At 55.8% G+C, this 41,375-nt stretch carries 30 protein-coding genes and 1 pseudogene; 17 read left to right on the forward strand and 14 right to left on the reverse strand.

The features are described 5' to 3' along the window. Positions 1-812: pseudogene (locus RBR60_RS12025) on the forward strand (cell envelope integrity protein TolA); the annotation flags it as partial. Positions 813-910: 98 nt separating this feature from the next. Here the strand turns inward: RBR60_RS12025 and RBR60_RS12030 are convergent. From RBR60_RS12030 to RBR60_RS12055, 6 genes are all read right to left on the reverse strand, one after another. After that, positions 911-1,912, reverse strand: coding sequence for a cyclic nucleotide-binding domain-containing protein (locus RBR60_RS12030; RefSeq protein WP_320357088.1), 1,002 nt, complete (start codon positions 1,910-1,912; stop codon positions 911-913). Between the two features lie 149 nt (positions 1,913-2,061). Further along, a complete protein-coding gene (locus tag RBR60_RS12035; protein ID WP_320357090.1) occupies positions 2,062-2,445 on the reverse strand; it encodes an acyl-CoA thioesterase in 384 nt (127 codons plus the stop codon). Then, positions 2,442-3,371 (reverse strand): thioredoxin family protein, encoded by a 930-nt coding sequence (locus RBR60_RS12040; protein WP_320357092.1) that lies wholly within the window; start codon positions 3,369-3,371, stop codon positions 2,442-2,444. Before RBR60_RS12040 ends, RBR60_RS12035 begins: the two co-directional genes overlap by 4 nt. A 106-nt stretch (positions 3,372-3,477) precedes the next feature. After that, positions 3,478-4,608: an AI-2E family transporter gene (locus RBR60_RS12045; protein ID WP_320357094.1), complete on the reverse strand. Its 1,131-nt coding sequence runs from the start codon at positions 4,606-4,608 to the stop codon at positions 3,478-3,480. An 88-nt stretch (positions 4,609-4,696) separates the two neighbouring features. Next, complete coding sequence (locus tag RBR60_RS12050) at positions 4,697-6,985, reverse strand: response regulator (RefSeq protein ID WP_320357096.1); 2,289 nt, start codon at positions 6,983-6,985, stop codon at positions 4,697-4,699. Positions 6,986-7,018: 33 nt separating this feature from the next. Continuing rightward, positions 7,019-7,384, reverse strand: coding sequence for a hypothetical protein (locus RBR60_RS12055; protein ID WP_320357098.1), 366 nt, complete (start codon positions 7,382-7,384; stop codon positions 7,019-7,021). Between the two features lie 314 nt (positions 7,385-7,698). On the opposite strand from RBR60_RS12055, the gene RBR60_RS12060 reads away from it, so the two are divergent. Both RBR60_RS12060 and RBR60_RS12065 read left to right on the forward strand, forming a co-directional pair. Continuing rightward, on the forward strand, positions 7,699-8,067 hold the full coding sequence (locus RBR60_RS12060) for a MerR family transcriptional regulator (RefSeq protein WP_320357100.1): 369 nt from the start codon (positions 7,699-7,701) through the stop codon (positions 8,065-8,067). Between the two features lie 104 nt (positions 8,068-8,171). Continuing rightward, a complete protein-coding gene (locus RBR60_RS12065) occupies positions 8,172-9,050 on the forward strand; it encodes a TIGR00730 family Rossman fold protein (protein ID WP_320357102.1) in 879 nt (292 codons plus the stop codon). A 141-nt stretch (positions 9,051-9,191) separates the two neighbouring features. Here the strand turns inward: RBR60_RS12065 and RBR60_RS12070 are convergent, their stop codons facing one another. After that, entirely contained in the window at positions 9,192-10,523 is a 1,332-nt protein-coding gene (locus tag RBR60_RS12070) for a (Fe-S)-binding protein (RefSeq protein WP_320357104.1), read from the reverse strand. A gap of 479 nt (positions 10,524-11,002) precedes the next feature. Here RBR60_RS12070 and RBR60_RS12075 point away from each other — a divergent pair, with 479 nt between their 5' ends. The 4 genes from RBR60_RS12075 to RBR60_RS12090 all read left to right on the forward strand — a co-directional run bounded on the left by RBR60_RS12075 (position 11,003) and on the right by RBR60_RS12090 (position 15,740). Further along, a complete protein-coding gene (locus RBR60_RS12075) occupies positions 11,003-12,226 on the forward strand; it encodes an LL-diaminopimelate aminotransferase (RefSeq protein ID WP_320357105.1) in 1,224 nt (407 codons plus the stop codon). A 169-nt stretch (positions 12,227-12,395) separates the two neighbouring features. Continuing rightward, positions 12,396-13,553 (forward strand): hypothetical protein, encoded by a 1,158-nt coding sequence (locus RBR60_RS12080; protein WP_320357106.1) that lies wholly within the window; start codon positions 12,396-12,398, stop codon positions 13,551-13,553. After that, the gene (locus RBR60_RS12085) at positions 13,550-14,968 is read left to right on the forward strand and encodes a DUF2201 family putative metallopeptidase (protein WP_320357107.1); all 1,419 of its coding nucleotides are present in this window, start codon (positions 13,550-13,552) and stop codon (positions 14,966-14,968) included. The genes RBR60_RS12080 and RBR60_RS12085 overlap by 4 nt, the downstream gene beginning before the upstream one ends. Beyond that, positions 14,961-15,740 carry a hypothetical protein gene (locus RBR60_RS12090; RefSeq protein ID WP_320357108.1) on the forward strand — a complete coding sequence of 260 codons (780 nt, stop codon included), beginning with the start codon at positions 14,961-14,963 and terminating at the stop codon, positions 15,738-15,740. Before RBR60_RS12085 ends, RBR60_RS12090 begins: the two co-directional genes overlap by 8 nt. Before the next feature lie 338 nt (positions 15,741-16,078). Here the strand turns inward: RBR60_RS12090 and RBR60_RS12095 are convergent, their stop codons facing one another. Then, positions 16,079-16,609 carry a hypothetical protein gene (locus tag RBR60_RS12095; protein ID WP_320357109.1) on the reverse strand — a complete coding sequence of 177 codons (531 nt, stop codon included), beginning with the start codon at positions 16,607-16,609 and terminating at the stop codon, positions 16,079-16,081. A 266-nt stretch (positions 16,610-16,875) separates the two neighbouring features. Here RBR60_RS12095 and glp point away from each other — a divergent pair, with 266 nt between their 5' ends. The 5 genes from glp to RBR60_RS12120 all read left to right on the forward strand — a co-directional run bounded on the left by glp (position 16,876) and on the right by RBR60_RS12120 (position 24,392). Next, positions 16,876-18,108: a gephyrin-like molybdotransferase Glp gene (glp, locus tag RBR60_RS12100; RefSeq protein ID WP_320357110.1), complete on the forward strand. Its 1,233-nt coding sequence runs from the start codon at positions 16,876-16,878 to the stop codon at positions 18,106-18,108. A gap of 17 nt (positions 18,109-18,125) precedes the next feature. Beyond that, complete coding sequence (locus tag RBR60_RS12105; RefSeq protein ID WP_320357111.1) at positions 18,126-20,042, forward strand: molybdopterin biosynthesis protein; 1,917 nt, start codon at positions 18,126-18,128, stop codon at positions 20,040-20,042. A gap of 156 nt (positions 20,043-20,198) precedes the next feature. Next, positions 20,199-21,557 (forward strand): phosphomannomutase/phosphoglucomutase, encoded by a 1,359-nt coding sequence (locus tag RBR60_RS12110; protein ID WP_320357112.1) that lies wholly within the window; start codon positions 20,199-20,201, stop codon positions 21,555-21,557. Positions 21,558-22,022: 465 nt separating this feature from the next. Continuing rightward, positions 22,023-22,229: a cold shock domain-containing protein gene (locus RBR60_RS12115; protein ID WP_320357113.1), complete on the forward strand. Its 207-nt coding sequence runs from the start codon at positions 22,023-22,025 to the stop codon at positions 22,227-22,229. 309 nt (positions 22,230-22,538) lie between these two features. After that, positions 22,539-24,392, forward strand: a complete 1,854-nt coding sequence (locus RBR60_RS12120; RefSeq protein WP_320357115.1) for an ATP-dependent helicase — start codon at positions 22,539-22,541, stop codon at positions 24,390-24,392. A 124-nt stretch (positions 24,393-24,516) separates the two neighbouring features. Here the strand turns inward: RBR60_RS12120 and trpB are convergent, their stop codons facing one another. The 6 genes from trpB to RBR60_RS12150 form a co-directional block, all read right to left on the reverse strand. Then, the gene (gene trpB / locus RBR60_RS12125; protein ID WP_320357117.1) at positions 24,517-25,734 is read right to left on the reverse strand and encodes a tryptophan synthase subunit beta; all 1,218 of its coding nucleotides are present in this window, start codon (positions 25,732-25,734) and stop codon (positions 24,517-24,519) included. A gap of 15 nt (positions 25,735-25,749) precedes the next feature. Beyond that, on the reverse strand, positions 25,750-26,037 hold the full coding sequence (locus RBR60_RS12130; RefSeq protein ID WP_320357119.1) for a Trp family transcriptional regulator: 288 nt from the start codon (positions 26,035-26,037) through the stop codon (positions 25,750-25,752). A 104-nt stretch (positions 26,038-26,141) separates the two neighbouring features. Further along, on the reverse strand, positions 26,142-28,784 hold the full coding sequence (gene pepN / locus RBR60_RS12135) for an aminopeptidase N (protein WP_320357120.1): 2,643 nt from the start codon (positions 28,782-28,784) through the stop codon (positions 26,142-26,144). A 217-nt stretch (positions 28,785-29,001) separates the two neighbouring features. Beyond that, positions 29,002-29,304, reverse strand: a complete 303-nt coding sequence (locus tag RBR60_RS12140) for a Dabb family protein (protein WP_320357122.1) — start codon at positions 29,302-29,304, stop codon at positions 29,002-29,004. Between the two features lie 402 nt (positions 29,305-29,706). Then, positions 29,707-31,164: a sigma-54 dependent transcriptional regulator gene (locus tag RBR60_RS12145; protein ID WP_320357124.1), complete on the reverse strand. Its 1,458-nt coding sequence runs from the start codon at positions 31,162-31,164 to the stop codon at positions 29,707-29,709. Between the two features lie 13 nt (positions 31,165-31,177). After that, positions 31,178-34,540 carry a PAS domain S-box protein gene (locus RBR60_RS12150; RefSeq protein ID WP_320357126.1) on the reverse strand — a complete coding sequence of 1,121 codons (3,363 nt, stop codon included), beginning with the start codon at positions 34,538-34,540 and terminating at the stop codon, positions 31,178-31,180. Positions 34,541-35,160: 620 nt separating this feature from the next. On the opposite strand from RBR60_RS12150, the gene RBR60_RS12155 reads away from it, so the two are divergent. From RBR60_RS12155 to RBR60_RS12175, 5 genes are all read left to right on the forward strand, one after another. Further along, complete coding sequence (locus RBR60_RS12155) at positions 35,161-36,771, forward strand: L-lactate permease (protein WP_320357128.1); 1,611 nt, start codon at positions 35,161-35,163, stop codon at positions 36,769-36,771. A 219-nt stretch (positions 36,772-36,990) separates the two neighbouring features. Further along, a complete protein-coding gene (locus RBR60_RS12160) occupies positions 36,991-38,373 on the forward strand; it encodes an FAD-binding oxidoreductase (protein WP_320357132.1) in 1,383 nt (460 codons plus the stop codon). Between the two features lie 4 nt (positions 38,374-38,377). Further along, positions 38,378-39,664 carry a (Fe-S)-binding protein gene (locus RBR60_RS12165; protein ID WP_320357134.1) on the forward strand — a complete coding sequence of 429 codons (1,287 nt, stop codon included), beginning with the start codon at positions 38,378-38,380 and terminating at the stop codon, positions 39,662-39,664. Between the two features lie 114 nt (positions 39,665-39,778). Further along, positions 39,779-40,354: a lactate utilization protein gene (locus tag RBR60_RS12170; RefSeq protein ID WP_320357136.1), complete on the forward strand. Its 576-nt coding sequence runs from the start codon at positions 39,779-39,781 to the stop codon at positions 40,352-40,354. Then, a partial coding sequence (locus RBR60_RS12175) for an LUD domain-containing protein (RefSeq protein ID WP_320357139.1) occupies positions 40,347-41,375 on the forward strand: 1,029 nt, incomplete at its 3' end. The genes RBR60_RS12170 and RBR60_RS12175, both read left to right, overlap by 8 nt.

A 41,375-nucleotide genomic window follows, 5' to 3' on the forward strand; every position in this document is an offset into this window, starting at 1 on the left:
CCGAAGAAGAGGCGCGCATCCGCGCTGAGGAAGAAGCTCGCAAAAAAGCTGAAGAAGAGGCGCGCATCCGCGCTGAGGAAGAAGCTCGCAAAAAAGCCGAAGAAGAGGCGCGCATCCGCGCTGAGGAAGAAGCTCGCAAAAAAGCCGAAGAAGAGGCGCGCATCCGCGCTGAGGAAGAAGCTCGCAAAAAAGCCGAAGAAGAGGCGCGCATCCGCGCTGCCGAGGAAGCACGCAGGAAAGCCGAAGAAGCCCGTCTGCAGGCCGAAGAAAATGCCCGTATCTGGGCCGAAGAAAAAGCACGTCTTCAGGCGCTGGAAGAAGAAGCCAGAGCCAAAGCCGAAAAGGAGGCCCGCGCCAAGGCCATGAACAAATATATGATGACGGGCGGTCTTGCCCTTGCCCTCTTCTTTACCCTGATCATCATCACCAGCATCCAGAACATGTCCGGCTACTATATCAAACAGAGCGGGACAAACCTTGAAATCTGGCAAGGTGCCTTTTCACCCAAGGGCAAAAAGCATGTCATCACCCTGCCAGGCGTTGCTGCACCTGAAGCTTCCAAGGCGGTATACACCCGCAGCGAGGTCATGCCTCTGGCCTTTAATTTCTATATGGAACAGGCCGTCCGAGAAACCGCCAAGCCCGGTTTTCCCAACTTCAAGACCATAGAGCGCCTTCTCAAAACCGCTGAAAAGTACGCCTCTTCCTCGGAAGAACGGCGCCTTGTCGCCATGCAGATCCAGGGCCTCAATGAAATGATCGCCCGCTACAAGAACGACATGCGTTCCACCCTTGACGGGGCAAAGCCCTGAAAAACCGCTGTCATTCAAGCACCCCCTGTTTAAAAAGGCCATCCGTTCAGGGTGGCCTTTTCTTTTTTATGAAGATGCAATCTCCCAAAAGGGAGCCTTCATACAAACAGCATGGGATTTAAAAGCTTATCAAACTTCACATGAATGGAGTACTCATTGTCCATATGGCAGAGTACGCCGGTCACCACTCCTTTGCAGACCAGGGGCTGGGGGTTTCCTGAGGCTGTCAGCAAAAATTTCATTCCCAGATAACGGCCCAAGAGTTGACGGATTCCCCTGCCATTGGCGGTTTTCACATAAAAGGACAAGCCTCCTGCGGAGATATCAGCCATTCGCCCTTTCAGCAAAGAGGCCGTAGCACCTTTTTTTTCCCCTGAAAGCACCTGAAAGACAATGACGCCCTGGGCGGGAATGCGCTTATGTGCCCTGCGGTTCACACCCTTGGCCTGCAGCATTTCACTGGGTGAACGTCCCTGGGAGCAAAAAGCCCGGAGCTTAGGACCCAAGCCCGCCACAGTCTCATCAAGAACCATCAGCGCTTCCCGGCTCAACACCTGACAACTCCCAGCGGTTAAAGCCACAAGACGGGTAGTACACACACTGCTCTTATAAAAGGTGTCTTCCCCTGCCAGATCCCCAGGCCCCACGCGCCGAACCAGAACCTCCTGTCCCTTATCCGATGCGGCAAAAAGCTGCAAAACACCCTGATCCACAAAATACAAAGAGGTATTCCCCTCCCCCTGGCGGAAAAGCGTTGTTCCTGGGGAAAAAGAAAGGGGTTCACAGGCAAAGAAAAAGGCACTCCGCTCTTCCGGTAGAAGGCGCGCATACCAGGCCTTCCAGCGCTCCATGTGCACCCTGTCAATGGCCCTGTTCTTTTCTTCTTCAATGCGTTCTGCTGCGGAGACAATGAGGCTCAGGGCCATGGCATCCACATCCATCATCTGCTGCTGCAATTTTTCCGCATGATCAAAGCGACGTGCAACGGCATGGGCAACCACAAGCTCAAAGAGAAGCTCCATGGCCTCAGCTCTACGCCCTGCGGCAAGCAAAAGCCCCACCCTTTTCTCTTTCATTGCCAGTGTTTCAGCTTCTCCCATGCCCTTTGCTCCACGCGTATTCTAAAAAAAACTCCGGCTCTTTCATCCTTGATCCCAGGTGAGAGCTTCTCATGATCATCAAATGACCCAAGCGAATGTCTGTAAGGATAATCGGAATGGAAAAACCTGTCAAAGCTCTCTGGGAGGATTCAGGCCTGCATGGATCGGAAGATCTCAAGTCTGGGCAGAGGGAGCGGACGTCCCTCCCCATCCAGGCCCACGAAGGTAACGCGGGTTGAAAAAATCTCTTCTTCTTCCCGCGCGCCAGGTGCGTCGGCGTACACCCGGACACCATAGGACACGGAAGCTTTTCCCAGGCTGTCCGGGAGAATCTCGAAGCGGAGAATGGCCCCGCTCACCACCCGCTTACGAAACTGCACATCTTCCATGGCCACCGTCACCAGGGTACAGCCCTGAAAATCCCGAGAAGCCACAAGCCAGGCGTACTCATCCACCCAGCGCAGCATGGCCCCTCCAAAAAGATACCCATGATGGTTGAGATGCTCCGGCCTTACAATGGTATAGGTATTCATGGGGCTGCCCCCAGGCTTTCCAGGGCTTCCTCCAGGGCTTCCCCAAGTTGTTCACGGGAAGTCTCCAGCAAACACGTAAGCCTGGGGCGCCACACCCCGGGCTTTCCAAAACCCATCAGATAGATCATGTCTCCCATCACCACCACATCCAAGGTTTCCCGCAGAGCCCACAGGCTTTCCAGCAAGTCTTCTCCCAGATCCGGAGCGGCCTGGATCAGACTTTCCGCCGCCACCATGGCGCCCAAGCGCACCGTCCACTTTTCATGGGTAAGGAGTGCGTAAAAAGCAGGAAAAATACGCTCTCTGGATTGCATCATTCTCACCAGACGCTGGGCTTCACCACTTTCAAGGATATTCAGAAGGCTCTCTTCGCTGAGACTTTCCGGCTCCCTGCTGCACAAAGCCTGCGCAATGTTTTGAGCCCTCAAAACGCCTGTCCAGCGAAAATTTTCCTCATCCCCCTGAAGCATCAGCACAGGAACAGCCATCACCCCCCAGGCTGTCGCCATATCCGGACAGAAATCCACGTTCACCACCTCAAGGGAAAGATTGGGATTCTCCAGAAATCCCAAGGCAAGGCGCAAGGCTCCAGGACAATGGGGACAATTTCCACTGACAAAAAGCCGCAAGCCCGCCGGGACGGTCATGGCCTCGGCAAACGTGCCGCCGCTTTTTTCCGCCCGCAGGAAATCCGCCAAAAGCCCTTCTTCCCTTTTTCCAGGTGCTCCCAGGAAGGTGAGTCTCCGGGAGGGGATACGGAAACCCGGGCACCCTTTCTCGGATAAAGTCTCAATTGTTACCGCAGATCCGCAAGACCCAAGACCCTCAAGAAAGGCCGCCACAGCTTCCCTTGCTCCGGAAGAACCCGTGACCGCGTCAAAATCCGGGGAAGACGGCCGGGAATTCACCGCCGCATCATTTTTCATCCCTTTTCCTCCAGGCCGTCTGCCCGTTCACAGACGTCCTTATTCCTTCTCATGCCATAAAAAATCAGTTTTTCACCGCGCATCCAGAAACCAGATCCCCAAGGGCTCAATGCCGGTTCTGATACCCTAAGAAACCACTGAACTCCACCTGATATATATAGACAAACACGGACGCCAGCCCAAAGATCAATGGGCCATACAGAAGCCCCAGAAAACCAAAGAGCTGCAAGCCTCCCAGGATGGCAAAAAACACCACAACACCATTCATCTGTGCTGCGCCCCGCATGAACAGAGGTCTCAGAAAATTATCCAGGGAACCAACCACCAAAAGACACCACATGAGCAGACCCAAAGCCTTCATCCCGGAGCCTGTGGCCCATAGCCAGATCACAGCCGGAACCCATACCAGGGCTGTGCCCACAACGGGAATCAGGGAGGCAAAGGCCATAACAGCCCCCCAGAAAATACCGGGAAGCCCCACAGCAAAAAAAGCCAGCCCTCCTGCAGCCCCCTGGGCCATGGCCGTCATGAAGGTTCCCACAAACACAGAACGGACAAGAAGACCCATGCGTTCAAACAGCCGCGTCTCCTGGGTTCCTGAAAGGGGAAAAAGATGACAGAAGCGCTCCAGAAGAGCATCATGGTTGCGGATGGATACAAAAAAAACCAGAAGCAGCAGAAAAAAATGCCCCACAAGGACACCGAGGTTTCCCGCCACCACCCCGCCCTGTTTCACAAGGAACCGCAAACCCGAAGATACCAGGGTCAGCAGGGTTCCATGAATATCCAGATCCTCTATATCAAATCCTGGATAAAAAAAACGAATCTTCTCCAGCCAGGGCTCGGCCATCCCATCCATAAAAGCGGCCATCCACAGCTCAATGCGGCCGGGACCTCCTCCAGCAATCCAGCCCTGAATCAACTGAAAGGACAAAATCCCCTGGCTGATCACCGCTGTGGTCATCAGAAAGGCAGGCACCACCACCACCATCACAAGCAACAGGGTGCTGAGGGCCGCAGCCGCAGTCTTATGATCGGAGGTCAGGATCTCAAGACGCTTTTGAAACGGATGGCAGGCCATGGCCAAAAGCAGCCCCAACACAATGGGATGGCGGTAGGGCCAAGCCAGGGCCCCTGCTCCAAGAAGGCCCAAGGCCAGAAAAAATAAAAGTACCGCCCGCGCGCCAAGGCGATGCCCCCTTCTCTCTTCTCTCCTGAATCGCCTGTAGGATACCATACCCCTCCTTGGATGGGATTTCCGAAAAACATGGGCAGAAATGATGAGGTAAAAATTCTTAAAGGACAGGCTTTTGCATACTCGCCTGTCAGCCCTCCTCTCCCTTCAGCTCCTCCAGCAGACGCTGGGCCGTCTCCTGTACGGCCTCGCACTGCATGCGAAAAACCCCATAGATTTTACGGATGCGGCCATACTCTCCCATCAGAACCGCATCCTGCAGCAGATCCCCACTGCGTATGGCCTCATGGGCGGCAAGATAGCGCAGGGTCCCTGTGATTTTGTGCGCCATTTTTCCAAAATCCTGATAATTCTCATCCGCCAGAGCCCGATCCATGGCCGCAAGCTCTGCAGGATGGTTATCCACGCAATTGCGAAGCAGGATACGCTGAACCTTGGGATTATCCCCCACAATAAAAGAAAGGGCCTTGCGATCAATGGGCCCCAGAAGGGGAGCGCATTCACAGCTTTCACCGGATTGCCGAGGTTCGGCTCCGCCACCGGGCGTCACCCACTTTAAAAGGGTTTTCCGCAGGTTTTCCCTGCGCAGGGGTTTGGTGATATAGTCATCCATACCCGCCGCAAGGAACCGCTCCTTATCCCCTTTCAGGGCATGGGCCGTCAGGGCCACAATGGGAAGGGCCTTGCCGTAGCGTTCCCGGATTTTCGCCGTTGCCTCAAAACCGTCCATCTCCGGCATCTGGCCATCCATGAGCACAAGGTCCGGCAAGCCCTCTTTTTCCAGCCATTCCAGAGCCCGCTTACCATTTTCCACGGAACTCACGCTAAAGGCCAGGGAACGCAGGACGCCTTCCGCCACTTCACGATTCACCGCATGATCCTCCACAAGAAGCACCCGAAGCCCCTCTCCCATACTCTCCCCAGCCCCTCCATTCATATCCGTCCCATCCTCCAATGCATCCCTTTCCGCCACAACAGACCGGGCAGAGGCCAAAGTCATGGGAACCTTAAACCAGAATTGGGATCCCTCCCCCACCTTGGATCTTACGCCCATGGTACCTCCCATCTTCTCAATGATCTGCCGGGAAATAAAAAGCCCCAGACCCGAGCCTCCGAATTTTCGCGTCGTGGACGTATCTGCCTGGCAGAAGACTTCAAAAAGCTGGGATTGCGCCGCCTTTGCAATACCGATACCCGTATCAGAGACTTCACCATAGATCAGGACTTCCGAATGGGAAATCTCCCGCATGCCCAGGCGGATGCCGATGCATCCTTTCAGGGTGAATTTCAGGGCATTCCCCACAAGATTCAAAAGCACCTGGCGAAAACGGGAAGGGTCGCCCAGAAGATCCTCCGGAATCCGAGGATCCACATCAAGAAAAAGCTCCAGCTCCTTTTCCCGTATGGCAGGCCCAAGAATCCGCAGCACACCCTCCAGCACTGCTGCGGGTGAAAAGGCGATGGATTCCAGTTCCAGCTTTCCCGCCTCAATTTTGGATACATCCAGAATATCATCAATGAGAGAGAGAAGCGCCTCAGACCCTGCATGGATATTGCGGGCCCAGTGGGTCTGCTCCGGATTCAGGGGACTTTCCAGCAAAAGATCCACCATACCGGTTATGCCGTTCATGGGGGTCCGGATTTCATGGCTCATGTTGGCCAGAAAAACCGTTTTTGCTTTGTTGGCTCTTTCCGCTTCTTCCTTGGCTTCCCGCAAGGAAAGGGCAATGGCCTCCTTTTCCCGGATTTCCCTTGCCAGATCCCGGTTCAGGGCTTCAACCTTGTTTTTCTCCCGTTCCAGAAAAGAAATCAGCCCCTGATTTTCATAGCGCATATCAAAGGTTTCACGCAGGGTCGCACTGATGTGCCGCCCCATACTCAGCATCAGACAGAGGTAAACGATGGCCAAAGCACCGAAACTGGCATGGAGAGCCGTTTGCTCCATGAAAAACCGCAGGATCAGCGGCGTCAGGACCACCCAGACATAGGCCACCACCGCCTTCCGCGACGCGGCGTAAACGCCTGTGGTTCCTGCGGCCATGCCGCAGAGAATCAGGCAGACAAAGGCCTGTGCGGGCACATTGTCCACGGGGAAAAAAAGAATCCCCACGCTTCCCCAGAGAAGGGCGCTGACCATGAGTCCCCAAAAAAAACGCCTGCCCCAGACCTCCGCCCGCAATCCCCGCCCTGCGTCCCTTTCATAGGCCCAGGCGTTAAGGTGCCGGAAAATCACCACCAGCACATTCACGGCAAACCAGGCAAGCAGATAGCCTCGGGGAATCAGGTCCCACAGAATCCATAGGAGAAACAGGCCATTGATCACAGCGCCGAACATGATGCTCCGGCTTTGCCTGTAAATCAGATGCACCTGCTCCCGGTAAAGACCGGATTTGATCACTTCTCCTGACAAGCCTTCCATACCACCTTCGTCCTGGTTTCCGGTAACCTACTGTCACTGTGAAGGATTTTCTCCAGCCTTCCCCGACCCCACCCCTCCATCCTCCCGATCCCTCGGAAAATGCTCGCCTGAAATCCCCTGAACAAGCTCTGAGAGTTCGGGCTGACTCCGCACCAATGCGTCCAAAACCAGGGCCCGTTTTTCCGCCAGAGCTTCCACCTGCTTCAGGGTATTTCTCTGTTCCTCAATGAGAGGATTCAGCCGAAGGCCCACCCGTTCTTCCGTGCGTTTTAAAAGATTGTATAGCAGAATCAGGGACAGAATCTCACAAAAAAGCGCAAGCATGAATCCTATGACAAAACCACGATCATATCCGTAATAAACACAAGCCATTGCAAAGATTGCTGTGAGCAACACCATAAAAAGCCTCCCGACCCATCGCTTTTCCACGCCAGCATAAGGGCCAAATTCCAGAGAATCCAGGTTCCGGACCCAAAATGATGCATTGCGACAACAAAGAAAAATCTTTATATTACAGCCATGAATTGAAAACCAGATTTTTTTGTCCGGCTCACAGGGAAAGCAAAATCCCATATCCATCAGGCCAAGGCGCTTAAAAAAGACCCCCAAGGCTCCACCCCATGCTTTCATCCCCCCTGTACCCATGGACAAAAAATGCGGTTTTCCCAAGCCTTGCAGCCAAACCATCCATTTTCAGACCAGGGAGAGAGGCTATGAAGATCCAGAGTGTCTGCCACCTCACAGGCCTTGGAAAAACCACCCTGCGCTATTACGAACGCATGGGACTGATCAAAGACATTCCGCGGGACGCCGCAGGCCACAGGGATTATGCCCCCGACCAGCTGGACTGGATTGCCCTCATCAAAAGGCTGCGCGCCACAGGCATGCCCATGGATCAGCTCCAAAAACTGGCCAAACTACGGGAGGAGGGAGAAAAAAGCCGCAGGGAATACTGCCATATCCTTGAAAATCACAGAAACCACATTCAGCGCCTGCTCAGGGAAACCGAAACCCATCTCCGGGTCATGGAAGAAAAAATCCAGGCCTGTCTTAAAAAAAAAACTTCCCACAGACATGAATAATTCCCAAGCTCATCAAAAAAGCTTTTTTTTCCTGCTTTTGAGGCTATAATTACTTTTTTTACGGCCGAAAAAAAGGCCTTAAGATGAGACTCTGGGAGATCAGCATGAGTGTAATGAACTATCCCCGCGGAGCCTTTCCTTCCGCAGACATGGACGCCAAACGCGCCCAACAGATTGAAGAAACCGAACAGACCCTTTCTCCCGCCTACAGGCTTGCCTTTCTGGATCAGGATCTTCTGCTGCGAAGCAGCCTGAGGCCCATCCGCCTTCAGCTGGAAATGATGAAACCCGAAATCATTCTCACGGAAGAGGGCATTGAATCCACCATTGTGATCTTTGGCAGCGCCCGGCTTCCCGATCCGGACAGCGCCCTTTCCCAGATGGAGGAAGCCCGCCGCAGTCTTGCCCAGCTCCCTGAAGACACCCAGCGCATCCAGAAAATGAAACAAACCGAACGAGCCCTTGAGATGAGCCGCTACTATGATGAGGCCCGCAAACTCGCTCGTCTGATCTCAGACAACACGGGTCCCAACCGTCATGTGGTCATCACCGGCGGCGGAGGCGGCATCATGGAAGCGGCCAACCGCGGGGCCTTTGATGCTGGAGCCAAAAGCATAGGACTCAATATCGTGCTGCCCTTTGAGCAGGCGCCCAACGCCTATATCACCCCGGAGCTCTGCTTTCAGTTTCACTACTTTGCCATCCGCAAAATGCATTTCCTCATGCGTGCCAAAGCGCTCGTGGCCTTCCCTGGGGGCTTTGGCACCCTGGATGAGCTCTTTGAAGCCCTGACCCTCATCCAGACGGGCAAAATGGAAAAACTTCCCGTACTGCTTTTCGGTAAGGAGTTCTGGCATAACCTCATCAACTTTGACTACCTCGTGGAACAGGGAACCATATCTGCCTCGGATCTTTCCCTTTTTCAGTATGTCAGCACCGCAGAGGAAGCCTGGGAGATCATCCGCGCCTCCAACGGTCTTTAAGCTTTTTCAAGTATTTCCAAACGCCGGAGCCTCCTGTCCGCTTTTTTCTTTCCTTTGAGGGCTCCATACAAAAACCCCTCCTGAAACCTTAGGGTACGGTTCCAGGAGGGGTTTTTCATGCCTGTTTCCATCTAAAAAAATTTATTCGTCGTCTTCCGCAGTTTTGGGAAGATTGACTTCCTGAAGTTCCGGCCCGAGATAGGTTCTCTCATTGGGGGCCAGAATGCCCAGGGAAAGACAGATGATGGTCCAGATGTGCACCACATGGTAATGGGCGCCATACACCTCACCCAGTTCATGGATCTGGGCATGGCAGTTGTGGCAACCGGCCACCACATAGGTCGCGCCTGTGGCCTGAATCTGGGCATCCTTGATTTTACCGTACTGCAGGCGTTCTTCCTTGTATCCGCTCTGGAGATAGCCCCCACCCCCGCCGCAGCAGAAGTTGTTGGACTTGTTGGGATACATGTCAACGAAATTTTCCTTGCCCACACAGGATTCAATGACAAAACGGAGGTTATCCGCAGCCCTGTCCCCAAAGGCCTTGCGCACAATATTGCAGGGATCCTGCACCGTGAACTTGATCCCAAGCTCCTTGTTCCAATCGGAGTTGACGGGAAGCTTACCTTCACGGATCCAGTCTGCGTAGTAGTTGTAGATGTTTTCGATTTTCTCAACCTTGGTGTCCACATTGAACTTTTTCTGTCCTGCCAGGACAGAGAAGGTAACGTGCCCTCACTCCGTATTGAGAAAGACCTTGCATCCCAACTCATCCGCCTTGCCCAGCGTCCCCCTTGTATGTTTTTCCCAGGAGGGGTTGTCGGCAAGGAAGAGGCAGTAGTTCTCACCGGCCCAGCCTGTGGAACCATAGGTCCAGTCTGCCCCAACAAGGTTAAGGATTTTCCACAGGGGCACCATTTCTTCGGGCTCGGTCATGGGCTCGCGGGAGTTCTGGTTGAGGAAAAAATAGGCGCCCTGCTTGTCGATGGGGGCCTGCAGATCCCTTTCCTCCCATTCTGGCTGTTCTTCCCGCACCTCGTCCAGAATGTCCTGCACCACGAACTCAAAGTCTTCCTGGCTCGTCCCCATGGCGCTCAGGGTGGGATTTTTCATGGCCATGTCACAAGAACCCAGAATCCCCTTGGGACGCTGCTCCCTGGGGGTCAGGCCCCTGGCATTGAACACCAGCTGCGGGATATTGATCTTCATGGGGCAGGCATACATGCATCGCGTACACATGCTGCACATCCATACCCACTCGCTCTTCCTGATCTCCTCATCCATGCCCAGCGCGGCCATTCTCAGAAACTTCCGGGGATCCATATCCCGAAGCCCAGTGGCCGGGCAGCCGGAAGCACAGAGACCGCAAGTCAGGCAGGCATTGAGGTTCCCACCTTCCGGCAGAATCTCCTTCACCTTGTCGATGAAGAAGCTGCCCGACTTCTTCTCTATCTTGACTGCTTCTTCCGCCATTTGTGCATTTCCTCCGTATTGTTTTTCCTCAAAAACTTTCTTCCCCAGGATTTTCCCATATGATGAGGGAACGGCTTGACGGGCGGTCACAGCAACACCCCTGAGGAAGTCCGAATATTGGTGGGAAGGCCTGTCCACTGGATCCCAGGGGGCATGCCACCTATATTTAGACGATTGCCATTTCTTCTCCCCTATTCCAGGGCCTGTGTCAATACCAAATCAGGAAACCATTCATAAAACAAATGTCTTAAATTGACAAGGCCCGGGCCTCCTCCCCCCCAATGCCCGCACCAGAAAGGGGATTTTTTTCTCAAGCTTAGCCAAAATCCAAAAGAGACAGAAATAAAATCAGAATAAAAAGATAAAAACAGAACATCTGTCAGATTGACACCCAAAAAACCATACGATAAAAGGCATAGAGAAAGAGAAAGCCCGCCTTTTCCGAAATCCACCCTACCCCTGCACCAAGGAGCGTCCCCATGATCCGGATGAACAGCCACTACAAGAAACTCAAAGCATCCTACCTCTTTTCCGACATTGCCAAGCGCGTCAGCGCCTTTCAGGAAGCACACCCCGAGATGCCCGTCATCCGCCTTGGCATCGGCGATGTCACCCGCGCCCTGCCCGAAGCCTGCATCCAAGCCCTGCACAAAGCCGTGGAAGAAATGGCCTCCGAGGCCACCTTCAGGGGCTACGGTCCGGAACAGGGATATGCTTTTCTCCGGGAAGCCATCGCCAGAAATGACTTCCAGTCCAGAGGCTGCGCCATTGAGGCGGATGAAGTCTTTGTGAGCGACGGAGCCAAATGCGACACGGGCAACTTCCAGGAACTCTTTTCAACGGACATCGCCATTGCCCTGCCCGACCCCGTATACCCCGCCTATCTCGACACCAACGTCATGGCCGGACGTACCGGCGTTTTCAGCGATGGCCGTTACAGCGGCCTCATTTATCTTGATGGGACAAAGGACAACGGTTTTGTACCGCCGGTACCGGATCAACCCGTGGATCTCATCTATCTCTGCTATCCCAACAATCCCACCGGCGCCACCGCCACCAGGGCCCAGCTCCAGGAATGGGTGGATTTTGCCCGTGCGCAAAAGGCCCTCATCCTCTTTGACGCCGCCTATGAGGCCTTCATCACCGACCCCGCCATCCCCCACTCCATCTATGAAATCCCCGGTGCGCGGGAAGTGGCTGTGGAGTTCCGCAGCTTCTCCAAAACCGCAGGCTTTACCGGCACCCGCTGCGCCTTTACCGTGGTTCCCAAAGACTGCAAGGTATACGATGAGGACGGTGCCGCCCATTCCCTCCATGCCCTCTGGAACCGCCGCCACTGCACCAAGTTCAATGGCGTGGCCTACCCCATTCAGAAGGCGGCGGAAGCGGTGTACAGCCCCGAAGGCAAGGCCCAGGTTCAGGCCATCATCCAGGGATACCTTGAAAATGCCTCTGTCATCCGCAACGCCATGGCAGCCTTAGGTTTTGACTGTGTGGGCGGCGACAACTCACCTTATATATGGGTGGATGGCCGCTCGGACTCCTGGGAATTTTTTGACCGCCTGCTGAAGAATGCCGGTGTGGTCTGCACGCCGGGCGCAGGTTTTGGCCGCTGTGGTGAAGGCTACATCCGCATTTCAGCCTTCAACTCAAGAGAAAATGTGGATAAAGCCATGGCGCGCATCCAGAAGGCCCTGGCCTGATTCCAAGCCCTTCCCCCCGCGTCCGCCGGATTCCGTTTCTTCTTATTCCTGCGGGCGCGGGTCTTTTGAATCTCCCCTCTCCGGTCATTTACGGTCCCCCATGTCTTTTCCCTTGCCTTTTTTATTTTGCGCCCTATCATTTCATTTTTTGAAATAACAGGGAGGACCCATGAAAAAAGAGGCCGTGGACATTCATATCACCGAACTGGAAGAAATCCTGGACCGTTACCTTGACGCCGCGGGCCAGCTCAACTATGCCATCAAAATCGTAGGCCATCCGGGAATCGGAAAAAGTTCTGTGGTCCGTCAGGCGGCGGAACGCAAAAATTTCCTTTTCATTGATACCCGCCTGGCTTTCAAGGAAAACATTGATCTTGGCGGTTACCCGGTTCCCGACCATGAAAACCAGCGCATGATCTATTTCAGGCCCCGCTTCATCCCACCGGAAAGGGTTCCTGAGAACCACGCAGGCATCCTCTGGTTTCTCGATGAGGCCAACCGCGCCCATCCCACGGTCATCCAGACCCTCTTTCAGATCATCACCGAAGGCCGCTGCGGCGAGCATCTGCTTGCGGAAAAAACGGCCATTGTCCTTGCCGGAAACCTCGGTGAAGAAGACAGCACCACCATCACCGACTTTGATGACGCCGCCCTTGACGGACGTCTTGCCCTTTTCCACCTGAAACCGAGAGCCATGGACTGGCTGCGCTGGGCAGCCAGCCAGAAGGTACACCCCAGCGTACTCCGCTACATTGTCCTGTTTCCGGAAAAACTCTGGGACGCCCACCGCATCCATCCCAATCCCAGGGGCTGGCACCAGGTTTCCCAGGCTCTCGGCCTTGCCTACGGCCTCAAAACCGAAGAAGCCCTCATCACCTACCTTAAGGAGAACCCCAGGGCCAGTCTTGAAAAACTCATCATCTCCCTTGTGGGTGACCTGGCGGCCTTTGATTTCATCCGCGAGCTTACCCATCCAAGGCAGATCAGCACCCAGGACATTCTTTCAGGAAACCCGGAAAAACTCGCCGCAGCCGAACAGGAGACCCTTCCCACGGAGGATCTGCTCTGGGCCATGACCGGAGCCATCTCCCAGCTCCGGGATCAGCTTCTTGTCCGGGATGGTCTTCTTGATGAGCCCGGCATGGATCAGCTGGCCCATGTGCTCTCCTTTATCATCACCTGCCGCAGCGACAGCCGCCTTGCCTTTTTCCACCTTCTGCTCCGGGAATGCGGCCTGCTCACCCGCATTCCCCAGGCTCTGAAACGCATGGAAAGCCCGGAGGCCGCCCAAAAGGTCCGCCTTTCCATGGAGGCCCTTCTGTCATGAAATCCAAGCAGCACCCCGCCTGGGAAGCCGTACTGGAAGATCTCTGGCGTCAGAGCCGCTTTACTTCCTATTTCTACCAGAGCGTGCAGTTCACCGAAACCAGCACCGTGCCCACCCTGGCCCTGAGCATGGGGGGCATGCGCCCCGTCCTCCTCTACCATCCGGACTTTGTGGACTCCCAGGACAAAGAAAGTCTGAAGGCCCTGCTCGTCCATGAACTGCTCCACCTTGTCCATGGTCACGATCACAGACACCTGAAAGACCATGAACCCTACCTTCAGAACCTCGCCCAGGACATGGTCATCAACTCCTTTCTCCGCCGCCGTTCCGCCCATTTTTTCTCCTGCGCCCATGGGACTGCAACGGATCTCAGGCTGCCTGCGGATCTGCCGGGAATCCCGGATGCCTTTTTTGAGGAAACCGGCGAATCCGACCCTTCCTGGGAAAGGGTGTATCAGTGGTTCGGCAGAAGGGGACCGGAAGCCCTGCGGGTTTTCAGTGATGCGGTGCGGGACATGTTCCGGGATCTTAAAAAACCGCCCCAGAAAAAAGCCCCCCACACCGGCCCCTGCCATGTGACGGACTCAAGCGAGCCGGATGCCGAAAATCCCGATCTCATCCCCGAAGGCCTCTGCCTGGTGGACAAGAAAGGCAAGGCCCTGCCCACGGGAACCCACCTGTTTCTCGGCACCCTGGAAAAACGCCAGCTCCAGAGCCAGATCCGCAGAATCATGGATCTGGCCAAGGACGATCCCCTCACTGCCACAGACCGGGTTTTTGAAGCCTTAAGCCGCATGATGGAGAGCATCGAAAAACTGGGGCCTCTGCCCTGGGAGCGCAGGCTGCGCAGCCTTCTGGATCGCAACACCCATTCCAATGAATGGCTTTATACCAAAAGCCGCTTCAACCGCCGCTACCTCCCCCATGGCATTTACACAAGCGGCCGCATATTCCGGGAAAAGGAGCTGCTCACCGTCTGCGTGGATGTGTCCTCCTCCATGACCACAACCCCCGGTGAAATGGCAAGGGCCTTTGCCGTGGTTGAAAGCCTCCTTGACCGCTTCCGGGTCAACCTCCTCTGCGTGGATGAAAAGGTTTTTATCCCCCGTATCCGCAGGGAAAAAATGGAAAGGGAAGAACAATGGGCAAGGCCCTACTTCTACAAGAAGGGCGACTGGAAACACCTGGAAACGGGCAATTCCGGCACCACCTTCTTTGCTCCCCTGTTCAACGCCTATATGCGAAACCACAAAGAGCTGCTCCTTGTCTTAACCGACGGGCACATCCATGACATGGGAAAGCTGAACCCCTATCCCGCCACCCTCTGGCTCATTTCCTCAGGACGCAGGGAGGCCTTTCATGCGCCCTTCGGAAAAGCCCTCATCCTGCCAGCCATGGGAAAAAACCATGAATGAAAATCCCCTTCACAAGGCTGTGCTGGAAGGCCGTCTTTCGTCCCGGGAAGGCCTTTCCCGTCTGGCCCGTTTTCCAGATGCCCAAAGCCTTTTCCTGGCGGGAAGGGACTGGCCTGGCCTTGACCATGAAAAAGCCCTTGCCCTGCTCATTGCCACAAAGGATGCTTTTTTCCTCTATCAGGCAGGCCTTCACTGGCCCCGCATTCACCTTCAGAAAGCCGAAGACGCCCTTCTTTCCCTGAAAGACGCCGAGGCCATCTACAGGGCGGGCAGAGCCTGGCGGCACTTTCATGCAAAGGCCGGGATCAAGACCCTCCTTGCCCTGAAGGCAGGCCGTTACATTTATTATGCGGGCAATGACTGGAAAGGATTTGACTTTAAAGAAGGACAAAAGGCCTTGGGCCTTCTTGGGGATGGGGAGTTTCTCTTTTATGCGGGATGCCACTGGCAGACCTTTGATTTTCTGAAAGGAGGAAAGGCCCTTCTCGCCACGGAAAATCTGCCCTTCATTTTTTCAGCCGGAAAACGCTGGCCGGAATTTGACTACGCCGCAGCCTGGGCGATTTTTGAAAAGAAAATCCGTAAAGCGGCCCTCTGGCGGGCAAGGGCCCTTGAAGACCCTGTCTGGAAAAAAGCCCTGCTGCGCCAGTTCCATGGCCTGTGCGGGCTGGAAGAAGGGGAAAAAACCCTGCACAAGGCAAAAGAGCGCGGTCCCGGACGCTGGGAGATCCATTTCGGACCTCCCGGAAAAAAACCGGAAGCCATGACTTAAGAATGGACTAGCCCTTTGTCTCCCTCACACCGTTCACGGTGAGCTTGTCGAACCATGACGAAAAAGCAAAAGGGATCACCTTTGTCTTTGTTCGACTCACCCTTCGACAGGCTCAGGGTGAACGGCTGAAGGATGGATTCGCCCTTTGTCTCCCTCCCACCGTTCACGGTGAGCTTGTCGAACCGTCACACCGTTCGCGGTGAGCCTGTCGAACCGTGACGAAAAAGCAAAAGAGATGACCCTTGTCTTTTTCGGCTCACCCTTCGACAGTCTCAGGGTGAACGGACTATTGACAATTTTAATCTCCCTTAAGCCATGGCTTCCGGGTAAACGCCGCATCAGGGGCTCTGATCCTTAAAGCCTTCCCGGATCACCCGGTAAGCCCCGGTCCCGGTATCGAGGTCGTAGATATTGAAGTTGGTGCGAATGTCAAAACCCGGATAATGCACAGCCAGATTGAGGGAAGCGGACCCCTCAGCCCCGCTCCGGATTCTGTGAAAAACATTCACAGGCCAGACCAGCATGCCACCGCCCTCATGGATCACTTTGCCGTTTTTCACTATCCTGTCCGGGGTGACCACAAAGGTTTCCATTCTCCCATGGGCGACGGAATAAATATCCACCGTCCTTTCCCCGAAAAACACCATGAGGTTGTCCGCCTGATGGGGGTGCATGTACCAGGGTCTTTCCACATCCCCCACAGGTCCCGGCGACACGGCCCCTCCCTTGTGGATCACCCTGTCCATGGAGTGGACATCGGGCATGGCCTCATGGGGCAGGATGTCAAAAACGACACCCGGTGTTTTTCTGAAGGGCTTCAAAGCAATAATCTGGTACAGACCTTCCACTTCCTCAATGACATGACCCATGCGCTGCTCCTTCCTTTTGGGTTTCCGGCCTCCCGCCACATCCGGAAAGTCCGGTGGGATCATCCTGCATACAGGCTCTTCGTACAGCCTCTCCTCTCGAAAACCGTGAGAGTTCCAATATAGGTCCCACAGAAGCCAGGGGCAATGTCCCTTCTTGACTTTTCAGAGGCTTTATAGAAATACAGGAAAACAGCGTTCTGACCCAGGGCTTTCCCGATCCGGAAAAATTCCCGCAGCCCCCCATCTTTCCCATCCCCGGAGCCTCCATGAAACATGCTTTTTTTTCCGTCATTTCTCTGGATGAAGCCCTTGCTCTCCTTTCCGGATTTTCCCTCCTTGAAACGGAAAAATGCCCTGTATCCCAGGCCCTGCACCGCATTCTGGCGGAAGAAGCCATTGCCCGTGAGGCGGTTCCGGATTTTAATCGGTCCACGCGGGACGGCTTTGCCGTGCGGGCCAGGGATACCTTCGGTGCTTCGGAAAACGCATCCCCCCTCTTTTCCATTGTGGGCCGGGTTCCCATGGGAAAAGTGCCGGACTTCACCCTCGGCCCCGGTCAGACGGCGACCATTGCAACGGGCGCCATGCTGCCCCAGGGGGCTGACAGCGTGGTCATGGTGGAAGACACCACCCCCATTGATGCAGGCCTTGTGGAAATCCACAGATCCGTGGCTCCGGGCAGCCATGTGATCCAAAAAGGCGATGACGCCCGCCAGGGGCAGGTGCTCCTTTCTCCCGGAAGACGGCTTAAGCCCCAGGATCTCGGCTTTCTTTCCGGAGCCGGTGTCACGGCAGTACAGGTCCGCAGGCAGCCCCGCATTGCCATCCTTTCCACAGGCGATGAAATCCGCCCTCCGGAAAGCCCTCTCCAGCCCGGAGAAATCCGGGATATCAACACCCGGACCCTGGCCGCCATGGTCGCCGAACAAGGAGGCATTCCCCTGGAAAAGGACATTGTTCCGGACAAGGAGGAGGCTCTCCATCATGCCCTCACCCAGGCCCTTCTGGAAAGTGATCTCATTCTGGTTTCCGGAGGCTCTTCCGTGGGCACCCGTGACTATGCCCCGCGGGTCATCGCAAAACTGCCCGAAGCCGCCATTCTCGCCCATGGCCTCGCCATCCGGCCGGGAAAACCCACCCTCATCGCAAGGGTGGGGGAAAAAGCCCTCATCGGCCTTCCCGGACATGCGGCCTCCGCAGCCCTTATCTTTCATGTGCTGGTCCGACCGCTCATCCGCCACATCACAGGTGAAACCGCCCCCCGTTCCGAAGAGCGCCCCTTCATGGCCCGCCTTTCCCGCAATCTTTCCTCCGTACAGGGCCGGGCGGACTATATCCGTGTGCGCATTCTGGATGAAAAGGAAGGGCCTGTGGCAGAACCCCTCCTCGGAGAGGCCGGCCTCATCCGCACCCTGGTGGAGGCCCAGGGTCTGATCTGCATCCCTCGGGATACGGAAGGGCTCCTTAAGGATAGCCCCGTCACAGTCCACCCCCTCTAAGCCTGAAAGGAAACCCCATGTCCCAGCGCAATGTCTACCTCTCCATGATTCCCTTAAAACAGGCCAAAACAGAAACCCTGAGAGCCTTTGGCCGCACCATGGAAAAAACCGAGACGATTCCTGCGGCCCTGGCCCTGGGCCGGGTGCTGGCGGAGCCGGTCTTCGCCGCCGTTTCTTCCCCTCCCTTTCATGTGGCGGCCATGGACGGATACGCCATTTCCGCCCAGGACACCTTCCATGCCTCGGAAAGCCATCCCGTTTTCCTTGAAGAAGGCCGAACCGCCTTTGCCGTGAATACGGGCCAGGTACTGCCCGAAGGCCGGGATGCCGTGGTCATGATTGAAAAAGTCAGCCCGGAAGCCAGAGGGCTGCGCCTGGAAAGTCCGGTCTTTCCCTGGCAGCATGTACGAAAAATCGGGGAAGACATTGTGGCAACGGAAATGCTTTTTCCAGCCACCCACGAAATCACAGCCTACTGCATCGGAGCCCTGCTTTCCGGCGGCGTGCGGGAGGTACGGGTACTGACAAAGCCCGGCGTGCTCATTCTGCCCACGGGCGCCGAACTGGTACCTACGGACCGGGACCCCGCCCTCCTGAAACCCGGTGAGGTCATCGAATCCAACAGCCATGTACTGGGCAACCTTGCCCAAACCTGCGGTGGCCGCTGGCTTGTTCATCCGCCCATTCCCGACGATCCCCGCCTCCTTGCAGACACCCTGGAAAAGGCCGCCCTGCAAGGGGATGTGGACCTCATTCTCACGGTGGGAGGCTCTTCTGCCGGCTCCCATGACTTCACCCGCATGGCCCTGGAAAAGACAGGCCGGGTGCTTTTCCACGGCGTCACCATGATGCCGGGTAAACCCGTGGTGCTGGGAATTGTCCATGGCAAACCCGTTTTCGGCATTCCCGGTTACCCCGTATCCGCCATTCTGGTCTTTGAGGAGCTGGTCCGGCCCCTCATCCGCAGCCTTCTGGGCCGCCCCGATTCCCTCCGCAGCCTCTGCTCTGCCATCCTCTCCAGGGCCCTTCCCTCAAAGCTCGGCCTTGAAGAGTTTGTCAGGGTGCGCCTTGCAGAGGTTTCAGGGCGTATCATTGCTGCCCCCCTGGCAAGGGGGGCGGGATGCATCACCTCCATCACCGAAGCCGACGCCATTGCCCGCATTCCCGCCCATACGGAAGGACTGGCCGCCGGGGAAAGCATCGAGGTCGAGCTTCTCCGTCCCATGGAGGAAATCCGCAACACCCTGCTTGTGGTGGGCAGCCACGACAATGCCCTGGATCTTCTGGCCAACAGCCTGAAACCCTTCGGCATCCGGCTTTCTTCCGCCCACGTGGGCAGCATGGGCGGCCTTCTCGCCATCCGCAGCCAGAGCTGCCACATGGCAGGCTCCCACCTCCTTGACCCCCAAGACGGCACCTACAATGAGAATGCCATCGCCCGGGTGCTGCCGGATATTCCCGTCTGCCGCCTGCATCTGGCAGTACGCATTCAGGGCTTTATCGTGAAAGCCGCAAACCCCAAAAACATCCGGAGCGCAAGGGATCTCATCCGGCCGGATGTCCGCTTCATCAACCGCCAACCCGGTTCCGGCACCCGTATTCTCCTCGACTACGAGCTCCAGAAAGAAGGGCTTTCCGCAAGCGCCATCCAGGGCTATGACAACGAAGAAAGCACCCACATGGCCGTGGCCGCTGCCGTTCTGGGCGGAGCTGCGGATGCAGGACTTGGCATTGCGGCTGCGGCCAAAGCCCTGGGCCTTGATTTTATCCCCCTCACTCCGGAAACCTATGAACTGATCTTTCCCGCAGCACTTGAAAACACACCGCAGATTGAGGCCGTCATCCGCATCCTGAACACAGAAGCCTTCAAAAAGGCCCTGGAAGCCCTGGGCGGCTATGATACAAAGGAGACGGGCCGCCTCATCCGTCCCTGAAAAACCCGGCCTTTCAACCCAGAAGGCGAATTTTGAAAAACTAAAAAATATTTTCCACATCAGGACTTGATTTTACCGCTCAAAAAACGCAAAAAAAAAGAACAGCACCTTGTGTGATCATGCAAAAAAAAACAGACCTTAACCAAAGGAGAAGGCATGAACCCCGGTATTTTCAGGGAATATGATATTCGCGGCATTGCAGAAAAAGATTTTGACATAGAGGATGTAACCCGCATCGGAAAAGCCATGGGCACCCACATGGTCCGAAACGGCTGCAAAACCATCGCCGTCGGCCGGGATTGCCGCAGCACATCCGAAGCCTATCAGGCCGCCCTGATCCAGGGTCTCACCGCCACAGGCATGGACGTCATCGAAATTGGCGTCTGCCCCACCCCGGTCCTGTACTTTGCAACCCATCACCTGAAAACCGATGCGGGCATCATTGTCACCGCCAGCCACAATCCGCCGGAATACAACGGCTTCAAAGCCACCATGGCGGGTGCTTCCCTCTTTGGTGAAGCCCTCCAGACCATCCGGAAGATTGCCGCATCCGAAGATTTTGTCCCTGGAAGCCAGACGGGGGCAGTATCCAGCGCAGACCCCCTGCCCGCCTACATGGATTTTATCATGAAGGATATCTCCCTGAAAAAACCCATGAAAGTGGTGGTGGATGCGGGCAATGGCACCGGCGGCGTGGTGGCCCTTCCCCTGCTCCGGGCACTGGGATGCGAAGTCACGCCCCTTTTCTGCGACATGGACGGCTCCTTTCCCAACCACGAGGCCGACCCCACCATCGCAGCCAATCTTCAGGACCTCATCCGTACGGTGAAGGAAACGGGGGCGGATGTGGGAATCGGATACGACGGAGACGCAGACCGCATCGGTGTGGTCGGCCCCGACGGCCGCATCTTTCACGGCGATCAGCTGATGATCCTCTTTTCAAGGGATATTCTCAAAACCCGTCCCGGTGCCACCTTCATCTCTGAGGTCAAGTGCTCCCAGACCCTCTATGAAGACATCGCCCGAAACGGCGGCAACCCCATCATGTGGCGCACGGGCCACTCCCTCATCAAGCAGAAAATGAAGGAAACGGGTGCGGTTCTGGCCGGAGAGATGAGCGGGCACATGTTCTTCGCAGACCGCTATTTTGGCTACGACGATGCGATCTACGCCACCTGCCGCCTTCTGGAAATCCTTTCCTCCACGGAAAAAACCCTCAATGATCTGCTTGCCGATGTACCGGAAACCTTCAATACTCCGGAAATCCGCGTGGATTGTGAGGACGACAAGAAATTTGACCTCGTCAGGGCCGTAACAGCACACTACAAGAAAACCCACAATGTCATTGACATCGACGGCGCACGGGTGCTCTTCGAAGAAGGCTGGGGCCTGGTGCGGGCCTCCAACACCCAGCCCGCTCTGGTGCTGCGTTTTGAGGGCAAAAGTACTGAAGCCAGGGATGCCATCCGCAGGGAAATGGAAGAAAAGGTCCGGACTTTTTCCGCCAATCCCTAAAAAAAAGAGGCAGGCCATTCCGCAGAGCAACAGGCCGTGTAAACGGGTGGATGGCCTGCCCTTTCCATTCTTTTTTCATAAAAACAGAAAAAAAACAGCTCACGCCTTGCATTTCTGATGCATTGCATGATACAAAATTTTCCATGCGTAAAGCCACACCCACAGGCATGGTATGCTGGCCATGCGGCCCTTGATGCGGGCTGTCTTCTTTTTTCTATCCGCCGCATATCCCCTCTGGCATGGCAGATGCCCGGGAATACGAAAGCCCCTCTCCAATGAAAACAAGGCCTCCATGGCTCCACCCTCTTTTCTGTTGTGCTGCCTCCCGCAGACCATGGGCCTCCTTTCCATGCGGCATTTTCAGACAAACGGAACGTCCTCCGGGGCGAACCGCATAAAAGAGCGACGGAAAATACCGCCGCATCCGTATTTTCTGCCACAACCGTGTTTAAAGGAGGAAACGTTTTGGAAAAGTCCCAAGGTACCGTCAAGTGGTTCAGCGACAAAAAAGGGTATGGATTCATCGAAAAGGACAGCGGAGGGGATATCTTTGTGCATCACTCTTCCATCATCATGCAAGGATTCCGCACCCTGGCCGAAGGGGAGCGCGTTGGTTTTGAAATCGAGCAGAACGACCGCGGGGCAGCGGCCAAAAATGTTGCACGCATTTAAAGGCCGCGCACCGGTAAGGTTTCCTTCAGCAATCCGCTGCGCTTTTCAGGCGGCAATATGATCCATCGGTCAAACCGGGGAAAGGCCTCCCAAAGGGGGGCTTTTCCCCATTTCTTTCAAGTTCCGGAAAAGGGTCCTGCGCCTTTCCCTGCTTTTTTCTGTCTCCTCCTCCTTCCCCGCCTTGTCAATCCGGCCCTGCGCTGCTAAAAGATCCCAAGATCAGGTCATGAGAATCCAAGACCTGCACCCGACATCCCCCCATGCGGACCACGCCCTGCTAGCGAACCGATACTGCAATAAGGATCAGACATGCATCTTTCCCAGGCCCAAGAGGAGGCCGTCCGCCACATGGACAGCCCCGCCCTTGTCATTGCCGGCGCAGGCTCCGGCAAAACCCGCACCCTCACCGCCAAAATCGCCCATCTGCTCGAAAAGGGCTTTTCTCCGGACCGTATCCTTGCCATCACCTTCACCAACAAGGCCGCTGAAGAGATGAAAACCCGACTCGTACGCCAGACCGGCCTGGCGTCGGACGCCTTTCCCTGGGTGCGCACCTACCACTCCGCCTGCCTGCAGATTCTTAAAAAACACGCAGAACGGGCAGGCTATACCCCGCCGGTTCAGATTCTCGCCGGATACCAGCAGCAGAAAACGCTTCAGGAAATAGTGGTTCGCCTTAACATTGACAAAAAAGAAACCCCAAGGCTTCAGTACAAAATATCCATGGCCAAAAACCATGGGGATCCTGAAAGCTTTATCCAGGATCTGCCTGAAATTGAACGGGTGCAGACCCGGGAAGTCTTCCGCCAGTATGAAAAGGCCCTCATGGCCATGAATGCCGTGGACTTTGACAACATCCTCCTCAAGGTGCGGGACATGCTCCGGGACCATGCGGACATCCGGGAAGCCTACCGCTCCCTTTTCCGCTTCATTCTGGTGGACGAATACCAGGATTCCAACAACCTCCAGGAAGAACTGACCCGGCTGCTTCTGGGCCATGGCAACCTTTTCTGCGTGGGCGATGACTGGCAGGCCGTGTACGGCTTCCGCGGCAGCAACGTGAACCACTTTCTCCGTTTCCAGAAAACCTACCCCAATGCCCGCCTTTTCCGGCTGGAGGAAAACTATCGCAGCGCCGATGAAATCGTGCAGGCCGCAGGCGCTCTCATCCAGAACAACCCCCGGCGCATGGAAAAACACTGTTATTCCGAAAAATTCGGAGGCTCAGTGGAACTCTACTATTTCTACAATGAGAACGAAGAGGCCAAGTGGGTAGGCAGAAAGATCAGCACTCTCATTAAAAGCGGCGTTCCCATGGATCGCATTGCCGTCATCTACCGCACCAAGTTCTGCTCCCTTGCCTTTGAAAAGATCTTCAGAGCCATGAACATTCCCTACCGCATGCTGGGGTCCAAGGGGTTTTTTGAACGCATGGAAATCCTTGATCTCAACGCCTACCTCACCGCCGCGGTCTTCCCCAAAGACGATGCCAGCTTTGAGCGCATCCTCAACACACCCAAAAGGGGCATCGGCCCCGCCATGGTCAAAAAAATGCAGCAGGTACGGGGGCCTGGCGACAGCCTTCAGGATGCCGCCCGCCACCTTCTGGGCAAACGCCTGCTCAGTTCCAAAATCCACGACTCTCTGGAAAAACTCATCTGTGTTCTGGACGAGATCCAGAATATGGCTCCGGATGCCGCCATTCGGCAGGTGATGAAGGAAACCGGGTATCTCGATTACCTGGAACAGCTCTCCAAGGCAGACAAGGGCGATTTCACAGCCCGCCAGGAAAACATTGAAGAACTGATCTATACCGCAGGCCAGAAGGAAAACCTCATCGCCTATCTTGAGGAAGCCGCCCTGATTCGGGAGGACAGGGAAGAGGAGGAAGAAAAGGGCAGAGGCGTGAACCTCGCCACCGTACACGCCAGCAAGGGACTTGAATTTCACTCCGTTTTTGTGGTGGCCTGCGAGGAAGAGCTGTTTCCCCACTGGAAATCCATGCAGTCCGCAGCAGAGCTGGAAGAAGAAAGGCGGCTCATGTATGTGGCCATGACACGGGCAGAGCGCTGCCTCTTTCTCAGCGCATCGGAATTCCGAAGGGGAAGGCCTTCGGAAGCCAGCCGCTTCCTTGGCGAGATCCAGGCCGTTCTCCCGGCCTGAGAGGTCTTCAGCCTTCCCTCAAGCCCCCTTAAAAAAAATTCCCTGCACGGAGTTTTCCAGTGCAGGGAATCTTTCAGGGCCTTGCTCTTTTCCATGAAACAAGAAGAAAAAAAGGATTCAGGCATCAGACATTGTATTTTTTCCCATACTGCTCCACCACAAAATCAATGTCCTTGTCGCCCCTTCCGGAAAGATTCACAAGGATCGTTTTTCCCGCATCCAGAGTCGGGGCATGCTGGATGGCAAAGGCCATGGCATGGGCGCTTTCAAGGGCCGGAATGATGCCTTCGGTCCGGGAAAGGGTAAAAAAAGCTTCGATGGTTTCCCGGTCATCGGCGGTGACATAGCGCACCCGCCCCAGATCCTTCAGGAGGCTGTGCTGGGGCCCCACACCGGGGTAATCCAGACCAGACGCCACGGAATAAACGGGGAGCGGTTCTCCCGCCTCATCCTGCAGAAGGTAGGATTTGAAACCGTGGAGTACGCCGGGTTTCCCCAAGGTCAGGGTCGCCGCATGTTCGCCTCCGGAAAGCCCCCTGCCCGAAGGCTCCACTCCGTACATGGAAACCGACTCATCCCCCAGAAAGGCCGTGAAAAGACCCATGGCGTTGGAACCACCGCCCACACAGGCCACAAGATTGTCCGGCAGCTTTCCCGTCATCTCCTGAAACTGCTCTCTGGCTTCCACACCCACCACCTGCTGAAAATCCCGGACCATCATGGGGAAGGGGTGAGGGCCCACCACAGAACCGATGGCGTAAAGCTGGGTCACGGGATCTTCGAGATAGGCCTCAAAGGCGGCATCCACCGCATCTTTCAGGGTTTTCGTCCCCCGCGTCACGGGAATGAGGTTGGCGCCAAGAATCTTCATGCGCACCACATTGGGGTGCTCCTTGGCAATGTCCACCTCGCCCATGTAGATATCGCATTCCAGCCCCACAAGAACGGCGGCTGTGGCCAGGGCCACCCCATGCTGACCGGCTCCCGTCTCCGCGATGATCTTCTTCTTGCCCATTTTTTTGGCAAGGAGAGCCTCTCCCAGACAGTGATTGATTTTATGCGCTCCGGTATGGTTCAGGTCTTCCCGTTTCAGGTAGATCTGTGCGCCACCCAGTTTTCTGGAAAGGTTGCGGGCATGGAAGATGGGGCTGGGCCGTCCCACAAAGTGCTTATACAGATAGGCCAGCTCTTTATGGAATTCCGGGTCTTTTCGGATGTCCGCATAGGCGGCGGTGATATCATCCATGATCTTCTGCAGGGCTTCAGGAATGAAAGATCCCCCATAATCTCCAAAATAGCCCCTGTCGTCGGGAAGGGCGTAGCCCTTGAGTGTTGCGCTCATGTTTTTTTCTTCCTTTTAAAAACGCTGACCTTTTAAGGCCAGGCGGTCAAGAATTTTTGCACAAACGGCATTTTCGGCTTTCAGAATACGGGACCCCCGGGTAATTTTACACAGACTGATGCCATGGCGTTTGGCAATGCTGCGCTGGGATTCCCCTGCATGCAGTTCTTTGAGAAGCTGCCAGCGCAGGCAGATATCCGAAATCTCCTTGGCCGTGAGGAGTTCCCTTAAAAGGCCCTCCATCTCTCCAGGATCGTGGATATCGGTCATCACCCTCATCATCTCCCGCCAAGCCTCTTCCATGCCTTCTCCTTATAAGGCGGCCCTTGTTTCTGCGCAAAGAAACACCATTCTTCCGCACCTGTCAATGGGCTTTTGGAGACAAAAGAGCAAGTTTTCTGAAAAAATCAGGCCAGGGCCCGGCTCACCACTTCCCGGATATCCGGAGACAGCCCTTCTTTGGCGGCAATACGCTCTAAACTTTTTCCCATCAGGCTCCGCCAAGGCTCATCATAGATCTTCCAGGCATTGAAAAGGCTCACCATACGAGATCCCACCTGGGGGTTGAGGGTATCCAGCTCCAGAACCTTTTGTGCAAGAAAATCATATCCCGCCCCATCCCTGCGGTGAAAGGCAAAGGGATTGGCCGATGCAAAGGCTCCGATGAGGGATCTGACCTTGTTGGGATTTTTCATGGAAAAGGCCGGATGCCCCAAGAGCCCCTGCACCCTTTCCAGGGTATCGGGGCGTCTGGAAAGGGCCTGCACCTGAAACCATTTGTCCATAACCAAGGCATCCCCTCCAAAGTCCTTTTCAAAGGCCGCAAGCAGATTTTCCGCAGCCGGGTCTTCAAAGTGGACGGCAAGGCTTAACGCCGCCATACGATCTGTCATGCATGCGGCTTCCCCAGCCGCCCGCATGACCCAGTCCAGGCCTGTTTCCGGTAAACGGGCCAACCAGAAAAGGGAGAGATTTTTCATTTTTCTTCTGGCCACATCCTCCGCCAGAAAACGATAAGGCCCCTGGGTCTGGAACTGCTCCCAGGCGTTTTGCCAGAAATCTTTCAGATCCAGAGCAAGGGTATCCAGCATAAAGTCCCTCACCCGCCCCACCCTTTCAGGGTTCACGGGTACCTTTTCCGCAGCCAGCTGATGATGCCACTCCCCTTCCGTGGGCATACTGAGAATTTCCGCCGCAAGGGCCGGGTCGTCCGAGGCCCTTTCCAGGACCTTCTTAAATGCCCAAAAGAGATCCCGTGGAAGATGCAGGGGCTTTCCTGCGGCATCCTTTTCCATCAGCCCCATGAAGGTACGGTGAAGGAGGGTACGCCCCGCCTCCCAGCGGTTAAAAGGATCCGTATCCGAAGAAAGGAGAAGGGCCAGGTCTTCGCCGGAAAGATCCTGTTTCAGCCGCACAGGCGCGGAAAACTCCCGCAGAAGGGACGGCACCACAGGTTCAAAGGCCCCTTCAAAGACAAAATCCTGCCGGGATTTTTCAAGGGCAAGGCAAAAGGTCTCGGCCTCCACACCCTCCAGTCTCAGTTGGATAGGTTCTCCCTTTTTCGTCAAAAAAGCCGTCTTCACGGGTATGAGCATGGGCTTTTTCCCGGTCTGCCCCGGTGTGTCCGGAACCTCCTGCTCCAGGGTCAGCACAAGCCTGCCTTCTCCCGTATCCTGCCAAAGCCTTGCACGCACAAGGGGGGTTCCTGCCTGGGAATACCAGAGCCGGAAGGTGGAAAGATCCCTTCCCGATGCCGCTTCCATGGCCGCCACAAAATCCTCACAGGTCACGGCATGGCCGTCATGGCGGGCAAAGTACAGATCCATGCCCCTGCGAAAATTCTCTGCTCCGATGAGGGTGTGGATCATGCGGATCACTTCAGCCCCCTTGTCGTAAACCGTGGCCGTGTAAAAGTTATTCATCTCAAGGTAGGCCTCAGGCCGGATGGGATGGGCCATGGGTCCCGCATCCTCAGGAAACTGCCTTGCCCGTAGATTGCGCACATCCTGGATGCGCTTTACGGAGCGGGACTGCATGTCCGAAGTAAATTCCTGGTCCCGGAACACGGTCAGTCCTTCCTTCAGGGAAAGCTGGAACCAGTTTTTCACCGTAACCCGGTTACCCGTCCAGTTGTGGAAATACTCATGGGCGATGACGCTTTCTATGCCCTCAAAATCCATATCCGTGGCCGTTTCCGGACGGGCCAGCACATACTTGCTGTTAAAGATGTTCAAGCCCTTGTTTTCCATGGCCCCCATATTGAAATCATTGGTGACCACAACCATATACGTGGAAAGGTCATAGCAAAGCCCGAAAACCTTCTCATCCCAGACCATGGCCTTTTTAAGGGAGGCCATGGCGTGATCACATTTATCCGCATTTTCGTACTCCGTATAAATCTCAAGGGAAACATCCAAGCCCTCGGCTGTACGGAAAGTGTCTTTCAGGCAGAAGAGATCCCCGGCCACCAGAGCGAAGAGATAGGCGGGCTTGGGAAAGGGATCTTCCCAGACCACGGCATGACGGCCTTCAGCCAACGTCTCCCTTTTCACAGGGTTGCCATTGGCCAGGAGTACGGGATAAATCCCCTGATCCGCCTCCAGCCGCACCCGGAAAGGAGCCATCACATCGGGCCTGTCCGGGTAAAAGGTGATCTTGCGGAAACCTTCGGCCTCGCACTGGGTACAGAGCATGCGGCCTGCCCGGTACAGTCCCTCCAGGGCCGTGTTCGTATCCGGAAAAATCCGCACCCGCGTGACCAGATCAAAAAAGCCGTCCGGTACGGAAAAAATCGTCAGCCCCCGACTGTCCTGAAGAAACTCCCTGGGAGCCAGCAGGCGGTCGTTCATGCGGATTTCCAGAATTTCGAGGTCTTCTCCATCAAGGAAAAGGGGGCATCCGGCTTCGGCTTCCGGACTGCGACAAAGCCGGAGACGGGAACTTACCTCCGCGGAACTTTGCTCAATGCGGATCTCAAGCTCTGTTGCCTGGAGTTCAAACTCCCAGGGGCGGTAATCTTTCAGGTAATGCATGGATGCGGACTCTGCCATGAAATCTCCTTCTCTGCACAAGGTCTCTGTCCCTGCCCATGGAAAAGCACAGACAGCATTTTTCAGATCGAGAGATCATACGCCATTCTTCATACGGGCCCAAGAAAAAACCTGTCTGCACAAACGCAGAAAGCGGCTTTCGCCATGCTGGGCGAAAACCGCTTTTCAGTCTTTGTGGTTTTATCCTTTCCAACACCTTTTGGCAGATCAACCTTGCCTACAGGCTGTAATCCACCACACGCCGTTCTTCCAATACACTCTGCAAAAAGGCCACCACCTTCTGATGTTCCGGATGCTGCACATAACGGGTAAAGCCTTCCTCATCGTCAAAGGCTGTGATCAGTGACACATGGCTGCTGTGGGCCGTATGCAGCACATCCACCCCCACATCCAGAAGCCGTATTTCCTCAATCTTCTCGGGAAGGGCCTCCAGCATGCTTTTCAGTTCAGCCACGTTTTCCTCAAGACTGAGGCCTCTCGCGTTTTCCTTTAATCGAAACAGCACAATATGCTTGAACATGGGCTTCTCCTTTTTGGATATGGATAGGGGAGGGTCCGGCATTTTTAAGGATGCCAGCACCGGGTAGTCGTTGGGAAGGTGTTTTGGACATGAAGGGAAAACTTCCGGAACAAGCCAGAAGGGGAGGAGGCTTGGATATGGCTGAAGGGAAACTGCCAGGCAGGCTACCCGGTACGCTGGTTTCCGCCGCCGAAAATATCGGCGGGACCCTGAAGGGTTCTGCCTGGCTAAAATGCAATCCTTGTGCCACATGAAAAAACAGTGAAAAATGAGGGTACAACACCTCGGGATCCGGAAAAAGCCTTTGCCCCACCCCGCCTTTTTCCGGAAAAAAATCCGTCAGTCCGGAAAACCGGATGACAGGCCTCCCTCATTTTCTATCCATTTCCCCATCCTGGCGGTTTACTTCAAAGAGCGGCCGTACTTTTTCAAAAGCGCATAAAAATGGGATTTGGAAAGCCCTGAGATCAGCATCATATCCTGGGGACTCCCTTCGGTTCTTTCAATAAGAGTGTCCAGGTACAAGGCTTCCATGGTCGCTTTGAAATCCTTGAGGGTCGGCAGGTCGCCCTCCAGCATGGGGCCGGTGGCAGGCAGGGCCGCAGGCCGGACAAGCTCCCCGTTTAAGGGAGCAAGGCCATGGGGTTGGGGCAATCGGGCTTCCGGGTTGCCTCCTTCTGCCAGGGCGGCCCGCATCACCCGAATCCGCACTTCCCTGGGAAGATCCATGGCATAAAGGGTTTTGTTCTCACCGGATGCGATGAAGGCAACCTCCAGGACATTGAAAAGCTCCCGCACATTCCCAGGCCAGGGATAGGCGCAGAGTACTTCCAGAAAATCCGGAGCCAGCTCACGGGCCGCAGATCCATGCTGCATGGACAATTTCCGGATATGCCGCCGGGCCAGGGCTCTGATATCCTCCGCCCCCCTTTCCCGCAGGGCCGGAAGCTTAAGGGAAATGGTCCAGAGCCGGAAGAGAAGATCCTGACGGAAGGTTCCCTTCTCCACCATCTCCTGAAGATTGCGGTTTGTGGCCGCAATGAGGCGGAAATCTGAGGTCAGCTCCCGGGTCTCCCCCACGGGCCGGAAACGCTTTTCCTGCAAAACCCGCAAAAAGGACTTCTGGATAGAAAGGGGCATATCCCCCACCTCATCCAGAAAAAGGGTGCCACCATCCGCCAGCTTCACAAGGCCGATCCGATCACTGTCCGCACCAGTGAAAGCCCCTTTTCTGTGACCAAACAGCGTGGACTCCAAAAGGGTTTCCGTGATGGAGGCGCAATCCACCACCACAAATTCCCCCTTTGCCCGGGCGCTGTTTTCATGGATGGTTCTCGCAAAAAGCTCCTTCCCCGTTCCCGTCTCCCCTGTGATCAGCACCCGCGAGTCACTGCGCGCCGCCTGGGCCAGCAGGGTATAGCAGGCTTTCATGGCCGAACTTTCGCCCACCACAGCGGAAAGATCCAGGGGGTCCGGCTTCCGGGCCTGCTGCTTTTCCATCCTGTAACGCAAAGCCCTGTCCAGACTTAAGCGGGTCTGCTTCACGGAAAAGGGTTTGACAAGGTAATCCCACACGCCTGCGGCAATGGCCAGCTCCGCGCCATCGGGATCTCCAAGACCTGTGAGAATGATCACCTCAGGCCCTCCTTCTGAAGCCCGTATGCGGGGAATGGCGTCAAGGCCATTGCCATCGGGAAGGCGGACATCGAGAAAAACCACATCCACAGCCCTTTCTCCCAGAAAGGCCAGTCCTTCCCGCAGGGTATGCACCGCATGGAAGTCATATTCCATCCTCCGGATCAGACTGGCCATGGTGTCGCAGAAATCCACATCATCATCAATCACAAGAATACAGGCCATGGACAACATCCTTTCAGCCTGTGCTGGCATCCAGCACCTTACGGATCACGCGGTTCAGACTTTCCCGGTTGTACGGCTTGGATACCACAGCGCGCACATTCCCCCGGGGTTCAAAGGTTTCCGCCATGCCACCGCCTGTGACCAGCACCACCGGAAGATCCGGGCTCATGGTTTCCAGGCGGGAGGCCAGAGTCAGCCCATCAGCACCCGGCATATCATAGTCCGTCAGCACAAGGTGGAAACTTTTTTCCGCAGACTCAATGCGGAACAGGGCTTCATCCGCCGTCGCCGCCACCACCACCCGGTACCCGAGACGCCTCAGAATCCTTGGTACGGTCTCCCGCTGATCCGGATCATCCTCCACAAAAAGAAGGCGCTCATGCCCTTCTTCCATATGTTCCACACACACATCAGCAAAGGCCCCTTTTTCTCCCTCCAGGGGAAGATACACCTCAAAGGTGGTTCGCTCCGAAGGTTGGCTGGTCACCTGCACCGCCCCGCCATGGGCCTTTACGATACCATGCACCATGGAAAGCCCGAGGCCACTGCCCCCACCCTTTTTCCTTGTGGTGAAAAAAGGATCAAAAATCTTGTCAAGAACGCTGGGATCAATGCCAGGGCCGTTGTCCCCTACGCGGAGACAGGCATAGGTGCCTTCGGCAAGCCCAAGGCCCTGGGCCTCAGCCCCTTCCAGAAAAACCCGTTCCAGACCCACATCCAGCACACCGGCCTGTCCGCCCATGGCCTGCAGGGCATTGGTCCAGAGGTTCATCAGGACCTGATGCATCTGGGTGGGGTCCGCCATGCAGGTCAGATTTTCCGAACCTGAAAAATCCGTCTCCAGACGAATATGGCCCGGCACAGAGGCGCGCAGCAGCTCCACGCCCTCCTGCATTACAAAACCAAGATCCACGCACTGAAATTCTTCTTTGCCCGGACGGCTGAAAGCCAGAATCTTTTTGATCATGCCGCTGCCCCGCTCGCCTGCCCGCAAGACCCGCTCCAGATCCCTTCGTCCCGGACTTTCCTCGGGAAAATCCTCCATGGCCAGCTCCGCAGAATTGATGATGGAGGTCAGAATATTGTTGAAATCATGGGCAATGCCACCGGAAAGCCTGCCAAGGGCCTCCATTTTCTGACTCTGGAGCAGCTGGCGTTCCAGGGTCACCTTGCGGGTAATGTCTTCCGCACAGGTAAGAACGCCATTCACCTGTCCATCTGCGCCCAAAAGGGGAACCTTGTTGATTTCCAGCCACACACTCCGGCCCCGGCCATCCCGCAGTCGGCATTTGAACCTGTGTACAGGCTCCTGCTGCTGCACAGCCCTCTCTCCCCTCTCCGTAAGAAGGGCCGCATCCTCCTTATCCGGAAGAAGCTCAAAAAGGGTTTTTCCGATCACCCTGGGGCCGTTTTCAAGACCAAAAAAAGCCGCAGAACTGCGATTCATCCCCATGATACGCAGTTCCCGATCCTGCCAGAACACAAGCTGGGGGATATTGTCCAGCACCAGCCAGAGTCGCTGTCTTGATTCCATGAGGGCCATTTCCGCCTGTCTGCGCTTGGTGATGTCCTCACCAATCCCTTCCACATGCACCATGCGGCCATCCCCGTCATATACGGCCCTGGCATGGAGGGAGGCCCAGCGTTTTTTCCCATCTTTTGTATAAAAAGCAGCCTCAAACCCGGAAACCTCCCGTCCGGATAAAAGGATTTCCCAGAAAACTTTCCGGTTTTCCGGATCCACATAGTGGGACTCCAGAAGTCCCTGGGTCTGCCCCATGGCCTCGGCCTCATCGTCATAGCCTAAAATCTGGGCAAAGGCGCGGTTCATGTGGGTGAGGCGGCCCTCAGGGCTTGCGATGAAGATTCCCTTGGAAGCATTTTCAAAAATACTGCGGTAACGTTCTTCCGCCATACGCAGATTTTCCTGGGCGGTCTTCATGGCGTGAACATCGTTGATCACGCCCACAATGCCCAGAATTTCTCCCCTGGCATTGAGGTAGGTGGCCTTGGTGAATATCACGTGTCGATGCACCCCGGAAATATCATGGATACGGCTTTCATATACCCGCACCCCTGGCGTCTGAAAAAGCCCCTCATCCACCGCATCGGAAAGCCTGACCGGATGGCGTCCCTGAAGAACAGCGTCCCCTTTGTCCACAATGTTGCGGGCCTGAACCCCGAACCAGCTTTCAAAGCTATTGTTGCAGCCTAAAAAACGACCTCCCTTATCCTTGAAATAGATGGGAATGGGGATGGTGTTCATGAGAATCCGCAAAAAAGAAAGCTGGTCTTTGATTTTTTCTTCCACCACCCGCCTGCGGGCGATGTTCATCACCAGAAGCAAAAGCACAAAGGCGAGAACAACCATACTGCCCACCAGAATCCAGAACACTTCCCGGTTCAGCTGATAAAAGCGTTTGGGCTCATTGATGAAACGGCTGTCTTGCGGGATCTTTTTCATATCCAGCCCCCAGCGCTTCATGGCCGCGTAATCAAAGAGCAGGACAAAGGGATCGTCCGTGACCACGGCAATGGCGTCCGGATCCGTGCCCCCCAGAATATCCCCAACCATGGCTCCTGCCATCCTGCCATGGCGATACCCGCTGGTCAGCTCTCCGCCCACAGCACCCGAGCCCATGAGAAACTCCCAGAAGGTGAATACGGGTACACTGGCCTCGGCACAGATACGCTCCAGAACATCGGAGGCACTGTAAAAACTCCCCTCCAGATACTGATAATGGGGCACATAGAAAATAAAGGTATCCCTGGGCAGACGGCTGACCGCATGGAGGGTGGTTTCCATATCAAGATCTGACCAGTATTCAATCTCAAGCCGTCCTTCAAACTGAGGCGCCACCTGGCGGATCACAGACATGGTGGCCCCTCCTGTGAAGGACTCATCCCCCACCACCACCATGCGCCGGGTCAAAGGAAGAAGGCTTAAGGCAAGTTCCATGTTTTCCACAGCCCGGAAACTCTCCGCAACGCCTGTGATTTTCTTCATGCCCTCGATGCGGGAAGGCTTGTAATCATTGACCCCGCAGAACACCACGGGCACTCCGGGAAACAAGAGATCCCTGTAAGCAAGGATAAAGTCAAAGGCATAGTCATCGGACACCACCACGGCGTCCACGGCGAGATCCGCATATTTATAAAGGTAGAGATCCACAAGGCGGCTGCGCAATCCCGCCTCCGTATACCGCTTGGTATCCATGTATTCCACATGCAGATCCACCACAAAGGGCGTTTCTTTCAGGGCGTCCCGGAGTCCTTCCAGAAGACTGTCGGACCAGAGATAACCGTCTTCGTAGGAATTCAGGTGCACCACCCGCTTTTTTAAATCCTCTGCTGCCGCAGACGTAAAAAACAGCATGCAACAAAGAAACAATCCCACTTCCCTGGTCATCCAACGCCGGATCATAGGCAGCCTCTTCCACGCCCGGAAACATAGGTCCAGACTTTTTTTGTATTTTTTCCAAAAACCCTGTAGGATGCTTTCATCCTGATCACAGAATTCTTATCACCCATGGCCTGGATCTTCCCACAGACCATAGCAGATTCCGCAAGATCCGCCCATGGAGAATCCATACCATTTACGGATATTCTGATTTTCCGGACTTTTCCCAGGACTTTTTCCGGCATCCCATACCCAACCCCCACACTGTTTGGTAATATCAAACAAAAACCCGTCTCACGGAATCCCATTCCTCTTTTTCAGACCCAAGCCCCCTGCCCTTTTTCCAGCAGACCATGGGCCAAAAATCAAAACAGACTGAAATCAAAAGATTTTACACCATTGGCATAAATATCGCTAAAGCCTCCACCGGATACCACTCCGGGCGAGACATCGCCCGCAACCAAAACGATGTTCCGGCGTTCAGGACTCCCCCCCCTTCCCCGTCCCGGACGCCCCCGGAGTGCATCCTTTACCCTTTTGCTGTCAGGGTTTACCCGAAACGCCCTGAATTTTTCTTTCCATCAAGGAGGCCTGTGATGTCCATCGGAATGCTCGCTCTGCTCGCTTTTATCCCCATCGCCATCGTACTGGTGCTCATGGTTGGCATGCGCTGGCCCGCCACCAAAGCCATGCCCCTGGCCTGGCTTGTCTGCGCCATTCTTGCCATGACCGTCTGGAACATGGATTTCGGTTTTGTCTCCGCCGCAACCCTCCTGGGTTTTGGCAGCGCCATCAACGTACTCATCATCGTTTTCGGTGCCATCATCATCCTGTACACCATGCAGGTCAGCGGGGCCATGGAGACCATCAGCTACGGCTTCATGGGCATCTCCCGGGACCGCCGCATCCAGACCATCATCATCGCCTTCATGTTCGGGGCCTTCATTGAAGGTTCGGCAGGTTTCGGCACCCCGGCCGCCATTGCAGCCCCCCTGCTCCTGGGTCTTGGTTTCCCCGCCCTTGCAGCCGTCTGCGTCTGCCTTGTGGCCAACTCCGTGCCCGTCACCTTCGGCGCTGTGGGTACCCCCGTATGGTTTGGCCTCATGACCCTGAGAACCCCCGTGGAAGCCGCCATCAAGGCCGGTGAAGCGGTAGGCTTCACCACCTTTGACGGCTTTCTGAAAAACGTGGGCCAGTGGTCCGCCATCATGCACGCCACCATCGCGCTGGGGCTTGTGATCTTTCTGGTCTGCTTCCTCACCCGTTTCTTCGGCAAGAACAAGTCCTGGGCCGAGGGCCTTGGCGCATGGAAGTTCGCCCTTTTTGCCTCTGTGGCCTTCAACGCGCCTTATCTCCTCACCGCCTTCCTTGTGGGCGTGGAATTCCCCTCCCTCATCGGCGGCCTCATCGGCCTGGGCATTGTGGTGACCGCAGCCAAAAAAGGCCTCTTTCTTCCTGAAAAGACCTGGGACTTTGGCGAGCGCAGCTCCTGGGAAAAGGAATGGATGGGAGAAATCGAGGTGGGTTCCAAGGACATCAAGCCCCACATGAGCCAGTTTATGGCCTGGTTGCCCTATGTACTCATCGCAGGCATTCTCGTTCTCACCCGCATCGGCACCCTTCCCTTCAAAGCCATTGCCCAGTCCTTCAAAATCAGCTTCCCCCATATCCTTGGCTATGAAACCGTCAACTTCACCATGACCCCCTTCTACCTGCCCGGCGTGGTACCCTTCATGCTGGTGGCCCTCATCACCATCTTCCTGCATAAAATCCCTGCGGAAAAAGCGGCCAAAGCCTGGAAAGACAGCTTCATCCGCATGAAAAACCCCACCATCGCCATGCTCTTTGCCGTGGCCCTTGTGGAAGTGATGAAACAGTCCGGCAACAACCTCATGGGTTACCCCTCCATGCCCCTTTCCATGGCCACAGCCGTTGCCGCTGTCACAGGGCAGAGCTGGCCCCTTTTCGCCTCCTACGTGGGCGCCCTGGGCTCCTTCATCACCGGCTCCAACACCGTATCCAACCTGCTCTTTGCCGACTTCCAGTACGGCCTTGCCACCACCATCGGCGCCAGCCGTGAGCTGGTATCGGCCCTCCAGGCCGTGGGCGGAGCCATGGGCAACATGATCTGCGTCCACAACGTGGTGGCCGCTTCTGCCACTGTTGGTCTTGTGGGCATGGAAGGCCTTATATCCGCCGCACCATGATCCCCATGGTATTCTACGGCATCCTGGTGGGCATTATGGGCCTTTTGTTCTGCTACGTACTTTTCCCCGCAACCTTCTGATCTTTATAAATGGACGCTCCCTTAAAAGGGAGCGCCCCAACCCAAACCGCAATGCGGGCTTAGGGGATCGAAGCCCGAGGTTCAGAAGCTTCGGGAACCGAAGGCATCGAATCCATAAGCCCGACGGAGATTGATCCCCATGAAAAAAAATTCCCTTGTCAGTGCCTTCAAAGATCTTCTGGGTGCGGAAAATGTCATGGAAAGCGAAACCGACCGCATGAACTACGCCTATGACGCGGCGGTTCTGGCTCCGGTTCTGCCAGGCCTTGTGGTGAGGCCGAGAAAAACCGAGGATATCGGTGCCATTTTAAGGCTCTGCAATGAAAACGGCATTCCCGTCACCGTCAGGGGAGCAGGCACCAACTTAAGCGGCGGCACCATTCCTTCCATGGGCGGGCTTGTGATGCTCACCAACGGTCTCCAGCGCATCATTGAAATCAACGAGGCGGACATGTACGCCATTGTGGAGCCCGGCGTCATCACCGCCCAGCTGGCCACGGAAGTGGGGAAAAAAGGACTTTTCTATCCTCCCGATCCGGGCAGTCAGGCCGTTTCCACCATTGCAGGCAACGTGGCGGAAAACGCAGGCGGTCTCAGGGGACTCAAATACGGGGTCACCAAGGATTATGTCATGGGCATGGAATTCTATGATGCCACAGGCACCCATGTGCGCACGGGCTCCAAAACCGTAAAATGCGTTACGGGCTTCAACCTCGCAGGGCTCATGACGGCCAGCGAAGGGTGCTTCGGAGTCTATAGCCAGATCACCCTCAAACTGGTACCGCCCCCCAGGGCTTCCAGATCCATGATGGCCATCTACGATTCCGTGGATCAGGCCGCTGAAACCGTGGCCGCCATCATCGCCGCCAAGATCATTCCCTGCACCCTGGAGTTCATGGACAACTTCACCATCCGCACCGTAGAAGACTTTGCCAAGGCAGGGCTTCCCACGGAAGCCAAGGCCCTTCTGCTCATCGAAGTGGACGGGCATCCGGCCCAGGTGGCCGAAGAGGCCGATCAGGTGGAAACCATCTGCAAGGCCAACGGGGCCACCCGCATTCAGGTGGCCCAGACGGCGGAAGAACGCAACAAAGTCTGGGAAGCCCGCAGGGCCGCCCTTTCCTCCCTTGCCAAACTCCGGCCCACCACGGTACTGGAAGATGCCACTGTCCCCAGAAGCCGCATCCCCGACATGGTGCGCGGCCTGGATGCCATTGCAGCAAAACACAAGCTCACCATCGGCACCTTCGGCCATGCGGGCGACGGCAACCTGCATCCCACCATCCTCTGCGACAAACGCAACCGCGAAGAATGGCACAGGGTGGAAAAGGGCATTGAAGAAATCTTCGAGCTGGCCCTTGGCATGGGCGGAACCCTTTCCGGAGAACACGGCATCGGCCTTGCCAAGGCCGGATTCATGGAAAAGGAAGTAGGAAGGGGTTCCATCGAATTTTCCAGAAAAATCAAACGTGCCGTGGATCCGAAAAACATCCTCAATCCCGGCAAGATCATCGGAGGCTGACACCATGGGGGATCTGAAACGCTTACATACCCTGCTCAAGGAAATTGACGACATGCTGGCCGGGTGCATGCGCTGCGGCATGTGCCAGTCCGTATGCCCGGTCTTTGCCCAGACCCTGAACGAGGGGGATGTGGCCAGGGGCAAGATCGCCCTTCTCGACGGCCTCAGCCACCAGCTCATCCACGATGCCGAAGGCGTCAAATGCAAACTTGAAAAATGCCTGCTCTGCGGCTCCTGCTCCGCCAACTGCCCCAGCGGGGTCAAGGCCACGGACATCTTCCTGAAAGCCCGTGCAGCCCTTACGGAATATTCCGGCCTTTCTCCCGTGAAAAAGGCCATCTTCCGGGGCACCCTCACCCACCCGGAGCTGTTCAACCGCCTTGTGGACATGGGCTCGAAATTCCAGGGGATCATGACCAAAAAGGCCAATGCCTACCATGGCACCTCCTGCGCGCCCATGCTCTCCGCCATTCTGGGAAATCGCCACATCGTTCCCCTTGCGGCAAAACCCTTCCGCAAAGACCATCCCTTCCTCGATACGCCTGCGGGAAGCTCCGGACTGCGGGTGGCCTTTTATCCGGGCTGTCTTGTGGACAAGATGTACACCGGCATCGGCGAGGCCGTACTCAAAGCCTTAAAGCACCACGGTGTGGGCGTGTTTCTCCCGGAAAATCAGGCCTGCTGCGGTATGCCGGCCCTCGCTTCCGGAGACACGAAATCCTTTGAAAAGCTTCTTCGCCACAACCTCGACTGTTTTTCCGGTAAAAGCTTTGACGTGCTGGTCACCCCCTGCGCCACCTGCACCGCCACCCTGAAAAAGGTCTGGCCCATGATGGCGGAAAATCTCGGCATGAAGGAAAGGCGGGACATCGAAGCCTTCAGTGCCAAGGTGATGGACATCAACCAGTTTCTTGTGGACAAGGTGGGCGTTCGTGCCAAAGAGGCCACGGGCAAGGAAGCCGTCACCTTCCATGATCCCTGCCACCTTGGAAAATCCTTGGGCGTTTTCTCCCAGCCCCGCGCCCTGATCCAGGCCAGCGGAAAGTACAGCATCAAAGAAATGAAGGATGCCAACACCTGCTGCGGTTCCGGCGGGAGTTTCAACCTCCAGCACTATGAGACCTCCACCCAGATCGGCCAGAAAAAGCGCGACAACATTGTGGCAAGCCAGGCGGCCATCGTGGCCACGGGCTGCCCGGCCTGCATGATGCAGCTTACGGACATGCTCTCCCGCAAGGGGGATGCCGTGCGGGTAAAACACAGCATCGAACTTTACGCCGAAGGGCTTTAGGATATTTCGGGGATTGAATGTCCCATCAATCTGAACCCTCACCCCGGCCCTCTCCCAGAGGGAGAGGGTGCCATCAGGTGGTTCCATTTCAGGAAATCACCTTGAGGAGACACCATGGAAAACACTCCCTTGATGCAGCAATTTAAGGAAAAGGCGGAGCTGGTGCAGTCCGTGGTCAGCACCGTGGAAAGCCTTGAGGCTGTTGCGACCTATACCGTGAATCTCACCGCAGACCAGGGCGGAAAGACCATCGCCCTTGCAGGATTTGACGAAGAATCCCTTGCCATTCTCCTTCCGGATTTAAAGGAAAAGGCCAAAGCCAGGGACATCACCGTTCTGGAGCCGCCTTTCAGGCCGCACCTCACGGGCATCCACACAGGGCTGACCCCCGCCACCTGGGGCATCGCCCAGACGGGGAGCCTGGTGCTGCGCTCCACGGACGAAAATCTCCGCATCGCCACCATGCTGGCGGAAACCCATGTCTGTGTTTTCAACCCCGCCACCCTCTTCCCCACCACGGATGAGCTTACCCCCCATCTGGACGCGGCTCTCAAGGAAAAGGGGGCCGCCTACATGGCCTTCATCACCGGCCCCAGCCGTACCGCAGACATTGAACGGGTGTTGAGCATTGGCGTACACGGGCCTGAATTCCTGCACATCCTTTGCAAGGAGGAAAAAGCCAATGATTAAAACACCCCAGAACATGAAGGACTACACGGATCAGATCCGTCAGACCCTGAAGGAAAAATTTCTCCAGACCACCCTCAACAACTTTGCCGTCAGCTACAAGGCTTCCAGGGCCAAGGCCTTCAGCGGCATGGATCTTGAGGGACTTCGGGAGGAAATCGCCTGTGCCAAAGGTGCGGCCCTGCCACGGCTTGAGGAACTGCTGGAAGAATTCACCCGTCATGCGGAAGCCGACGGGGTGAAGGTGCATTTTGCGAAAACCGCTCAGGAGGCCAATGCCATCATTGCGGCCATCGCAAAGGAAAACAATGTAAAAACCATCGTGAAATCCAAATCCATGACCGCTGAGGAAACCTTTCTCAACGATCATCTCGAAAAACAGGGCCTCACGGTAACGGAAACAGACCTCGGGGAATGGATTATTCAGCTCCGCCACGAAGGCCCTTCCCACATGGTCATGCCCGCCATCCATCTGTCCCGCTATCAGGTGGGCGATCTTTTCACCGGCGTATCCGGAGAAAAACAGGACCCGGAGAACATTGATAAACTTGTGAAGGTGGCAAGAAAACAGCTCCGCCCCCGCTTCATTGAGGCGGACATGGGGATCTCCGGAGCCAACTTCGCCATGGCGGACTCCGGAGCCATCGGCCTTGTCACCAACGAAGGCAACGCCCGGCTCACCACCACCCTGCCCCGGGTGCATGTCACCCTTGCCGGTGTGGACAAGCTTATCCCGGATCTCAAAACCGCCCTCACCGCCCTAAAAGGCCTCACCCGGAACGCCACGGGTCAGGGCATCACCTCCTATGTGACCTGGATCAAGGGCCAGCCCCCCTGCGGTGCATCGGACAAAGAAGCCAAAACCCGGCACATCGTCTTTCTCGACAATGGCCGTCTCGCCCTTGCCAAAGACCCCGTGTTTTCCGAAGTGCTGCGCTGCATCCGCTGCGGGGCCTGCGCCAATGTCTGCCCCATCTACCGTATTCTCGGCGGTCACACCTACGGTCATGTGTATATCGGCGCC

The sequence above is a fragment of the Desulfobotulus sp. genome (assembly GCF_034006065.1).
GTDB lineage: Bacteria > Desulfobacterota > Desulfobacteria > Desulfobacterales > ASO4-4 > Desulfobotulus.

Excerpts from the sequence above, each read along its gene's own strand:
- RBR60_RS12040 (WP_320357092.1), bottom strand. The coding sequence starts at position 3,371 with ATGAAAAATGATGCGGCGGTGAATTCCCGGCCGTCTTCCCCGGATTTT.
- RBR60_RS12120 (WP_320357115.1), top strand. The coding sequence starts at position 22,539 with ATGCATCTTTCCCAGGCCCAAGAGGAGGCCGTCCGCCACATGGACAGC.
- RBR60_RS12050 (WP_320357096.1), bottom strand. The coding sequence starts at position 6,985 with ATGGAAGGCTTGTCAGGAGAAGTGATCAAATCCGGTCTTTACCGGGAG.
- RBR60_RS12170 (WP_320357136.1), top strand. The coding sequence starts at position 39,779 with ATGGAAAACACTCCCTTGATGCAGCAATTTAAGGAAAAGGCGGAGCTG.
- RBR60_RS12160 (WP_320357132.1), top strand. The coding sequence starts at position 36,991 with ATGAAAAAAAATTCCCTTGTCAGTGCCTTCAAAGATCTTCTGGGTGCG.
- glp (WP_320357110.1), top strand. The coding sequence starts at position 16,876 with ATGAAACATGCTTTTTTTTCCGTCATTTCTCTGGATGAAGCCCTTGCT.
- RBR60_RS12145 (WP_320357124.1), bottom strand. The coding sequence starts at position 31,164 with ATGGCCTGTATTCTTGTGATTGATGATGATGTGGATTTCTGCGACACC.
- RBR60_RS12030 (WP_320357088.1), bottom strand. The coding sequence starts at position 1,912 with ATGGGAGAAGCTGAAACACTGGCAATGAAAGAGAAAAGGGTGGGGCTT.
- pepN (WP_320357120.1), bottom strand. The coding sequence starts at position 28,784 with ATGGCAGAGTCCGCATCCATGCATTACCTGAAAGATTACCGCCCCTGG.
- RBR60_RS12105 (WP_320357111.1), top strand. The coding sequence starts at position 18,126 with ATGTCCCAGCGCAATGTCTACCTCTCCATGATTCCCTTAAAACAGGCC.
- RBR60_RS12150 (WP_320357126.1), bottom strand. The coding sequence starts at position 34,540 with ATGCTGTTTTTTACGTCTGCGGCAGCAGAGGATTTAAAAAAGCGGGTG.
- RBR60_RS12065 (WP_320357102.1), top strand. The coding sequence starts at position 8,172 with ATGAGTGTAATGAACTATCCCCGCGGAGCCTTTCCTTCCGCAGACATG.
- RBR60_RS12130 (WP_320357119.1), bottom strand. The coding sequence starts at position 26,037 with ATGGAAGAGGCTTGGCGGGAGATGATGAGGGTGATGACCGATATCCAC.
- RBR60_RS12140 (WP_320357122.1), bottom strand. The coding sequence starts at position 29,304 with ATGTTCAAGCATATTGTGCTGTTTCGATTAAAGGAAAACGCGAGAGGC.
- RBR60_RS12035 (WP_320357090.1), bottom strand. The coding sequence starts at position 2,445 with ATGAATACCTATACCATTGTAAGGCCGGAGCATCTCAACCATCATGGG.
- RBR60_RS12095 (WP_320357109.1), bottom strand. The coding sequence starts at position 16,609 with ATGGGTCATGTCATTGAGGAAGTGGAAGGTCTGTACCAGATTATTGCT.
- RBR60_RS12165 (WP_320357134.1), top strand. The coding sequence starts at position 38,378 with ATGGGGGATCTGAAACGCTTACATACCCTGCTCAAGGAAATTGACGAC.
- RBR60_RS12085 (WP_320357107.1), top strand. The coding sequence starts at position 13,550 with ATGAAATCCAAGCAGCACCCCGCCTGGGAAGCCGTACTGGAAGATCTC.
- RBR60_RS12090 (WP_320357108.1), top strand. The coding sequence starts at position 14,961 with ATGAATGAAAATCCCCTTCACAAGGCTGTGCTGGAAGGCCGTCTTTCG.
- RBR60_RS12110 (WP_320357112.1), top strand. The coding sequence starts at position 20,199 with ATGAACCCCGGTATTTTCAGGGAATATGATATTCGCGGCATTGCAGAA.
- RBR60_RS12055 (WP_320357098.1), bottom strand. The coding sequence starts at position 7,384 with ATGGTGTTGCTCACAGCAATCTTTGCAATGGCTTGTGTTTATTACGGA.
- RBR60_RS12075 (WP_320357105.1), top strand. The coding sequence starts at position 11,003 with ATGATCCGGATGAACAGCCACTACAAGAAACTCAAAGCATCCTACCTC.
- RBR60_RS12060 (WP_320357100.1), top strand. The coding sequence starts at position 7,699 with ATGAAGATCCAGAGTGTCTGCCACCTCACAGGCCTTGGAAAAACCACC.
- RBR60_RS12080 (WP_320357106.1), top strand. The coding sequence starts at position 12,396 with ATGAAAAAAGAGGCCGTGGACATTCATATCACCGAACTGGAAGAAATC.
- RBR60_RS12045 (WP_320357094.1), bottom strand. The coding sequence starts at position 4,608 with ATGGTATCCTACAGGCGATTCAGGAGAGAAGAGAGAAGGGGGCATCGC.
- RBR60_RS12155 (WP_320357128.1), top strand. The coding sequence starts at position 35,161 with ATGTCCATCGGAATGCTCGCTCTGCTCGCTTTTATCCCCATCGCCATC.
- trpB (WP_320357117.1), bottom strand. The coding sequence starts at position 25,734 with ATGAGCGCAACACTCAAGGGCTACGCCCTTCCCGACGACAGGGGCTAT.